Annotated in this window: 42 protein-coding genes, 2 tRNA genes and 20 pseudogenes (1 of these 64 cut by a window edge); 28 read left to right on the forward strand and 36 right to left on the reverse strand. The window is 67.0% G+C overall.

What is annotated here, in order from left to right; all coding sequences use genetic code 11:
- The 4 genes and pseudogenes from AB0M18_RS32280 to AB0M18_RS32295 form a co-directional block, all read left to right on the forward strand.
- Window positions 1-148 (forward strand): annotated as a pseudogene (locus AB0M18_RS32280) (IS5/IS1182 family transposase); the annotation flags it as partial.
- Window positions 149-270: 122 nt separating this feature from the next.
- A pseudogene (locus AB0M18_RS32285) lies at window positions 271-543 on the forward strand (WhiB family transcriptional regulator); the annotation flags it as partial.
- 75 nt (window positions 544-618) lie between these two features.
- Window positions 619-939, forward strand: coding sequence for a transposase (locus tag AB0M18_RS32290; RefSeq protein WP_365764425.1), 321 nt, complete (start codon window positions 619-621; stop codon window positions 937-939).
- 833 nt (window positions 940-1,772) lie between these two features.
- Complete coding sequence (locus AB0M18_RS32295) at window positions 1,773-2,258, forward strand: DDE-type integrase/transposase/recombinase (protein ID WP_365764427.1); 486 nt, start codon at window positions 1,773-1,775, stop codon at window positions 2,256-2,258.
- A 33-nt stretch (window positions 2,259-2,291) separates the two neighbouring features.
- Here the strand turns inward: AB0M18_RS32295 and AB0M18_RS32300 are convergent, their stop codons facing one another.
- The 4 genes from AB0M18_RS32300 to AB0M18_RS32315 form a co-directional block, all read right to left on the reverse strand.
- Window positions 2,292-3,503 (reverse strand): MFS transporter, encoded by a 1,212-nt coding sequence (locus tag AB0M18_RS32300; RefSeq protein ID WP_365764355.1) that lies wholly within the window; start codon window positions 3,501-3,503, stop codon window positions 2,292-2,294.
- On the reverse strand, window positions 3,500-4,519 hold the full coding sequence (locus AB0M18_RS32305; RefSeq protein WP_365764429.1) for a tetratricopeptide repeat protein: 1,020 nt from the start codon (window positions 4,517-4,519) through the stop codon (window positions 3,500-3,502). Before AB0M18_RS32305 ends, AB0M18_RS32300 begins: the two co-directional genes overlap by 4 nt.
- Window positions 4,520-4,712: 193 nt before the next feature.
- Window positions 4,713-4,853 carry a hypothetical protein gene (locus AB0M18_RS32310; RefSeq protein ID WP_365764357.1) on the reverse strand — a complete coding sequence of 47 codons (141 nt, stop codon included), beginning with the start codon at window positions 4,851-4,853 and terminating at the stop codon, window positions 4,713-4,715.
- A 1,061-nt stretch (window positions 4,854-5,914) separates the two neighbouring features.
- Window positions 5,915-6,106, reverse strand: coding sequence for a transposase (locus tag AB0M18_RS32315; protein ID WP_365764431.1), 192 nt, complete (start codon window positions 6,104-6,106; stop codon window positions 5,915-5,917).
- Window positions 6,107-6,903: 797 nt separating this feature from the next.
- On the opposite strand from AB0M18_RS32315, the pseudogene AB0M18_RS32320 reads away from it, so the two are divergent.
- Window positions 6,904-7,118: pseudogene (locus tag AB0M18_RS32320) on the forward strand (IS21 family transposase); the annotation flags it as partial.
- A gap of 418 nt (window positions 7,119-7,536) precedes the next feature.
- On the opposite strand, the gene AB0M18_RS32325 reads toward AB0M18_RS32320, so the two are convergent.
- Together AB0M18_RS32325 and AB0M18_RS32330 are read right to left on the reverse strand one after the other, a co-directional pair.
- Window positions 7,537-8,742 carry a hypothetical protein gene (locus AB0M18_RS32325; RefSeq protein ID WP_365764359.1) on the reverse strand — a complete coding sequence of 402 codons (1,206 nt, stop codon included), beginning with the start codon at window positions 8,740-8,742 and terminating at the stop codon, window positions 7,537-7,539.
- 110 nt (window positions 8,743-8,852) lie between these two features.
- The gene (locus AB0M18_RS32330) at window positions 8,853-9,803 is read right to left on the reverse strand and encodes a beta-ketoacyl-ACP synthase III (protein WP_365764361.1); all 951 of its coding nucleotides are present in this window, start codon (window positions 9,801-9,803) and stop codon (window positions 8,853-8,855) included.
- A 1,811-nt stretch (window positions 9,804-11,614) separates the two neighbouring features.
- Here AB0M18_RS32330 and AB0M18_RS32335 point away from each other — a divergent pair.
- Window positions 11,615-11,695, forward strand: a pseudogene (locus AB0M18_RS32335) (hypothetical protein); the annotation flags it as partial.
- 221 nt (window positions 11,696-11,916) lie between these two features.
- Here the strand turns inward: AB0M18_RS32335 and AB0M18_RS32340 are convergent.
- Together AB0M18_RS32340 and AB0M18_RS32345 are read right to left on the reverse strand one after the other, a co-directional pair.
- Window positions 11,917-12,126: pseudogene (locus AB0M18_RS32340) on the reverse strand (transposase); the annotation flags it as partial.
- A 220-nt stretch (window positions 12,127-12,346) separates the two neighbouring features.
- Window positions 12,347-12,625, reverse strand: a pseudogene (locus tag AB0M18_RS32345) (transposase family protein); the annotation flags it as partial.
- Window positions 12,626-12,965: 340 nt separating this feature from the next.
- Here AB0M18_RS32345 and AB0M18_RS32350 point away from each other — a divergent pair.
- The gene (locus tag AB0M18_RS32350; RefSeq protein WP_365764363.1) at window positions 12,966-13,730 is read left to right on the forward strand and encodes a class I SAM-dependent methyltransferase; all 765 of its coding nucleotides are present in this window, start codon (window positions 12,966-12,968) and stop codon (window positions 13,728-13,730) included.
- A 28-nt stretch (window positions 13,731-13,758) separates the two neighbouring features.
- Here the strand turns inward: AB0M18_RS32350 and AB0M18_RS32355 are convergent, their stop codons facing one another.
- Window positions 13,759-13,941, reverse strand: a complete 183-nt coding sequence (locus AB0M18_RS32355) for a hypothetical protein (RefSeq protein WP_365764365.1) — start codon at window positions 13,939-13,941, stop codon at window positions 13,759-13,761.
- A gap of 1,048 nt (window positions 13,942-14,989) precedes the next feature.
- Between AB0M18_RS32355 and AB0M18_RS32360 the strand changes: the two genes are divergently transcribed.
- Together AB0M18_RS32360 and AB0M18_RS32365 are read left to right on the forward strand one after the other, a co-directional pair.
- The gene (locus tag AB0M18_RS32360; RefSeq protein WP_365764367.1) at window positions 14,990-15,427 is read left to right on the forward strand and encodes a hypothetical protein; all 438 of its coding nucleotides are present in this window, start codon (window positions 14,990-14,992) and stop codon (window positions 15,425-15,427) included.
- A 114-nt stretch (window positions 15,428-15,541) separates the two neighbouring features.
- Window positions 15,542-15,757 carry a hypothetical protein gene (locus tag AB0M18_RS32365; RefSeq protein WP_365764369.1) on the forward strand — a complete coding sequence of 72 codons (216 nt, stop codon included), beginning with the start codon at window positions 15,542-15,544 and terminating at the stop codon, window positions 15,755-15,757.
- Window positions 15,758-15,974: 217 nt separating this feature from the next.
- Here the strand turns inward: AB0M18_RS32365 and AB0M18_RS32370 are convergent, their stop codons facing one another.
- Window positions 15,975-16,508 carry an ATP-binding protein gene (locus AB0M18_RS32370; protein ID WP_365764433.1) on the reverse strand — a complete coding sequence of 178 codons (534 nt, stop codon included), beginning with the start codon at window positions 16,506-16,508 and terminating at the stop codon, window positions 15,975-15,977.
- A 612-nt stretch (window positions 16,509-17,120) separates the two neighbouring features.
- Window positions 17,121-17,243 (reverse strand): annotated as a pseudogene (locus AB0M18_RS32375) (ISAzo13 family transposase); the annotation flags it as partial.
- Here AB0M18_RS32375 and AB0M18_RS32380 point away from each other — a divergent pair.
- Window positions 17,236-17,804, forward strand: a pseudogene (locus tag AB0M18_RS32380) (IS701 family transposase); the annotation flags it as partial. The pseudogenes AB0M18_RS32375 and AB0M18_RS32380 overlap by 8 nt on opposite strands.
- Before the next feature lie 189 nt (window positions 17,805-17,993).
- Here AB0M18_RS32380 and AB0M18_RS32385 read toward each other — a convergent pair.
- Window positions 17,994-18,380: a helix-turn-helix domain-containing protein gene (locus tag AB0M18_RS32385; RefSeq protein WP_365764371.1), complete on the reverse strand. Its 387-nt coding sequence runs from the start codon at window positions 18,378-18,380 to the stop codon at window positions 17,994-17,996.
- A 719-nt stretch (window positions 18,381-19,099) separates the two neighbouring features.
- Here AB0M18_RS32385 and AB0M18_RS32390 point away from each other — a divergent pair.
- Both AB0M18_RS32390 and AB0M18_RS32395 read left to right on the forward strand, forming a co-directional pair.
- Window positions 19,100-19,489, forward strand: coding sequence for a DUF4277 domain-containing protein (locus AB0M18_RS32390; protein WP_365764373.1), 390 nt, complete (start codon window positions 19,100-19,102; stop codon window positions 19,487-19,489).
- Window positions 19,490-19,891: 402 nt separating this feature from the next.
- Window positions 19,892-20,743 carry a hypothetical protein gene (locus AB0M18_RS32395; protein ID WP_365764375.1) on the forward strand — a complete coding sequence of 284 codons (852 nt, stop codon included), beginning with the start codon at window positions 19,892-19,894 and terminating at the stop codon, window positions 20,741-20,743.
- A 357-nt stretch (window positions 20,744-21,100) separates the two neighbouring features.
- Here AB0M18_RS32395 and AB0M18_RS32400 read toward each other — a convergent pair.
- Window positions 21,101-21,441: pseudogene (locus tag AB0M18_RS32400) on the reverse strand (transposase); the annotation flags it as partial.
- A gap of 288 nt (window positions 21,442-21,729) precedes the next feature.
- Between AB0M18_RS32400 and AB0M18_RS32405 the strand changes: the two are divergent.
- Window positions 21,730-22,200 (forward strand): ATP-binding protein, encoded by a 471-nt coding sequence (locus AB0M18_RS32405; RefSeq protein WP_365764377.1) that lies wholly within the window; start codon window positions 21,730-21,732, stop codon window positions 22,198-22,200.
- Window positions 22,201-22,600: 400 nt separating this feature from the next.
- Here the strand turns inward: AB0M18_RS32405 and AB0M18_RS32410 are convergent, their stop codons facing one another.
- Window positions 22,601-23,266, reverse strand: a complete 666-nt coding sequence (locus AB0M18_RS32410) for a hypothetical protein (protein ID WP_365764439.1) — start codon at window positions 23,264-23,266, stop codon at window positions 22,601-22,603.
- A 568-nt stretch (window positions 23,267-23,834) separates the two neighbouring features.
- On the opposite strand from AB0M18_RS32410, the gene AB0M18_RS32415 reads away from it, so the two are divergent.
- A tRNA-Leu gene (locus AB0M18_RS32415) sits at window positions 23,835-23,918 on the forward strand.
- Between the two features lie 156 nt (window positions 23,919-24,074).
- On the opposite strand, the gene AB0M18_RS32420 is transcribed toward AB0M18_RS32415, so the two are convergent.
- Window positions 24,075-24,148: transfer RNA gene (locus AB0M18_RS32420), tRNA-Ile, on the reverse strand.
- A 169-nt stretch (window positions 24,149-24,317) separates the two neighbouring features.
- On the opposite strand from AB0M18_RS32420, the gene AB0M18_RS32425 reads away from it, so the two are divergent.
- The gene (locus AB0M18_RS32425) at window positions 24,318-24,905 is read left to right on the forward strand and encodes a hypothetical protein (protein ID WP_365764379.1); all 588 of its coding nucleotides are present in this window, start codon (window positions 24,318-24,320) and stop codon (window positions 24,903-24,905) included.
- 193 nt (window positions 24,906-25,098) lie between these two features.
- On the opposite strand, the pseudogene AB0M18_RS32430 reads toward AB0M18_RS32425, so the two are convergent.
- Window positions 25,099-25,956 (reverse strand): annotated as a pseudogene (locus tag AB0M18_RS32430) (transposase); the annotation flags it as partial.
- Window positions 25,957-26,235: 279 nt separating this feature from the next.
- Here AB0M18_RS32430 and AB0M18_RS32435 point away from each other — a divergent pair.
- The 3 genes and pseudogenes from AB0M18_RS32435 to AB0M18_RS32445 form a co-directional block, all read left to right on the forward strand.
- Window positions 26,236-27,626: pseudogene (locus AB0M18_RS32435) on the forward strand (ISL3 family transposase); the annotation flags it as partial.
- A gap of 144 nt (window positions 27,627-27,770) precedes the next feature.
- Window positions 27,771-27,941, forward strand: a pseudogene (locus AB0M18_RS32440) (transposase); the annotation flags it as partial.
- 22 nt (window positions 27,942-27,963) lie between these two features.
- On the forward strand, window positions 27,964-28,338 hold the full coding sequence (locus AB0M18_RS32445; protein WP_365764381.1) for a hypothetical protein: 375 nt from the start codon (window positions 27,964-27,966) through the stop codon (window positions 28,336-28,338).
- An 842-nt stretch (window positions 28,339-29,180) separates the two neighbouring features.
- Here AB0M18_RS32445 and AB0M18_RS32450 read toward each other — a convergent pair.
- Window positions 29,181-29,876, reverse strand: coding sequence for a transposase (locus tag AB0M18_RS32450; RefSeq protein WP_365764383.1), 696 nt, complete (start codon window positions 29,874-29,876; stop codon window positions 29,181-29,183).
- Between the two features lie 246 nt (window positions 29,877-30,122).
- Between AB0M18_RS32450 and AB0M18_RS32455 the strand changes: the two are divergent.
- Window positions 30,123-30,380 (forward strand): annotated as a pseudogene (locus tag AB0M18_RS32455) (IS5/IS1182 family transposase); the annotation flags it as partial.
- A gap of 191 nt (window positions 30,381-30,571) precedes the next feature.
- On the opposite strand, the gene AB0M18_RS32460 reads toward AB0M18_RS32455, so the two are convergent.
- The 4 genes from AB0M18_RS32460 to AB0M18_RS32475 all read right to left on the reverse strand — a co-directional run bounded on the left by AB0M18_RS32460 (window position 30,572) and on the right by AB0M18_RS32475 (window position 33,341).
- A complete protein-coding gene (locus AB0M18_RS32460; RefSeq protein WP_365764385.1) occupies window positions 30,572-31,210 on the reverse strand; it encodes a GNAT family N-acetyltransferase in 639 nt (212 codons plus the stop codon).
- 274 nt (window positions 31,211-31,484) lie between these two features.
- A complete protein-coding gene (locus tag AB0M18_RS32465; RefSeq protein WP_365764387.1) occupies window positions 31,485-32,351 on the reverse strand; it encodes a GNAT family N-acetyltransferase in 867 nt (288 codons plus the stop codon).
- 392 nt (window positions 32,352-32,743) lie between these two features.
- On the reverse strand, window positions 32,744-33,001 hold the full coding sequence (locus AB0M18_RS32470) for a hypothetical protein (protein WP_365764389.1): 258 nt from the start codon (window positions 32,999-33,001) through the stop codon (window positions 32,744-32,746).
- 169 nt (window positions 33,002-33,170) lie between these two features.
- Window positions 33,171-33,341, reverse strand: a complete 171-nt coding sequence (locus AB0M18_RS32475; protein WP_365764391.1) for a hypothetical protein — start codon at window positions 33,339-33,341, stop codon at window positions 33,171-33,173.
- Between the two features lie 328 nt (window positions 33,342-33,669).
- On the opposite strand from AB0M18_RS32475, the pseudogene AB0M18_RS32480 reads away from it, so the two are divergent.
- Window positions 33,670-34,404: pseudogene (locus tag AB0M18_RS32480) on the forward strand (site-specific integrase); the annotation flags it as partial.
- Between the two features lie 93 nt (window positions 34,405-34,497).
- On the opposite strand, the gene AB0M18_RS32485 reads toward AB0M18_RS32480, so the two are convergent.
- Together AB0M18_RS32485 and AB0M18_RS32490 are read right to left on the reverse strand one after the other, a co-directional pair.
- Window positions 34,498-35,781, reverse strand: coding sequence for an MFS transporter (locus tag AB0M18_RS32485; RefSeq protein WP_365764393.1), 1,284 nt, complete (start codon window positions 35,779-35,781; stop codon window positions 34,498-34,500).
- Window positions 35,778-37,169: an MBL fold metallo-hydrolase gene (locus AB0M18_RS32490; RefSeq protein ID WP_365764395.1), complete on the reverse strand. Its 1,392-nt coding sequence runs from the start codon at window positions 37,167-37,169 to the stop codon at window positions 35,778-35,780. The genes AB0M18_RS32485 and AB0M18_RS32490 overlap by 4 nt, the downstream gene beginning before the upstream one ends.
- 69 nt (window positions 37,170-37,238) lie before the next feature.
- Here AB0M18_RS32490 and AB0M18_RS32495 point away from each other — a divergent pair, with 69 nt between their 5' ends.
- Both AB0M18_RS32495 and AB0M18_RS32500 read left to right on the forward strand, forming a co-directional pair.
- Complete coding sequence (locus tag AB0M18_RS32495; protein WP_365764397.1) at window positions 37,239-37,904, forward strand: metalloregulator ArsR/SmtB family transcription factor; 666 nt, start codon at window positions 37,239-37,241, stop codon at window positions 37,902-37,904.
- Window positions 37,901-38,218 carry a sulfurtransferase TusA family protein gene (locus tag AB0M18_RS32500; protein WP_365764399.1) on the forward strand — a complete coding sequence of 106 codons (318 nt, stop codon included), beginning with the start codon at window positions 37,901-37,903 and terminating at the stop codon, window positions 38,216-38,218. The genes AB0M18_RS32495 and AB0M18_RS32500 overlap by 4 nt, the downstream gene beginning before the upstream one ends.
- Window positions 38,219-38,229: 11 nt before the next feature.
- Here AB0M18_RS32500 and AB0M18_RS32505 read toward each other — a convergent pair.
- From AB0M18_RS32505 to AB0M18_RS32560, 12 genes and pseudogenes are all read right to left on the reverse strand, one after another.
- Window positions 38,230-39,523 (reverse strand): annotated as a pseudogene (locus tag AB0M18_RS32505) (transposase).
- Between the two features lie 381 nt (window positions 39,524-39,904).
- Entirely contained in the window at window positions 39,905-40,801 is an 897-nt protein-coding gene (locus AB0M18_RS32510) for a hypothetical protein (RefSeq protein ID WP_365764401.1), read from the reverse strand.
- Window positions 40,762-41,292, reverse strand: coding sequence for a DUF4158 domain-containing protein (locus AB0M18_RS32515; RefSeq protein WP_365764435.1), 531 nt, complete (start codon window positions 41,290-41,292; stop codon window positions 40,762-40,764). The genes AB0M18_RS32510 and AB0M18_RS32515 overlap by 40 nt, the downstream gene beginning before the upstream one ends.
- Before the next feature lie 363 nt (window positions 41,293-41,655).
- Entirely contained in the window at window positions 41,656-42,372 is a 717-nt protein-coding gene (locus tag AB0M18_RS32520) for a DUF6882 domain-containing protein (protein WP_365764403.1), read from the reverse strand.
- A 95-nt stretch (window positions 42,373-42,467) separates the two neighbouring features.
- Window positions 42,468-44,981 carry a DUF4132 domain-containing protein gene (locus AB0M18_RS32525; protein ID WP_365764405.1) on the reverse strand — a complete coding sequence of 838 codons (2,514 nt, stop codon included), beginning with the start codon at window positions 44,979-44,981 and terminating at the stop codon, window positions 42,468-42,470.
- Window positions 44,981-45,268: a hypothetical protein gene (locus AB0M18_RS32530; protein WP_365764407.1), complete on the reverse strand. Its 288-nt coding sequence runs from the start codon at window positions 45,266-45,268 to the stop codon at window positions 44,981-44,983. The genes AB0M18_RS32525 and AB0M18_RS32530 overlap by 1 nt, the downstream gene beginning before the upstream one ends.
- 807 nt (window positions 45,269-46,075) lie before the next feature.
- On the reverse strand, window positions 46,076-46,672 hold the full coding sequence (locus tag AB0M18_RS32535; protein WP_365764409.1) for a Tn3 family transposase: 597 nt from the start codon (window positions 46,670-46,672) through the stop codon (window positions 46,076-46,078).
- Window positions 46,673-46,682: 10 nt separating this feature from the next.
- Window positions 46,683-47,729: pseudogene (locus AB0M18_RS32540) on the reverse strand (Tn3 family transposase); the annotation flags it as partial.
- A 94-nt stretch (window positions 47,730-47,823) separates the two neighbouring features.
- Window positions 47,824-48,059: pseudogene (locus AB0M18_RS32545) on the reverse strand (IS110 family transposase); the annotation flags it as partial.
- 35 nt (window positions 48,060-48,094) lie between these two features.
- Entirely contained in the window at window positions 48,095-48,547 is a 453-nt protein-coding gene (locus tag AB0M18_RS32550) for a transglycosylase SLT domain-containing protein (protein ID WP_365764411.1), read from the reverse strand.
- A gap of 54 nt (window positions 48,548-48,601) precedes the next feature.
- Window positions 48,602-49,141, reverse strand: a complete 540-nt coding sequence (locus tag AB0M18_RS32555; RefSeq protein WP_365764413.1) for a M23 family metallopeptidase — start codon at window positions 49,139-49,141, stop codon at window positions 48,602-48,604.
- 583 nt (window positions 49,142-49,724) lie between these two features.
- Window positions 49,725-50,749, reverse strand: a pseudogene (locus AB0M18_RS32560) (IS30 family transposase); the annotation flags it as partial.
- Window positions 50,750-51,197: 448 nt separating this feature from the next.
- Between AB0M18_RS32560 and AB0M18_RS32565 the strand changes: the two are divergent.
- Window positions 51,198-52,496, forward strand: a complete 1,299-nt coding sequence (locus tag AB0M18_RS32565; RefSeq protein WP_365764415.1) for an amidase — start codon at window positions 51,198-51,200, stop codon at window positions 52,494-52,496.
- Window positions 52,497-52,545: 49 nt separating this feature from the next.
- Here the strand turns inward: AB0M18_RS32565 and AB0M18_RS32570 are convergent.
- Window positions 52,546-53,213: pseudogene (locus tag AB0M18_RS32570) on the reverse strand (IS5/IS1182 family transposase); the annotation flags it as partial.
- A gap of 461 nt (window positions 53,214-53,674) precedes the next feature.
- On the opposite strand from AB0M18_RS32570, the gene AB0M18_RS32575 reads away from it, so the two are divergent.
- From AB0M18_RS32575 to AB0M18_RS32595, 5 genes and pseudogenes are all read left to right on the forward strand, one after another.
- Window positions 53,675-53,887 (forward strand): hypothetical protein, encoded by a 213-nt coding sequence (locus AB0M18_RS32575; RefSeq protein WP_365764417.1) that lies wholly within the window; start codon window positions 53,675-53,677, stop codon window positions 53,885-53,887.
- 78 nt (window positions 53,888-53,965) lie between these two features.
- Window positions 53,966-54,433 (forward strand): transposase, encoded by a 468-nt coding sequence (locus tag AB0M18_RS32580; protein ID WP_365764419.1) that lies wholly within the window; start codon window positions 53,966-53,968, stop codon window positions 54,431-54,433.
- A 449-nt stretch (window positions 54,434-54,882) separates the two neighbouring features.
- Complete coding sequence (locus AB0M18_RS32585; protein WP_365764421.1) at window positions 54,883-55,296, forward strand: MarR family transcriptional regulator; 414 nt, start codon at window positions 54,883-54,885, stop codon at window positions 55,294-55,296.
- Window positions 55,297-56,374: 1,078 nt separating this feature from the next.
- Window positions 56,375-56,833 carry a DinB family protein gene (locus AB0M18_RS32590; RefSeq protein WP_365764437.1) on the forward strand — a complete coding sequence of 153 codons (459 nt, stop codon included), beginning with the start codon at window positions 56,375-56,377 and terminating at the stop codon, window positions 56,831-56,833.
- Window positions 56,834-57,039: 206 nt separating this feature from the next.
- Window positions 57,040-57,049 (forward strand): annotated as a pseudogene (locus AB0M18_RS32595) (transposase family protein) (it continues 741 nt past the right edge of the window).

A 57,049-nucleotide genomic window follows, 5' to 3' on the forward strand; every position in this document is an offset into this window, starting at 1 on the left:
CGCCCGCGACTACGAAACCCGGCCCACCCGCTCCGAAGCCATGATCCACATCGCCATGACCGACCTCGCGGCCCGCCGCCTCACCAGCGAGAACACCATCTCCTGGCGAGACCCGAAGAAGGCCGCCAAACAACCCATCTCGGGATGAAATATCGAACGAAAACGACCTCTAAGTAGGGATTACTCAAAGCCGCGGTGCAGGGCTGTGTTCCCCTCAGAGGAAGGCCAAAGAAACTGACCAGGCGTTAAGCGAGTAAGTGGATCATGGTAATGCGAGATCAGAGGACACAGCTGAAGGCGTCGGCAGGTGGGCGGTATGCCGCGCCTGGCGGCGGCGTGAGTGACTGGAGGCGCCGGGCGGCCTGCGCCGACCCGGCTGTCGACCCGAACCTTTTCTTCCGTCACGGCGCGGGGAAGCCGGGCCTTAACTGGGTTCAGTCTGCCAAGCAGGTATGCGCCCGCTGCCCCGTGGACAAGTTCTGTCTGCAAGTCGCATTGCAGGGTCGCGAGCGTGTGGGAGTGTGGGGAGGCAAGACTCCATATGAGCGCCGCAGGGTTGCAGCAGATGGCCACAGCGTTGCCAATGACACCGGCTGTAATCAGGCGGCCCTCGCAGAGGTGAAATTGCTCATCAGCGACGCGCAGTGGGCCCGGATCGAGCCGCTGCTTCCCGCCCCGAAACCATCTCGGGGCGGTCGGTGGCGTCCTCACCGCCAGGTGATCGAAGCGATCGCCTGGAAATACCACACCGGCACTAGCTGGCGCGCTCTGCCCGCGTCCTACGGCTCGTGGAGTGGCGTCATCAAACGGCACCACCGATGGTTGGCCGACGGAACCTGGGACCGTATTCAGCAGGCGCTGCTCACGCAGGCCGATCCCACCGATGAACTGAGCTGGCTGCAGCTCGCCGTGGGCTGCGGCGAGCCCGTTCCGCTGTGACGGACACCATCGGTGTGCTGGTCATGCTGCTCTACGGAACCTGGGTCTCCCCCTGAGTGGTGGACACGCTGATACTGGATCTGCTTGATCCGGAGGAAGCGAGAAGACCGCCGATGGTGATGAAGGACTACTCGGACGACTTCAAGGCCGATGCCGTGGCCCTGCACGGGTCCACGCCCGGGGCTACATAGAAGAGCATCGCCGCTGACCTGGGCATCATCAACCGGGCGACCCGCGCTGGGCGCTGCGGGACCGTGAACGCCCCTGCGCCGGCCCGGAGCGGGCAGACGCCACCGTCGGCAGATCCGGACGAACGGATCCTGCAGCTCAAGGACCAGGGTGGCCGAGCTGAAGGCGAATGAGCGGAAGCTGGCGACCGAGCGAGACATACTCCGCAAGGTGGCCAAGTATTTCGCCGGAGAGACGAACTGGTGAGGAGCCGCTTCCAGTTCGTCGACGGCCACCGGGACGCTTACGAGGTCAAGCGGCTCTGCCAGGTCCTGGAGGTAAACCGCTTTCGAGCTACCACAAGTGGCTCGCCGGTGTTGAGAACCGGGCCGCCCGGCGGCACGAGCACCGGCTCACGGCCGAGAAGATCCGCGAGGTCCACGGCGAATCGGCGGCGCCTACGGCTCTCCGCGGGTGACGGCCGAACTCCGCGAAACGGGTCTGCGGGTCAACGAAAACGCGTCGCCCGGGTGATGCGGGCCTTCCCGATCACCGGCACCCGCCTGCGCAGACGAATCCGCACCACCGTCCCGAACCCGGCAGCCTCACAGGTGCCGGACCTGTTCCAGCGGGATTTCACCACCGCTGAACGCGGCCTGAAACACATGGGAGACATCACCTATCTCCCCCTCGCGGGCGGGGAGTTCCTCTGCCTCGCGACCGTCCTGGCCTGCTTCAGCCGCAAGGTCGTCTGCTGGTCCATCGCCGACCACACGCGCACCGACCTGGTCACCGACGCACTGAAGCTGGCGGCCGCGACCCGCGGCGTTCTCGACGGGCGGTGTTCCACTCCGTTCACGGAGCCCCGCCCGCGCCGGACCGCTACGGGCAGGCGGCGAGACCCCGGGCCCGGATCACGTCGTCTAGTCGGGCACGGTCAGCGTGACGGGGCACAGCAGGGCGTATACCTGGCCCCGGTCCTTGGCGGGCCGGGATGTCGGCCGGATGCGCGATGTCCCCAGCGAGGGCGTGAACCTCGACATGGCCGCCTCAACCTGGCCGCGGTAGAGGTACCGGTCGAGCGGGAGTCCCCCGGGCGCCGGCGTATGCCGACGACCAGCAACCAGCCGAGCGCGCGTGAGCCTGCGTAGGGGCCCGGGGGACGCGGCCGGTCTCTCGGCTGGTCAGCGGGCGGGTGCTGCTTCGGGCTTGCGGGTGGTGTCGGTTGCTGGCGTGTGGCGTGGCAGGCGCAGGCTGAGCGGAGTGATGGCGCAGGCGAGGGCTGCGAGGGTGAGGGCGAGATGGGCGCCCAGCCCGGTGGAGAGCATGGCGCTGGAGAGGGCGGGGACGGTGAGGTTGCCGAGGGTGCAGGACATGAGGAAGGCGGCGTTGTAGCGGCCGCGTTCGGCGTCGGGGGCGAGGTCGTTGATGAGGGGTGAGAGGCTGACGGCCATGAGGCATTCGCCGAGGGCGATGACGCCGGCGGCGATGACCAGGTAGCCGGTCCAGCGGTCCGCCGACCAGACCAGCAGCCATGCCGCGGCCCACAGGATGCCGATGGTGGCCAGGGTCCGGTGTTTGGGCCAGGTTCGGGTGAGGCGCATGACGGGTATCTGGACGGCGACGACAGTGAGGGTGTTGGCCAGGTAGGCCAAGGCAAGCAGCCGTGTCCCTGCGCCGGTGATGCCGTAGGTGGCGATCTTGAACTGGTTGAAGCCGACCAGCGTCAGCAGCGCGCCAAGGCCACAGACGGCCCATAGCGGCCGGCTGCGGGGCAGGGTTTCCCGCAGCGGGATGCGCCGGGCACGGGCGGGTGTGACTGCCCGCAGGGCGGGGGTGGTGAGGGCGAGCGCGGCGAGGAGGAATGTGGCGCCGTCGAGGCTGTAGGCGAGGGTGAAGGAGGCGGGGTGGCGGGTGTCGACGGCGAGTGCGGCGAGGAGGCCGCCGAGGCCGAGTCCGAGGTTGAGTGACAGGAAGCGCAGGGCGAAGGCGGTGGGTCGCTGTTCGGGCGGGATGAGGTGGCCGAGGAGACTGTCCTGGGAGGGCAGGGCGATGGACAGGCCGCCGCCCATCAGGGCGATCGCCGCCACAACAGCGGACAACGAGTGCACCACCCCGAACGCAGCGGTGCTCGCGGCGGCGAGAATCAGGCCCGTGATGGTGATGCGCCGGGCGCCGTAGCGGTCGGCGAGCACGCCGCCGAGGGGGTTGCCGAACACACTGACCAACGGGCCCACCGCAGCCGCCAGCGTCGCGAGCCCGAGCGGGATGCCGCGTACCGCGTGCAGATACACCACCAGGAGCGGTGCGGTCATACCCGACCCGAGCGCGGAAACCAGTTCCGAGCCCAGCACCCACCAGGCCCCGTGAGCCAGGCGGGGCAGCTTCGTCGTCATGCCGAATCCTTTGGCCCGAGCGTTTCCAGGCCGCGGCGGACCGTGCCCAGGAGTGGGTGGCCGGATTCGACCGAGGCCACCAGGATGGTCACGGCCCGCTGCCACAGAGCCCTCGCACGATCCGGATCGCCGTGGCGGCCGGCGAGAGCCGCCAGGTTGTTCAAGGTCACCGCCAGTTCCGGGTGCCCGGTTCCGAGGGCCTGCTCCTTGAGCCGTAGGCAGCGGTCGAAGAGCTCCTCCGCCCGCGTGTAGTCCTCGCGCCTGTAAGCCAGGGCGGCCAGGTTCCCCAGCGCGACACCGGTCTCGTAGTGCTCCGGACCGTATGTCTCCTCGATGGTCGCCAGCGCCTCGGTCAGAAGCGTCTCCGCCTCGTCGAGCTCGCCGAGCTCGATCAGCACCGGGGCCAGGGCCGCCTTGTCCAGCGCCACCTCCACATGGTCCGGCCCCAACGCCCGCTCACGGATGGCGATCGCACGCCGGCCCGGCTCCACCGCGGCGGCGAAGTCACCGCGTGAATGCGCCAGACCACTCAGGTTGTGGTGCAGTGATGCCGCCGCTCGCTGATCGCTGACGCTGTTCCCCTCCAACAGCGTCAGGGCCCGCTCGTAGAACGACTTCGCCTCATCGAACTTCCCCGTGTACTTGAACAAGATCCCCAGCTCGTTGCACACATCGATCCGCATGCTCCCGGGCACGGCAGCTGCTTCCTCAGCCGCTGCCAACGCCTCACGCAATACCTCCTCCGCCTCTCTATAACTGCCCTGGGCCCGGTACAGGCCGCCCAGCAGAGCGCGAGCCCGCACCCACAGCGGCACATCGCCCATGCCGACAGTTGCCTCGGAGGCCAGCTCGAACAGCCGCCCGGCCCGTAGATGGTCACGCTCGTCCCGCGCCCGTATCCCCAGCGTCAGCAACGCCAGCGCAACAGCCTCCGCTCCCTCGCCAGCCTCCTCCCCAACCGCCGAGGCTGCCGCTAGCAGTCCCGTCCCATCGCGCGCTCCATGCTCGTCCACCATCTCGGCCACCGCCCGCAGCAGCCCCTCTGACACCGACACCACAAGCAAACCCTTCCATCGAGAAGCAGAGCGGGGCCCGCGCCTAAGCACAGACCCCGCCCCTCGGAACCGCCGACCAGGACCGAACCTCACCGGGCACGGCCGCACGCCCCCGTTATCTGCTCATCCCGAGCAACAACACCAACCGCAACGGTCAGTACCGAAGCGCAACCTCAGCGTGGTTCAGCTGGCTGCCGGGCTCGAGGGCGACCTCGGCGTGGTTCAGCTGGCTGCCGGGCTCGAGGGCGACCTCGGCGTGGTTGACGGTAATGCCGTCTGCGGGGACGTGGCTCATCTGTATCTCCTGAACTCGAGTCGGTGTAAATACGCTGCGTAATGGCAGAGCAGAGCTCAAAGCCAGGAAACAGCCTGATCAACAGGCGGGAGCCAGTCCTGAGTGTTCGATACTCAGATCATGCATGCAGATCAGAATGAAGTGTCAGTGTTCGATGGCGGAGCTTCGATCTGACTGGACGCCCTCACCTGTTTACAAAGGGTTACAGAGTCTGGTTCGGTAGAGAGCGCGTCCAGGGGCCATGTTCACTTGGAAGCGTTCATCTAACGACGGCCTCGCCTCCCCTCGGGCCGCGACCGGGTCGGCCGGCCCCGGCCCCAGGCGTCCGTGGAGGCGCAAGTCGGCTTTCCGGGCGGTCTCTCGATGCGCAATTTCGATTCTGGTCTTCGATCCACTCCCACACCGCCACAGGATTCACCGGGGTGGCCAGCTCCACACTTCATTCGTCGCCCCTGCCGACGGCGGTCATGACAAGCGGTTCTGATTCACTTCTGTGGGTTCCGGAGGGTGACGGCCTTCAGTCGGCGAGGAGTATCTGCCTCGGCGCTCGGTCATCATCGCAGTGAAAGGAGCGGACGCACGCGGCGACGGCGTCCAGTTCGGGACGACGCGACAGGAGCTCCTTGAGCTGAGCACGCTGCTCTCGTCCACGTGGTCCGGGTGCGGCGTGATCAGCCAGGTGGCCGTGCGGACCGTCAGCGTCCTGGGCTTGTCGGGCGCGGGTTTGCCGCTCGCCCGGATCTCCTGGAGCTGCCGGCGCACGGTCCTCTTGCTGCCGGTGAAGCCGAGCTCGGCGATCTCATCGTGGAGCCGTGCAGCGCTCGTTCCAGCGCTGGTGGAGGTAGGGCGAGTAGGCGCGATCCGGTGCCCAGCGGTGCCTCCTCGGGCGTGGCCGCGTGCGCATACCGACGCACCGTCTTGCGGTCCAGCCCGAGAGCCTCGGAGATCACCTGGATCGGGACGCCCTTGCGATTGAGGGCGTGCACGGCAGCGTGACGCTCGCGGCGCCGGATGACGCGCATCCCCTCCGGTCGCCCGACACCTCCTGCTCGGCAGCGACATCAGCAGGCGCGTCCTCGGTAGCCTCGACGAGGCAACTGCGGTGCGCAGCAATGCACTTCTCGACGGGCCTCACACAGGTTCTTCCAGAAATGGAAGCGGTCTGCGACCTGGATCGCGTCAGGGCAGGCGGTGCGTACTGCCTCGGCATAGGCACTGGCCCTATCCCGGCAGACGATCTCCGCTTCCGGGATGTGCGCGCAGCCACACGGTGAGGGGTCTCGGCGGTGTGGTCTGGCAAGACGTCGACGCGTTCGCCGGTCTCCATGTCCAAGATGATCGTGCCGTAGACGTGCCCCTTCTTCAGAGCGAAATCATCGACGCCCAGCACACGCGGTGCGGCGTCGACCTGCTTGTCCGGAAGCCTGCGTACGATTCTGAGCAGGGAGTTCGCGTTCGTCGGGATGGACGGGTGCGCGGCCAGCCGGGCGCCGGGACGTCCGGCGAGTGCCAGTGCGATCTTCTCCAGCGAGTAACGCAGGAGCGGCGTGCGCCGCGCGAATCGCTCGGTGAGCCCGTCCGCCTGCTCGACGAACGTGCGGCGACCGCACCCTGCTGCCAGGCAGAGGAAGCGTCGTACCAGCAGGTCGATCACGGCCTGCCCGGCCGCCGCGAGGTCGGCCAGGCGCCGCCGTTAAGCACCATTGACGCGGCCGGACACGGTACCGCAGTCGGGGCAAGCCACCTCGCGGGTCACCGTCCGTGCCGTGAGGGCTATCCCGCCGCCCTCTGCTCTGACCTCGTCCACCACCACGGCGGACAGACGGGAGAACGCCGTGGAGAACGTCGAGAACACACTGCAATCACACGAACGGCCATCCCTCCACCCGGTTGTAACGCCATGTCACCGACCCACAAGAAGTGGATCAGAGCCTAACAAGCTCCCCATAGGCAGCCGTTTACCGCCCCACTGATGGCCACGGGATTCCCTGGGTACGGCCAGTTTTCTCCCCGCTCGCCCGACGAGTCCTGCTCGGCGAGGCTCGAGCGGGTGAGGAACAGCAGGGAGATCGTGGAGATCCCCGAGGCTTACGACTTCACGGGGAGTTACCGCGCGGCGGCCGAGCTGGCCGGGTGCGACCACCACACGGTGGCCCTCTATGTGACGATGCGGGCCGCTGGCCAGAACCCTGGCCAGCACCGTAACCGGGCCCGGAAGACCGACTGCTATCCCCGAAGACCGGGGAACTGGTGGTCCGCCCGCAGAGTAGAGGTCCGCGCCGGCGTGGTGCGCGAGCGGAGGGCCACCACGCCGACGGCTACCGGCCGGCCGCCGCCGGAGGACACCTCTCCGGCAAGGTCCGCCACGAGGGTGTGAACCCGCCGGAGGGCGGGCTCCCGTGGCTCTCCCCGCCCCCGCCCGGCGGCGGCACCACGACGTGAGGTCCGCTCGCGAGCACCGCGGCGTCGAGGTCCGGGCGCAACCGGACCTTGAGGTCCTGGCGGACAAGGGGATACCAGGGCGCCGGGGTCCACGCGGCTCTGCGCGCCCCTGTCGAACAGACGATCTCCCGGATCAAACAGTGGAGGCTCTTCCGCCACGCCCGCGCCAGCCCCAACCCGCGCACGTCAGCCGCGGCAGCCATCCTCACCCACGGTCCACACGTGAAAAAGGCTCCGAGAATCAGCGGGTATGCAGTGACAGGTGATCGATAAAGTCGGTGAAGGCGTCATGGAAGGCACTCATGGAGAGCCTCATCACGACGAGGAACTTCTGAAGTTCAGCGTCGTCGGTGAGGCATTGTTCCAGCATGTTGCAAGTGCGCGCCCAGTGGCCGTCGTCTCCGCCGTCAAACCCGATGTGGGAGGAGAGGAATCGGGTTACCGACGGGGGGTGGTCTATGCCCCACGCCGCGGCCTGGACGTGCAGCTGGGCGATGAGATCCTCGTCCATGTTGGCGGAAAGCCCCTCTGCGACCAGGGGGGACGCCATGAGCAGGACAGGATCTTGTTCGAAGCCTGATGAACTTTGCTGTCCCGCCATGAACTGGAAGACACTGGGGCAGGGCACCATGTCCGACGTTACGAACTGGACATCGGCGCCCAGTGCGGCGAGGTCACTCTCGATGATCCGTTCGTGGTTGATTTCGCCCTTGAGGTGATTCAGCCAGTGATCTCGAAGGTTTCGGCCGTGCGAGTGTGAAACGGCTCGTGCGATCAGACGGGTTGTCCACCGGACGAACTGGTGGATGTTTGACATCGCGTAGATGTACTGCTCCTTCGCCAGAGTGCCGGACCGGATCGACTCGAAGAAGGGTGTTGCGTAGTAGCTGGGGAGCCAGCGGTGCAGTACCTCCACCAGTTCCGGTACGAAGCCGGACTTCAGACACTGGCGAAGCTCCTGGTCTGCCGCTGCCTCGAACGCTGTATGAGCCGCCTGGTCGACGCGGTGCCAGACCGCGGTGTATCCGGGGGGCGAGGTAGCCCTGCTCAGAGGGGTGAAGCCCAGTACCGCGCCCAGGCCGGCTGCGGTCCGCGGGGCTACCTGGGCCACGGCGGTGTGGCGCCCCCATATCCGGCCACGGCGCAGTGCCAGGTAGAGAATGGCGGGGAACGCCGCCTGTGGCGCATCCTCGGCAACCCGCACCCGGCGGATGGCGATCGACTGCCGCAACTGCTCAGGGCGTACTCCGCTGTTCTGGCCGAACGTACAGTGCTCGGCCCGCTCAACCACGGCGGAGGCCATCACCTTGTCGGCCCGGAGGATCTCGACGCAGGTTGAGTCAGCGCCCGCGGCGCTCACGTCCTCGTACCACTCGGATCCGGAGTTGCTGCGGATAGTGGATACAGCCCTCTCCCGGAAGCTCAGGGTGGGGATGTCGCCATTCATAGCATGGCCTTTCTGTACGGGCACGGCGGGCTGGCAGGTGCCTGTTGGGCTGGGAAGGCGGTAGTGAGTCGAATCGGGCGGCCTGAGGAGGCCTGGATCGGCACTGCCAGTCAGGGGCATGCGACGACTTGCGCCGCGTAGGACAGACCGCCTCCGAAGCCCAGCAGGAGTACGAGGTCTCCGCCGCGGATCTGGCCCGAGTGCTTCAGTTTGGACAGAGCTATGGGGATGGAGGCCGCGGACGTGTTGCCGGATTCGGCAACATCTCGCGCGATCACAGCGCGAGTCGCGCCGATCTTTCGTGCGATCGCGTCGATGATGCGGACATTGGCCTGGTGTGGGACGAATGCCGTGAGAGCGGTGGGATCTACCCCTGCCCGCGTGCACGCTTCCAGAGCCACAGGTGCCAGCGCGCTGGTGGCCCACCTGAATACGCTCTGGCCGTCTTGAGTGAACTTGTCTGTGGTCAGGTCGATCCTGATCGCAGACCCCTTTTCAGCGTCGCCGCCCCAGACCACGGGCCCCATCTCGGGACGGTCACAGGCGGTGACGATCGCTGCGCCGGCGCCATCACCGAAGATGACGCATGTCGTGCGGTCGTTCCAGTCCATGAAGTCCGACGCCTTCTCGGCTCCGATAACGAGTGCGCGGCGGGAAGCACCCGCGAGCACGGAGTGCTGAGCCAGGGCGAGCGCGTGTACATAGCCAGAACAGGCCGTGTTGACATCTATAGCGGCTGGGTGGCGCAGGTCCAGACGGGCGGAGACCTGGGAGGCCACGTTGGGGAGTCGGTGGACCGAGAAGCAGGTGGCTACCACAACGAGATCGATCTCGTCAGCCTCAAGTCCACTCTCCGCGAGACAGGAAGCTCCGGCCTTGACGGCCATGTCGACCACCGACTCGTCCGGCCCGGCCAAGCGTCGGGTAACCACTCCGATTCGCTGACGAATCCAGTCGTCACTTGCGTCGACAGTTTTCTCGAAATGAGAATTTGGAACCACGCGATCGGGCTGGAAGTGGCCGACCGACAGCAGGCGGGTTCCTTTTGCGCGGAGGGTCATATTCATTCTCTGGAACGCCAATCAGTCGCTAGCTCGAGTTCGCTCGAGGTGTCTCCTGGTTTACATCGAGTGATGCGTCCAATGACCGAGCCAGGAGGATCTCGAGATGAGTGACCGCCCACTCCAGTGAGGCGGATACCGCATACGGGTGGAACGTGTAGAGAACCAGGGTGTCGTCGTATTCGGGCTCTGGTGCGCTGACGTCCTCGTGGATAGTGCAGCCAAGCCGCTGGAGCATCAGATGCTGATTAGCAGCTGTGCCGACCAGCCCCCAGGCCAGTGACCGCTTCAGTACTCTCGCCATCACCAGGCACGCCAGCCCCAGCAGCGGGCCTACGGTGAAGTGCTGAAAGTCCTGGCTGACCGCGAGGCGTCCACCTTCGACTACCTGATCCCGAGGAATTCCGAGTCGCGAGAGAACAGAAGAGGCAGCTGGACCGAACATCCTCTCCACAGCACCAGTACCAGGTGGAATCCAAGAGTACGGGACGGTTCGGACGGCACCGAGAAGTTGATCTGACTGCCCTTCTCGCAGCTGAACATGAAATGCGTTCCAATCGAGATCCTGCTCGTCTGAAAAACTGTCACCGCAACGAAAGAACGGACGCCTCCCTCCCTCATAATAGGTTCTTCCCCGGAATGTTGACACTTCCGAGACGAGCCTCTGACTCTCCGGACTTGACGGGCCTCGGACTGCGGACACGTCCAGGACGTCTCCCTTTTCAAGGGCCGAAAATAGCCGTCTGTAAGTGGAATCGCGTACAGAATACGACCCCATTCATCTCACCTCTTTTATCCCGTCTCGCACCACTGGTTTCCGGGGTTCAGGCTGGCGGATTCGGCGGACGAACTCCGTCACGCGATGCCCTGGGGATTGAAAGCGGCTATTCCACAACCTCGGGCGTCAGGAGTCGATGCCGATGATCCGCGATCCACCTGTTAACTGTGGGGAATCGAGGTTGGCTGTCATCCGTGTCTCCGCTGTGCGCCGCATGGCAGGCTCGGCGGCTTCGCACTTACGTCGGCAAGCGCGGCGCCGCACCTTGCCGCTTGAAGTTTTTGGGAAGTGCACCGTGCCTGACGATCTGAATATCGTCCCCCTGCAGGCGTTGCTTCTCCCATATCGCGTCCTGTACGAGTCGCCGCAAGTAGTCGAGCCCCACTGTTTTGAGCACTCGTCCGTCGGCCTCGGTTGCGACGACGATTCGTTCAACGGGTCCCCGGTTGAGAAGGCGACCGCACAGTTCGGGTGGAGGCCGGAGGAGGTCCTGTAAGGGATGAAAGTCATTTTGTCGCCAAGAGGTCTGGATTGGTCGGCTGCACCTCCAAGGAGACGCTGAAAAGTCACCATGCGGCTGAGTAATCATTACCTAGCCCTCCGAACTTTCGTGACGGTCCGCCGACGGAGTCGGTGGACGCTTTCGCGTGGTGGGGTGAGGCAGGTTCCGGGCCTGAGCATCGCCTCGGGGTGGCGCCGGGTTCCACTGCTCCGGGTACGGAGCAGTGGCGAAGGGGGAATCCGTCGGTCAGCCGGGGCCTGCCAGCTGGGGTAAGCCGGTCGATGGCGGCGGTGATGTCTGGTCCAGGGCTAGTGCCGGGCCAAACAGAGGAGCCGTCGGCGGCCGGTGGCACCGTCATGCGGATCCGCACCGCCCGCTTCCCCCAGGTCAAAACCCTTGAGTGGTGGAGAGATCGCTGCAAACGGGTTGATCGGCGGGGTGCCGAGCGGCACCGTGAACGGGCCTTGCCCCCCGATGCTGAACACACGGGACACTGGATCCTGAGGATCTGAGAACGGACATCTCGCGGTCATGAAGAACTATCCGCCGGAGTTCAAGGCGGACGCGGTCGTGCTGTACGAGTCGCGGCGCGCGGCGATCAGGTCGGTCGCCGCCGATCTGGGGATCAATCCGGAGAGGCTGCGGAACTGGGTGAGGGCTGCCGGTGCGAGCCGCCCGGATCCAGTTGCGCAGGTCTCGGGATTGCCCCCGAGATCGGCGGCGATCTGCTTAATCGTCGCTCCGGCCGCGATTGGTACAGCGCGACCGCGTCCCGCCTTTGCCGGTGGCCGTGGTGGTCGCCGGTCCGGGCCGGGTCTCAGGGCTTGCGGGGCGCCGGTGCGGGCACCTTCGGCGAAGAACGCCTCGCGGTCGCGGCAGACGATCTCGACGCCAGGGTGCTCGCGGAGCCAGGCGGCCAGGGTCCCCGCCTCGCGGTCGGGCAGCAGGTCCAGGGGCTGGCGTGTCTCGCAGTCGATCAGGATCGTGCCGTGCCGGCGGCCCTTTCTGGTCGCGAATTCGTCCACTTCCAGCACCCGCGGCACCTCCCAGACCGGCTCCGGCAGCGATCACCACGCGCAGCACGGTCTTCCGGCTGACCGCGAAGCCCAGCACCAGCCCCAGTCGGACCACGGCGCGAGCGGCCAGGACGGCACCAAGAGCACCGATGATCCCCTGCAGGACGGGCGTTCGCCGACCGTAGCGGCTGGTCAGCCCTTCGACCTGCTCGGCGAAGGTCACCCTCGCACAGCCGTGGTTGTCACAGAACAGCCGGCGCACAGATAACTCGATGAGTGCCGGCCGGGTGCTGATCGGTGCATTGGCAATCCTGCGTCCGTAACGGCTGTGCACCCGCATCGACGGCGCTCCGCACCCCGGACAGACGGCAGCCGTCCCGTCCTTCGTGCTCGCCGCGACTCGCAGCACGCCGCTCTCCACCACCACGCGTTCCGCCAGCACCGTCACCAGGTGCGGGAACCCCAACGCCAGCAAGGTTTCACACGACCGAAGGATGGTGCACGGATAACGGAGCGTTACCGGCACGACGAGGCAGGTTCATGATCGGCGGTGAGATTGGGAGCCACCCTGATCGGGTGGCTTCTGCTTGATCCTGGGGTGTGTGTCTGGAACGGCGGCGGGTCGTGGAACGTCTAGCGTGGTGCTCCCCGGCCCTTCCGCTCCATGCCCCTGACAGGCGCGGCGTGGAAGGCCCAGTCTCGTTTCGAAGCTGTTCCGATCTGCCTGCCTGCTCGGTGCAGGTGGATACGCGTATCGGCCGCAGCGTGGCCTGCCCAGCCGCCTAGGTATCAAATACTCATGATTTTTTGACGATTCTGCGTTCGACTGAATTTCGCAATATGGTCAACTTGTGGGGTATTGGAAAATGAGTGATCAAAACGCGGTCGAGAGCTTCCAGGATGCTTGGGAGGCTTATTGGGGTGAGACCTCTGGTCGAGCTGCCTCCGGATATGAATCCGGATCGATGTGGGACGTTGATGTCGAGCGCGCAGTAGCAAAGGATTACAATTCGTTCCAGCGCTTCATGGACACGGATCTACCACTTATCGACCTGGGTTGTGGCAGAGGGCTCCAGACGCAGTACTTGGCACGCCACTACGGAACGGTGCTGGGTGCCGATGTGTCGACCTCCGCGATAGAAATGGCCAGCCGTGAATACGGTGCTCCAGGTCTTGAGTACCGCGTGCTGGATGCGCTCGACTCTGAAGCTATCCGAGATTTGCATGGAGAATTCGGCGACGTCAACCTCTATATACGAACGCTGTTGCATTTCATTCAGCCGGATAGTCGTAGGCGCTTTGCTGAGTCCGTTGAAACACTACTTGGGGAGAGGGGGACTCTCTATCTCTGCGAGCTTGGGCCCACTGCACCTGAATACTTTCAGTCTTGGATTCAGAGAAATGGGATGCCGGCTCAACTGGAGCGAGTGATGAGAGCTGGCGTGCAGCCCGGCTCTGTGACTCCAGAACAGGTCCGTGAGCTGTTTCCCGATGACCGTTTCGAGACTGTCCTGGAGGGTCACTTCACGAGCGAGCCCGTCAGCAAGACGTTGGCTGGTGAGAACAGCACCGCAGCGGCAGAGCTGTGGTCGCCTCCTGGCTATTTCGTCATCCTTCGGCCTCGAAAGTGAGCGACTGCTTCTGATCTGGCTCGCCTGCTCAGGGGTGGCGGGTGTAGGTGTGGAGCTGGTCGATCTCGGTGAAGCCGGCGGCGGTGTGGAGTGCGAGGGCGGCGTCCAGGTCGGGCCGGTCGTGCGCGGGGACCGGCAGGACTGTGGTGACTTCGCGGACGCCGCAGTCGGCGAGATGAGCCAGACACTGTTCCAGAAGGATGTTGCCCACGCTGCGGCGCTGTGGTGTCAGGCGCGCCCATTCCAGGGTTGTGGCGCCGTCGAGGGGGTGCGGACGACGGCCTCGCCGATGGGTGTGCCGTCCCGCTCCCGCAGATACAGACAGGCGACCGCCGCGGTCGTCCAGGCGTGGTGAAGGTAGCGCCACCGGTCCGTACTGGAGAACCCCCCAGTGCCCGGCGAGTTCCGGGACGGTTGGACGCCGCGAGCCCTGCGGGCGCCAGGGCGGTGGGCTGGGTGAACGCGTGCACCGTCCGCCGGCCCAGACGTGCCACCACACTCGATCAGCGTCTAGGCCAGGATCTGCTCGTCCTCCAGGCAGCAGCCACAACAACATCCCGGCCCCGTCTGCGGACCGCACCGCCCGGGGCACCGCGCCCACCACCCGATCGTCCGCGCAGGCGAGCACCTCGGTGCACACGTCATCCAGCCCGGCCCGCGTCACGGGGCCGCCGGGGCAGGGTACCGTGCACCGCCTGGTCGAGTTCGGCGAATGTCGGGCCGGGCAAGCCGGGCAGCAGATCCGCCACGAGCTCCGGCACCACCGCCCGGTCTGCCGGCTCCAGTGGCCGCACCACCGCCTCCACGCCCGCCCCTGCCATCGCCGTGGCCACCCGTCTTCGCCTTTCTTTGTCGTGTCGGTGGCCAAGCTTCGCTGCGGCCCCTCACGAAGCCGCCGAGTGACACGCCACGAACAGGCCGCGACCGTCAGGAACCGGGCCAGACGGGGCGGCCGGTCAGCCGGTTCCATTCCTCGTCGTCACGCCCGGGGACTGAACGTCCGGCGCTCTCCCACTCCTGGACGAGCCTGATGAAGATCGGCTCCAGCCCAGAGGGGAGAACCGATTCCCCGCCTCGCTGTGCAGCGATCTCGGGGCGCGGCTTCATCGTCGTGGTGGACACGCCGGGTTCAACGCCGCCCAGAGGCACCGGGTCACGGCGTCGAACCGGCGGGCGAAACGCAGGACGGCCCGGTCATATCTCGCCCGGCAGGACACGCTGCGCGGCAGCATCACCCTCACGGGGCACGGCCTGGCACGATGCAGCCGTTGCCTCTACCCTGCCCCGCTGACCTGATCCCCGACGCCACCACCGGTGACGCCTTCACCACCGCCTACCAGCAGGCCCAGCGGCAGCACGCCGTCTTCATCGCCGTCGAACGCCAGGGCCCGCGGTGGACGGTGAAAGCCGACCTGCTCACCGCCGGGGCGCACCACACCCTCGACGAGCAGGTCTACGACACCGTCCGCGAGGCGGTCCTCCGCCTGATCCGCACGCGCCAGATCCGCATGGACTCCGTGGCCGGCCCGGTCTACTTCGTCCTTTACGACGTGGAAACCGAGGAACGGGCCCGCGAGCTCGCCGCGGCACTGCACACCGCCCTCTACAGGGACCCCCGGACCGCTCACACACGCCGCCCAGGGATCTTGACCGGGGATGCCGGAGGTGGTGTGGCGCGGTTCGGGGTCGGCGGTTAGGTTGGCCACCACTGTCACCAGCGTCTCGCCTGCCCTACCGCCCCGTTCCTTGCCAGTCACCGGAGTGTGATCACCGTACCGGTCTGTGCGGCCCTGGGCGGCACGATGGCCGGTATGGCAGATGGGGAGAAGACGCTGGAGGCGGCGGCTGCGGCGCTGCATGCGGCGCAGGGGGCGGTCCGCGCGGCCTGCCGGCGGTTGTCGGCGGGGATCGTCGAGGCGTACCGGGGTGGAGAGCCGGTGGCCCGGATCGCCAAACGCACCGGTCGGGACGTGCTCGGGATCCGCAATCTGCTGGCCGCGGCCCAGACGACACGCAGCAGCCGATAGCGGCTTCCAGGTGCACCGCGTGGCTGGGGGTGCGAGACCGGTTCAAGGGGCAGGGGCCGGTATCCGGGACGGTGCGAGCTGGCGCACGAAGAAGGGCGGGATCCCGCAGGGACGACTGGGGATCCCGCCCTTGGGCCCGGCCTGCCGCGTGGCGTCCCCTGGTGCGGTCGGGCCGGCCGGCCCCCCTGTCAGGTAGGGGCCGGGGTCTGGAGGAGGGTCAGGCTGTGGTGAGGCGTGCCCAGTGGGTGGCGCCGCGGGTGTGGTTGTGGGTGCCGTGGGCGTCGGCCAGCATGTCGACGACGGCGAGCCCGCGGCCGTGTTCGTCTTCGGTGCAGGAGGAAGTCCACGCACCGTCGCGGGCGGCGGGTCCGCCGTCGGTGACACCGACCCAGACCCGGTTGCCGGAGTGTTCGCGGTGCAGGTGAAGGAAGAGCGGAGCCTGCGCGTGCTCGACCGCGTTGGTGACCAGTTCCGAGACCACCAGTACCACCGCCCCGGCCGTCTCCTCATCCACCCTCCACGCCTCCAGGACCGCCTGGGCGGTGTGCCGGGCGTCGCCCGCCGCTTCCGGCCGGTGCTCCAGCGCCTGCGTGAGATCGTCGTCGGCGGGCTTGCGCGGGGCGGGGATGCGCGCCGTGCGGGTGTCACCGGTACCGTCCCCGGCAGCCGTCCGCCGCACGCCCGCACCGCCGGTCAGGCCGGTCAGGCCGGTCAGGCTGCCTGGAACAGTGGTGGCGTAGGTGGCGTACATGGCGATCACTTCCGGGAGGAACTGCTCTTGGTCTTCGGGTGCGGATCCTGAGGTGTGTCCGGGATCTGCATCCCTCTGCTGACCACACTCCTCCCGCCGCTCCCGCCGTCCCTGAGCAACCGATACCCAAAACGGACAAATAGTCTGCTGGGGTTGCCGGGGCGGAGGCCCCCGGCAGCTCGTGGCAAGCCTTCCGGGGGCGCCCGGGTGCAGCGGGGTACGCGGAAGGGAGGGGGAGCGCCGCGCACCCCGCCGGTCTCTCTGCCGGTCTCCATCTACCGGCCGGGCCAGGGGCTGTCTGCCAGCATGACCCACTCCCGGTCCTCGGCGCCGGGTACGACACGCCCCGTCACGGACCGGCCGACGGGCCGGCCCGGTTACGACACTTCCGGCCCACGGGCAGTTTGACGTCGTCATCGGCCCCTGGGGCATGGTCTTGGACGGAGCCTGCGGGCGCGCCGCCTCGGTGCTCCGGGCGGATCCTGCCCTCCCCTGCCCGCCGTCCTTGGCGGCGGCGGTGGTACCCCTCCCAGCGGTATGTCCCGGAATATGTTCTTGGCTGGTTGGTGGTTTGCTGCGGGGTACGGCCGGGCCGTGGAAGGCGCTGGCCGTGGCGTTGAGGTGGGCGAACTGGGCGTCGCGGTCCGGATGGCCGGCACCTTCGGTGGTCTTGACGGTGCCCTGCAGGCTGTAGCCCAGGCCGTGCAGCAGGCGCCCAACGGTTGCGGCACTGACCCGCTGGCCAATGGTCCGCCGGGCGATCACGGAGAAGATCCCGTTCGGATGGGTCACCACGGACGCCGGCTACAGCTACTCCAAGAGCTGGCGGACCGAGCTGGAGCGAGCCGATGTCTTCCATTGTCATGGCCACCACCCGTCACGACACAGTCGTGACCCGCTGGGCCATGGACCACCCGGTTCACGACTTGTTCAACGGGCTGCCGAGGCAGAAGTGGAAGCGCCGGTCCTGCGGCAACGGCTCCCACGGGCCACGGGCCTTCGACTGGGCGAGAGTCGAGGTCAGGCCCCGGCACCGGGAAGACCGCCGGCACTGGGTCATCGCCCGCCACAGCGTGAGCCGGCCCCAGGAGATCTCCTACTACATCGCCTACTGCCCCCGCGGTCGAGGAGTGCTTCCAGACCGCCAAGCAAGAATGCGGCCTGGACGACTACCAGGTCCGCCGCTATCCCGGCGGGCACCGCCACATGACTCTCGCCATGGCCGCCCACGCCTGCCTCACCGTCCTGCGGGCCCGCGAACTCGACACCGGGAAAGCAGAAACGGATCCTCCGGCGCCTCGTCCCCCTCAGCCTTCCCGAACTCAGACGCCTGATCCACCGCCCCCCGGCACCCGTCGCCCACGTCCTGCACTGGTCCAACTGGTGACGCCGACGACAACACCAAGCCCGCGCCAGCCACTACAAACAACGCGGCCACACACCACCCGAGCCTGCCCAACCGGCACCACAAAGACCGTTCCAGTACTAAGTCGCGTCCGGTGCGGCGCGCTCCGCGTCATAACTCTCACGCGCCGCCTCGACCTGGGGCATCCGATCCTCCACCAGACTAATCAGACCGATCAGCCACTCCGCGATCTCGCGGCCGAGCTGGGTGAGTCGGTAGTCGACCCGCGGCGGATTCATGGGCTGGGCCTCGCGGTAGACGAGGCCGTCGCGCTCCAGGACGTGCAGGGTTTGCGACAGCATCTTCTCGCTCACACCGTCGACCCGTCGCCGCAACTCGTTGAAGCGGAACGTCCCTTCGCGCAGAGCGCCCAGGGTCAGGCAGCCCCAGCGGCCCGTCACGTGCTCCAGCGTGCCGCGCGAGGGGCAGGTGCGCGTGAACACGTCGTAGGCGAGGTCGTCAGTCATGTCTTTCACCGTACTGCTGCGCAGCGCTTACCCTGATGAGTACTCCACGCTTACGCAAGGCAAGCCCCTGCCTGCCGAGATGTCCAGTCCGAGGACCCCTCTCGATGGCTGCCGCCGTCCTTCTCCATCGCCTACCGCACCGCAGTTCTGGTCGAGCCAGCCGGTCCGCGACGACACGGCCCCACCGTCCACTCGGTCAACGTCGACGAGAGGCCACCGGTTGCAGCGGTTGAGACATCAGATTCGAATCCGCAACCCGAAGGCCTCGCCTGATATCCGCCCGCCGACCTTCACCCGATCGATGGCCACTCTCAACATGCACCGCAATCCAGTCACACCCATCGGATACTGCGCACTCACCAGATGAAATTATCTGTCAACACTCACCGCCCTTCGTGCGCGCACTCACATCTCTTTTGATTCCCTCAATCCACCTCTGCCGACAGAGTCGAGAGCAAAGCGACTGGCCGAAAGCAATTCTTCCCGCCGGCTTGAAGTTACTTCCACATTGCCTACACCTGAACACAGACTCCCCCTTCTGTGGATCATTTCTACTTGATCTTGCGACAGCGTGGGTGAGTAGAATTTACCTACTTTCCACGGCGTCGCACGATCTAGACCCGTGCACCGCACGTGCGGTGCACGGTTGTCGGTCTGGTCGTTGATGTGATGTGTCGATGATTTCGCGTGCCGAGCGGCCGCGGGTGCGTCGTCCACGGATGAACGCGGAGATCGCGCCGGTGGCGGAGAGGCGTCTGGGCGCTCTGCCTGCCTATGCCGAATTTCTGCGCCGGCTGGATGTGGCCCGGATCATCGGCGAGCTGTGCCCGGTGCGCGACGTCGCGCATCTGCCCCACAGGCAGGTCATCGAGGTCCTGATCGCCAACCAGCTGTCCGCGCCCGCTCCGCTGGTGCGGGTCGGCGACTGGGCCCGCGAGTGGGCGGTCGAGGAGGTCTTCGGGATCGAGGCGGACCTGCTCAACGACGACCGTATCGGCCGCGCCCTGGATGCCATCGCGCCCGGGCTGGAGGCCGTCGTCGGCAGCGTGGGAGCGCAAACGATCGCCGAGTTCGGGATCGATGTCTCGCGCCTCTGCACAGGGACATGACCAGCATGTCCCTGCACGGCGCCTACGAGCGCCAGGAGGAGGGATTCCCTCAGGTCACGTACGGTCACCCCGAGGACCGACAGGCGGATCTGAAAGCAGGTCCAGACCGGTATCGCGATCTCGGCGGACGGCGGGATCCCTGTCCTCCACCGCGCCTACGACGGCGGGGCCGGCGAGGTCTCCCAGGTCGTGGGGCAATGACGGCCCTGCGCGAGACGGCCGCGCCCCGCGACTTTTTGATGATCGGCGATTCGAAGTTGATCTCCTACGGCAACCTGCTGGCCCTGCGAGGAGCAGGGTGAGGTTCATCGCTCCAGCTTCCTCGGCGAGGATCCCCGACGGGCTGTACGCAACGCTCGATCTTGAGCAGCCCGCCCCGTCGACTACGCCGCCGGACGGGACGTGAACAAACCTCTCGATCGGCGCGGGCGATACCGGGTCCTGGAGGGCACCCAGACCCTGGCCGGTCCGCGCAAGCGCGATCCGCAGATCACCGTGCGCCGGATCCTGGTCCATTCCAGTGCCAACGCGGCGGCCCAGCAGGCCGCCCGCACCCGGCGTCTGGAGAGCGCGTGTGAGGAACTGGACAAGCTCGAGCGTGCCTGCGGTGGCCGGCGCTACGCCACCGCTCAAAGGGTCACCGCCCGGATCGGTGTGATCACCAGCAAACGCCGTATCGGCTCCTGTCTGGTCACCTCCATCACCGTCGATGAGGCCGGACGGCCCACCCTGACCTGGCACTATGACCAGGAGGCCCTGGCCGCCGAGGCCGCCACGGACGGCTGGTACGCGTTGCTGACCACCCTCGATCCCGCTGAGGCCGACGTCGCCGAGGTCCTCGTCTGCTACAAGGGCCAGCCAGCGATCGAGCGCCGCTACAGCGACTTCAAGGGCCCGCTCGCCGTGGCTCCGGTGTTCTTGCACCACAACCGGCGCATCGCCGCTCTGATCACCGTGATCTGCCTGGCCCTGCTGTGTTCTGCCACTCATCGAACGCCAAGTCCGCCAGGCCCTGGGCGGGAATCAGACCATGCGCGGGCTCTACCCCGGCATCCGGACCCTCCGCCCGACCGGACGCATGATCCTCTACCGGCTCGCCGACCTCAGGATCCGGGCCGGAACAACCACCGACCCACCAACCATCCTGATCACACGCGCAGTTCAAGCCCACCTCTCCTCGAACTCCTCGGCATCTACGAAGCCCACCCACGCTGGCTGGACACCTCAAACCCCACGTGCGAAATCCGGGTCTAGACGGCTTCGGGCCCGTGGACGGAACTCTCGCCGAGTGCGCCGCGTCGGCGACGGCCGGGCGTCACGGATCCCGCGCCGGCAAGGTGCTACGGATCTGGCCCGAGTTGCCCGGCCGCACACATAGCGTGACTGCCGCGCAGACGCACAAGATCAGCCAGATCTGGGAGCCAGCGTCCCGCCCCCTCGCAGACCGCGTCTACCGGGGCGTCGCCCACCGGGCCACCACCGGCCCCAAACAGCCACCCAGCGCACCGTCAACCGCGCTCTCGCTCAGGCCTGGGCGCCCACTGCCGCATCCAGACCGGTCTTGCGACCCGTCTTGACCAGCAGCACCTCACACCCTGCGGTCCTCAGCCCGGGACCTGTAGGTTCACCCCTGTTTTCGCCCTGACGTGGGCAAAGCCGAACACAACACAGAAGGGGTAGAGCCGGCCGACATCGCCGAGGCGATGCGGGATCCCCCGTGCAGCTGGACCCAGACGCCCGCCCGCGACCAGATCAGGAACCGGCGGTGAGCCGTCGCCTTCGATATCCCGAAGCAGGCTGGCAGGACCCACCAGGCGCAGCCGACACCAGCACGTCGATGACCACGGCGAACAACGTCTCACCGGGCGTGTCCCGGGACCCGCCACATAGCAACTGCCCTTGGAAGGCGGGATCAGCGGCTCTGCGGTCTCCCACAGCCCCTCCGGAGACAATCAATCCGGACCCTACGTACCCCGCCCCGAAACCGGCCCAACGGCCGCCTCACCGCATAGGACACCGCCAAGAGCACCTCGCCACCCGACGCGTCCGGGACACCGCTCCATTAGCTCGCCCCGCCAGACCTCCCGGCCAATGAAGATCGCGACCTCGACCAGCACCACCCGATGCCCGATTCGCTCCGATCTAGGTATTGACTGCTCAGGGTTTCCATGCTCCACGAGAGTGTGCTGGAAGTACCAGAAAAAGCGTTCCGGCCCCCTTCCGGACAGGCAGTGATCCCGATGACGACCACCACGATCTCCCCCGCTCGGCGGCCGCGCCCCGCACCGCGGGCCATCCCGGCCGGTGAGCACGTGTTCGGCCTGCCTCTGGACCACGGCCCACACGCACCGGCCACCGCCCGCCACGCCGCCCGCCCTGTCCTGGCCTCCTGGGGACTGGATGAGGACCAGATCTACGACACCCTGCTGGTCATCTCCGAACTCGTCACCAACGCCGTCACCCACGCCCTGCCGCCCGTCACCCTCCACCTGCACGCGACGGCAGACGGATCCGGCCACGCCCGCGTCCACGTCAGCGACGGCGGCCCCCAACCTGCGTCCACCCCCACCAGCTGGGCCGCCACCCGCCCCGACGACGAACACGGCCGCGGCGACACCATCATCACCGCCCTCGCCCACCACACCGGAACCAGCCCCGGCCCCAGTCCCGACGGACTCATCGACCACTGGGCCGACCTCACAGCGGCCTGACCCACTCCCCGCCCCGGCACCGGAAACCACCCGCCAGCCGGCCTCGCCCACCCGAAACCGGAAGCAGCCATCCGAGCGGACGAACCACTCCACACCCACACCCCGCGACACGACGACACCACCGCGCTCCGCCCGACCGCGGAGCCCAACCTCACCCCCACCCCACTCGTCCACCAGGCGCTCACCCAGCGCTGACCGGACACCCCCAAGCCCCCCGGATCCACCGGCCCCACCTTCCACGACGGAACCGGCCGCGCGCGCTGAACCCGCTCCCCCCATTGCCTTCTTGGTGGCCCCGCAACGGGTGCCCGGCCTCCGGAGCTGGCATGACTTTCTCCCCCTGTCGAACGCATGGCCTGGGGTGGTGTCACCGGCTCCGGAGGCATCGACAGACCGCCGATTAGGGGCATGGCCACCGGCTTCTTCGCAGGTCGGGAGGCTCTTCGTAATGTGGATGTGGCGATCGGTGCCGTGGGACGGCCGGGCCGAAGTACGACCGGAGGACGCGCGTGATCAACGTCAGCGAGATCGGTGCTTTCCTCGGCCTGGACGTCGGCAAGGGCGAACACCACGCCAACGCCGTCACCCCAGCCGGGAAGAAGGCCTTCGACAAGCGGCCGGCCTGCAGAGCAGCGTCGGCGGCTATCTGCCGCGCGGCCTGATAGACAATGAGCAGACCGAACAGCTCCTGCCGGGCGTCGTCGGTGTGGCGCGAGCACAACACGCGGTCCGGCCCGCGCAGCGTGACCTTGAACCCGAAGTACGCGGTCTCTGCCTGCCACCTGCGGTGATAGAGCTCGGCGAGTTCAGCCGCCGGGTAGCGCTGGTGGTCCAGCAGTGTGGTGAACAGCCGCAGGCTCGTGGCCGTCGTCGTGCCGTCAGCGGCACGGACGGTCACCGTGGCCTCGATCACGCGTATGACCATGCCGGAGATCTGCGGCGCGATCGTGCGCCGGTGAGGAGTCCACCGGCGCAGACGGTCGCGTTCGTTGATCCCTGTGGACATCGACAGGTAGGTGCCGTCGGGAAGAGCGTGCAGTACCGGTGGCTGCAGGTCGGCGCTCATCCGCCACAGCGGTTGCGCTCCCAGTGGCCACGGCCGACCGGGCCAGCGCGAAACCCTTGCTGCCGCTGTCGGCCAGCAGCAGCAAGCCTGGTTTCAGCGCCCGGCACAGGTCCGTGCACTGGGACTCCTCTGACTGGGTCCACGGCCCCAGCACCGCGTCGATCAGCGCCCGGGTCCCGCACTCGACCAGTACGGACAGCCTGATCATGGGGAATCCGCAGACCCCGTTGCGGCCGGCGGCCCGGCCGCAATACGACCGGTTTGCCTCGCTGTCCGCGACCAGGATGCCGGTGCTGTCCCAGGCCACCGTCCGCAGACCCTTCCACCATGATCCGGCTGCGTCCTCGGCCGCTACCGCCCCTTCACCAAACTGAGCAGGCTCCAAGCCGACGAGCAGTTTGCGTACGTCCTCGCCGTGGGCGAGGACTGGAACAGGACTCGATTCGCTGCAGGCACTCGTCAACAGGACGGTCCGTTCAAGTTGATCAACGAGACATCCGCTCCCCTACCGAGCAAGGCCGTCAAATGCGCTGCGGCAGTGAGGTACCGTACCCTCAGCTACAGATACGGGAGTGTGGCGGAACTGGCAGACGCCCCGGATTCAAGTCCCGGTGCCCTTCGCGGCGTGAGGGTTCGACTCCCTCCACTCCCACCGACACCCCTCAGCCAACCCACAGCACGGGGCCCCGTCCACATCACTGAACATATTCGGGCGAAGCGGCGAGCAGGCCCCACTACCGGCCCCGTAGTGAAAGTCTGGCAGCAGCCCAGGAGAGCGTCCGGCGGCAGCGGGCAGAGGCCTGGAACATGGGGTGGGTGGGACTTGAACCCACGACCGACGGATTATGAGTCCGCTGCTCTGACCAGCTGAGCTACCACCCCTCCAGTCCGATTAGAACACGCGCCCGGTTCCGATACCCTGCCAGGCCGCGCGCCGAAATCGGCCCGCTTACGGGGATATGGCTGCGCAAACCGCTGGCTGAGAAGCCCCCGGGACGCGTTTGCCCGTTCTGCGTATGCGCGCAGTCGCGTGGGGGGCCAGGATGGGGGCATGTCCGCTCCTGCAGGCGGTGATGAGGGCGCGGTGCGCCGGGTTCGGGTGCTGCGTCTGGAGACCCTGCGTGACATCGAGGCACTGCTGCGTGAGCTGCGGGAGCTGCATGGTGAGCTATTGGTGTGCGAGGACAGTGACGGGGAGCGGGTGCGGGACTTGCTGCACGCGGCGGGGGTGATGACCGGGGTATGGCTGGACGATATCGCCTGCCGCTTCGCGCAGACCGACCACGACGCCGACGAACTGTTCGCCAGAGCTTGGCAGTTCGTCGACGAGCTGGGCTTGGCTCCGGGGGGCTTTCTGACCAGAGACGACCCGGCCCTGTTCACAACGCTGCGCGGCTCGGCCGCCAGCATGCTGGCCCGGCTGTGGGTTACCGGCTACCTCCTGGGGCCGGTCCCCGAGGACGTATGGCCCGACAAAGAATTGGCCGTTCTACTCCTCAGAACGCTCGAACACCACGCCGACGCCCTCGCACTGACCGAAACCCTCGACCAGCACAACCCAAGTCATGACGGACCGCCCCCGACGGAGACACCCGGTTCCGACGAGAGCCCGGACGGGCCACAGCCGGAACCACCCTGACCTCGCCGGCCTACAGCGGACGATTCTCAGCTGATCAGTCACAGCCGTATCAGCCGAGAAGAGGCCGTTCACGGGTGACGTCGTTGAAGGCCCGGCCTCCGCGAGGGGGCTCTGGGCAACACCCCGGCCAGAGTCCCCGCCCCGCTCTCAGCTTGTTCTTTATATACCAGGATCTGCCAGGTCTTCCGATGGCTTTGAGGGTCTCGGGGCGTTTGACGGTCTTGCCGACGTCGTAGCGGGGTGCCCGGTGTCTGTTCTTGGCGCCGGGTGGTCGTCCTGGGCCGGCGTTTGGGAACACGGCCGGGCAGACGAGATCCGCGCGGATGTTCCGAAACCCCCGGCGGACCCGGGCCGGGGTCAGCCGGTCGGAAGTGGTGGGCTTCTCCCAGGGCCGGCTGCGGTCGGAGCGGACCCGGCCGACCAGCTCGACGGGCAGGTCGCGCAGGACCCAGGCCAGGCGGGTGACGTCATAACCGGCGTCGCTGACGATCACGATGGCCGGCTCCCCGACCTGACACTGGCCTGCGGTGATGAGCCGCTCGACGACGCCCCGCAGCTGGGCGGCGGTGACCGCGGTCGCGTCGTCCACCGGTCCCAGCCGGACCGCGTCCAGGATTGCGGTCCAGGAGGTGGCGCCCGGCTCCAGCACGGCCACGAAGGAGTAGGGCCAGCCCGGGATGAACTGCGAGGCCGTCTTCGCACGGCCGTAGACGTGACAGAACAGCCGCTCGGCCGAGCAGGGCGCGTCCCAGCGAAGCCACGGCGACACGTCGACCGCCAGGACCAGGCGCCCGCCGTCGAAACGCGGCAGCGGCAGCCCGGCCAGCACCGTCCGCAGCCGATCGGTGTCGATCCGGCCGTGGTTCAGGCCGCCTTATGTTGCTCCGTGCCCACGACGATGCTCGGGCAGCAGCGTCAAATCCACCGGGGACTTCACCACACCGTCCGCGCACAACAGCGCGTCGGACAGCTCGAACAGTTCATCCCTCCGGGCGGTCAGACACGCGTAGAACCCGCCCCGGAAGGCATCAGGCAGCAAACTCACCCTCATTCCCTGCACGGTCTTCGTCGTGGTCACGTGCACCTTGGTCGGATCACAGGGTCAGATGAAGGCCGCCCCCATGTCCGGTGAATCCCCAGGTGAGCGACCCAGTTCGAGACGTCGCGCGAAGTGGGCAACGTAGTCTCTCACGGTGCCCCTCTCCTGGACCTTCTACAGTCCCTCGACGAACAGCCTGCCGACGCGGTGATCTACGAGTCTGTCAATCGAACGGCTGCCCTGTCTCACATTCGGTGGTGACGGGGAGTTGTGAGGGTCGTTGACCATCGCATGAAGAACGTCAACGAGCTTGCGCAGATGGTGTTTTCGGGTTTTCCCGCCGGTCGTCGAGGATGCGGCCGACGAGGGTGAGCGGATCGTGGTGCGGGCGCGGACTCCGCAGGAGGCCGCGATCTTTCCGGTGTGCGGGGCGTCGGCGGGGCGGGTGCACGGCTACCACTGGCTGACAGCCGCCGACGTACCGGTCGACGTCCGCCGGGTGGTGGTCCGTGTGCGGGTGCGGCGTCTGGTGTGTCCCACACGCGGCTGCCGGCAGACCTTCCGCGAGCAGATGCCCAGAGTGCTGGAGCGATACCAGCGCCGTACGGCCGTCTGACCAGGCAGGTCAAGGCCGTGGCCAAAGAGTTAGCGGGCCGGGCTGGATCACGTCTGCTGGCGATACTCGCGGTGGGCCTGTCGCGTCACACGGCCCTGCGGACCCTGCTGCGCATCCCGTTGCCCACCGGGCGGGTGCCCCGGGTGATCGGCGTCGACGACTTCGCCCTGCCCGGCGGCACCGCTACGCCACCGTGATCATCGACGCAGAGACCCATGAACGGATCGACGTACTGCCCGACCGCACCGCCGATACGCTGGACGCGTGGCTGGCGAGCATCCGGGCGTCGAGGTCGTGTGCCGAGACGGCTCCGCCACCTACGCCGAGGCCATCAGCCGCGCCCTGCCCGACGCAGTCCAGGTCGCCGACCGGTGGCACCTGTGGCACAACCTGTGCGAAGCCGCCCTGAGCGAGGTGAAGGCACACAGCACCTGCTGGGCCGCAGTGCTGGACGCGCCCATCTACGACGGGCCCCGCGCGCAGACGACTCTGGAACGCTGGCACCAGGTCCACAACCTGCTCGAGAAGGACGCGGGCCTGCTCGAATGCGCCCGCCGCCTAAAACTGGCCCTGAACACCGTCAAACGCTAAGCGCGAGCCGACCGGCCCGAGCGGATGCTCCGCGTCCCCAAGTACCGCGCCAGCCTCGTCAACCCCTACCGCGAGCACCTGCGCAAACGCCGTGCCGAGTACCCGGCCCGTCCCCGTCCAGCGCCTCTTCGAAGAGATCAACGCCCTCGGGTTCACCGGCTACCTGAACCTCCTGCACAAGCACATCAACCAGGGCGCGCTCGGACGCCGACCGCAGCCACATCTCCCCGCGCCGGCTCGCCCGGATGATCCTCACCAGGCCCGACAACCTCAAGGCCGACATCGCGATCTTCTGGCCCAGCTTACCGCCGCCTGCCCCCGAGATGACCCAACTGGCCTCCGTTATTGGGGGCTTCGCCAAACTCCTGACAGCAACGGACCCACCGAAGGCGTCAATACCAAGACCAAGCGGATCGCGCGCCAGATGCACGGACGAGCAGGCTTCACCCTTCTTCGCCACCGCATCCTCCTCGGATACTCTCCGTCACCACCGAATGTGAGACAAGGCCGTTCGATTGACAGACCCCTCTGGCGTCGCACCCACCAGACCCGCGCCCGCCGAAGCCACCACGCCACCCGCGACCGCAGGGACCGCAATCACGACTCACGGCTGTAGTACCGGGCCGAGCAGGCCCTCATCTCGGTAGTCGCCACCGCCTACCTACTCGGCGTCTCCACGCGTCGGGTCGAGAAGCTCGCCGAGTCCCTCGGCGCCACCCAGCTATCGAAGTCCCAGGTCAGCGCAATGGCCAAGCACCTAGACGAGCAGGTCGCAGCCTTCCGCAACCGGCACCCCTGGACGCAACACCTCAGTGCCTGTATCCGCACTACTCATTAAACAGATCAAAGATCATCAAATGACTTTTTGGGTAATTCTTGCTCATTCATCGAAATTACACTACGGCTACATTTACGGAACGACGAGGAGCCGTCAAGAACTATTAATGATAGATCTCAATCGGCATGGCGACCTCCAAGTCGTTTCCAGTCGATCCAGTGGAGCGATAGAGATGCTATACACAATTTTCTCCAAGCCGTTGGCTGCTGCACTAATGGCTGCGGCGGGACTATTCCCGATCGCAGGGATGGCTGCCACCGCAGAAGAACAAGCCTCGACGGTGATCGAAGCAGGACAACTGCCCGAGATGGAAGTTGTTCCAGAGAGTCCCACCGTGACTTACCCATGAGGTATTGAGCCGAGCGCGGCTGTTTGTCAGCTGGCCTCGATTCTTCAGTGGTGCCCGTCGACTGACGGGCACCACTGGCCGCCCGGTTGGTCCTCTGCCGTTCGAGGGCGGGCCGTCGCGTGACTGAGCTCTTTCCCACCCGGCGAGTATGGGGACGGGAGCGACCTACAGAGGGCCTTGACCCCGAATTTTGGACACGGGTTATGCGGCTTCGGCCGGCGTAGTTGATGTGGTTGTGGTGCTGTCTCGTAGGCGATGGGGCTGCGGTGTCCGAGGCGGGGTGACGTCGTCGGGTGTTGTAGCGGGGCAGCCATCGAAAGGTGTCGAGGCAGGCCTCGCGCTCGCTGGACCAGCTCTTTCGGCCCTGCCTTCGATCATTCACGTGCGCTGGCCGACGTGAGGTGATCGGCCGATATGTTGGGTTTCTGATGGTTCGTTCCGCGAGCTGGCTGCCGCGGTTCAGGCCGACGGGCCGCGCGTCGTCGCGGGTGTCGCCGGCGTCCACTCGCCGAGGATGCGGCGGCTCCTCCTTCCGGTCCGTCGGGATGAGGCGTGGTGGTCAGCCGGGGCCGGGGAGCGACTGGATGCGGTCCCACGCGGATACGACAGGCCGGGCGGCGGGCCAGGGCGGGGCGAGCTTGAGCTCTCGCGGCGGCGGGCGTGTTCGGTGAGCTTGGCGGGAACGTCGAGCAGACCGGCGCGGAGACGGCGGCGGGCTCGGCGCGGGCCAGTCGGCCGTCGAGGGCGAGCAGTTGCAGCCAGGACAGCAGGTCCATGGCCGGCGAACAGGGTGCACCAGGCCTGGTTGAGGGCGAACTTGAAGGACGGCAGCCGCAGCAGGGTCAGTGCCTTCGACCTACGGATCCCGGACTCGACGTGCGCGTGGGCCCGGTGCCGGGCGTCCACGCAGATGCCAGCCGGTGGTGTTCGTGGCGATCACGTAGCGGAAGCCGGTCGCGAGCTCGTAGGGCTTCAGGTCCTTCGTGTACTTGGGGTGGGCCGGTTCGCGGCGGACGATGATTCGCAGACCGGGCGGCCATTCGCCGGGGTCGAGCAGGCCGGGTGATCTCCACCAGGCCGGCGTCTTCTCGGGGCTGTCCCTTCGCATCGGGTGCGGGCATCCACGCTCTCCTGGGGACCTTCGCCGGGCCGGTCCAGAAGTCCTCGTCCCGGCTCCAGCCGACCGAGTACTCCCAGGTGTAGGCCTTGTTGCCGCCGCCCGTGGTGATCCAGACGAGCCACTCCTTCGTCGCGCCGGCCCCGTCGGCCCGGAAGAGGACTTTCCCGCGGCGGCGGGTGGGCAGCTGCCGCACGGCCTCCGTGGCGACGTCGATGCGGTCGGCGGCGGTGTTCGCTCCCGCGCTGCCCGGGCGGAGCCGGCACACCAGGTGCTCGTCGGTGTCGTCCAGGAACACCAGCAGCGGGTGCAGGCCGAAGCCCTTACGGTGCGGCTCGGCCCCCTCCTTCTCAGAAGGCGCTGGCACGAACGAGGCGTCCACTTCCAGCACCGACCAGCCGGTCAACGGGCGGTTGTCCATGCGTATCCAGGGGAAGCCGTCCGGTCACAGGTCCCAGGTCCAGCAGGTCATGGACGTGGTGGCGGACCTTCGCCCGCGCGGAGGTGATCTTCGAGAGCTGCACCGGGCCGATACCGTCCAGCGTCCGGTACAACGTCGAGGCCGAGGCCGGCTGCCCGAACACCAGTGCCGCCTACCGCGTCACCGCGATCCCTGCGATCGAGCTCGCCCCGAGCAACACCGCTAACGCCGCGCTCACCAGCACCCCTCGACATGGAGATCACCGCCCGCAAACCCGGGACCAGGGGATTCACCCCGATCCCCAAACGGTGGGCGGTCGAGCGGACCTACGGCTGGCTCATGCTCCACCGCCACCTCGCCCGCGACTACGAAACCCGGCCCACCCGCTCCAAAGCCGTGATCCACATCGCGATGACCGACCTCACGGCCCGCCGCCTCACCAGCGAGAACACCATCTCCTGGCGAGACCCGACACCACAGACCAAACAGCCGATCTCGGTATAAAACAGCGGGATAAAACGACCTCTCAGGCGAGAGTGAACCTGGCGACAGGGACACCAGCCACGGTGAACCACAGCTCCGGACTGTTCACCTGGTTGCCGGTCAAAGTCGGTGGAAGAGCGTTCCGCATGTGCCGAGGCCTGCCTCACAGCACTGAAAGAACTGGGCGTCACGGCAGTTGCTGCGCCGTCGGGTCAGGGGCGGCAGTGGTAGACGGTGAGGGTGTCGAGCAGGAGGAAGGCCGCGCCCGCCAGGAGGCGGGCGGCGGCTGTACCGTTCTCGGGGATGACAGCGGTGACATGGTCGGCACCGTGCACGTGGGCGTGGTTGAGGCACTGGGCCAGCAGGTGGCTGCCGATACCGCGTCGCCGCTGCCTGGACTGGACCGTCAGCTGCGCCAGCACGGCCATGCCCGCTGTAGCTGATGCGGGGGCGAGCATGGTCGCGCTGGCGAGGGGCTGGCCGTCGGTGTCGGTGAGTTCGAAGCGCCACCCGTTAGGTTCGGTCAGGACGGTGACGTCCGCGAGCGGGTACGCCGGCGGCGCAGGAGGGGCGCCGGGCAGGTCACGCAGGAAGTACCGCTGCGCGGAAGCCTGAGTGAAGCCGGCGGCTGTCAGGGCGCGTGCGGTGACAGGGCGGTGCCCGGTGGGCAGGCCAGGAATGCCGGTCGCGGTGGCCGGGCCGGTGCACGCGTACAGCACCCGGTCGCCCAGTCGGGCCCGGGCCAGCGCGATCAGCGCGGCGATCACCTCGAGGTCCTCACGGCCGTGCAGCCACACGATCAGACCCGCGCCGTCCGCGGCCCTCACCTGGCAGCGCACTACCCCCGCCACCTCACCATGCTCATCGCCCACCACGAGCGTCTCCGCCTTCTGCGGACTTTCCGCGGGAGGTGCGAGTAGTTCGTGTGCCGGCTGCTGGCCGGGCAGCCGATCCGCGTCGATCAGCCCCAGCACCGCAGGCTCGTCGTCTGGCGTCATAGGACGGCTCAACATTCCGGTCCCTGCTGACCGCCGGTCCGGTCGGGGCATTCGAACCTCGGGCACTTTTCTCTCCGGAGAGTACAAGCGAACATTCGCGCACTGCTGAGAGGCTGCGTACGGACACTCAAGGACGTCGGGTGTAAACGTAGAGTTGGTCCACCTCTGCAAACCCGGCCGCGGTGTGCAGGGCGAGGGCGGCATCCAGGTCTGGCTGACCGTCTGCGGGAGCGGGCAGGACGGCGGTCACCTCACGGACTCCGCGGTCGGCAAGATGAGCCAGACACTGTTCCAGCAGGATGTTCCCCACGCTGCGGCGCGCCGGGGTCAGACTGACCCACCGCAGAGTCGTGACCCCTTCGACAGGCAGGCCCACCAGAGCCTCACCAATACGGCTGCCGTCCCGCTCCCGCAACTGCAGCCGCCAGCCGGGAAGCCCCGGGCACTCCACGACATCCGCGACTGCATACAGCCGGCCGCCACGGTCATCCAGACGGCGGTACAGGTATCGCCAGCGGCCGAGACCGGTGAACCCGCACTCCTCCAGCGCCCGGCGTGTTCCGGGACGCATGCGCACCGGAAGCCCGGCGGGCGCCAGGGCAATGGGCTCCGCAAACGCGTGCACCGTACGCCGCCCCAGCCGGGCCACCACACGCGCGATCAGCGCCCTGGCCAGGTACTGCTCGTCCTCCAGACAGTGCAGCCACAACACAACCCCTGCCCCATCCGAGGACCGCACCGCCCAGGAAACCGCACCCACAACCTGCCCGTCCGCCAAAGTAAGTACCTCAGTGCACACGTCCTCCAGATCGGCACGCACTACAGAGCCGCCGGGGCAAGTGCCTTCCACCGCCATGTCGAGCTCGGCGAAAGTCAGGCCGGGCAAACCGGGCAGCAAATCCGCAACCACGAGTTCCAGCACCGCCGCCCGGTCCCCCGGCTCAAACGGCCGCACCATCGTTTCCGCACCCGCCCCTGCCACTGCCGTGACCACCCGAATCCACCTTTCCTCGTGATACCGATAGGCCAGCTTCCCTCCACCTCTTGGCAAAATCGCCACATGACACGCAAGAAACAGCAGCCCCGCCAGGAGCCCGCCAGACGCAGTCGGTGAACCTGCCCCAGCCCGCGTCATCACACGGGGGCCAAGGGCCCGTTGCCCCTCAGGAAGCACACGGAAAACCGGAGAACGGGCTCGTGAGCGTGGCAGCACTGCACGCGCCGCCTTGCGCGAAGAGCCCGGATCGCTCACGCACGCCGCCGAGGCCCGTTTGCCACGGATGAGAGCTCAGACCGGTGTGACGTTCTCAGCCTGGGCCCCTGGCTGGATGCCGAAGTGGACCTTCTGTCCCTCACGCAACTCGCGTAACCAGAACCGGCACTGAGTCAGGGCAGCCCGCACGAGCTGCCGCGCGTCGCGAGGATCATGCGGACGTTCGGAATCGAAGGGTTCCGTCTGCGCCGCTGGCACCGCACCACCGTCGCCGACCCGGCCGTCCCCCAGCGCCGCACGGACTCACGGGAGACGCCGAGGGGCTCGGCGACCTGGATATGCAGTGCACGCTCGGAGGAGTACTCCGCACGATGCTCTGTCACCAGCCGGGCTGTCTGGCTGCGAAGGGCTGCGTCAATCTTCTTGGGCACGTGTCCCATCCTCTCTGACAGCTCACACCGAGCGGCAGAGAAGCCAGAACGGTTCACCCCAGTTGTAACCGTGAGCGGGCGCCGCTCGGGACGACTGCCGGTGGCCAGGCTGATCGCTATGCAGCCGGGACCCCGGACCTGCCTGTGTCACCACCAGGGCGGTGTGCCATTACTCGGAGCCTGCTTCCTCCGCCTTGAGGTAGGCGATGGCCTGCCCGACGGTGGTGATCCGCTCCTGCTCAGCGTCGGGAATGTCAACGCCAAACTCCTTCTCCAGCGCCGTGAAGAGCCCAGCGACCTCGTTGGGTTTCCTCGTCCTCGACCGCTCCCAGGTCTTCAATGAACCTCGCGCTGTCTGTACACACGTCCGTGGTGCAGGCAAGCTCTTCGGCGACGACTTCCCTCACACGCTCACCAAAGGTGGAGACAAAGTACGCACTCCTCATGTCGGCTGACGGCCAAGGGGTCTGAGGAACATCAATGTCAGATCGTGCGCTAAGCCTCCGTCGGTCCTGGTGGGCGTCCGGCGGGTCGTTGGCGGCAGGACCGGTCTGAAGTCTTCCCCCATATAACACCCCAATATCTGCGCTATCTTGATCTGTCACCTGCGGTGGCGTTCTCCGGCCGCTGCGCGAAGCGGCCCTGTTTTCTGCGGCAAGGGGAAGACGGTGCCCACGCTCGTCCGCCTGCCGACCGGGAAGGCGGTGACCGTCCGGACGGCGGCTGACCTGTTCCTCTACTCGCTCGGTAATCCGAACACCGTCCGGCACTACGGCATCGCCGTCGGGAAGACCGCTGAGCGCCTCGGCGAGGGCAGGCCGCTCGCCTCTGTGGAGGACGCGGAGATCGGCGAGGCGCTGGAGCTGCTGTGGGGCCGCTCGGCGGTGAACACCTGGAACGCCCGCCGCGGCGCGGTGCTGTCCTGGATGGGCTGGTGTTCCGAGCGCGGGTACGAGGGTCCGACGGTCCCGGCCTGGGCGAAGCGGCTGGCGGTGCCGGACTCCGAGACTCCGGCCCGCTCGAAGATGGCCGTCGACCGGCTGATCACCCGGCGCGAGGTCCACCTGCGGGAGAAGACCCTGTGGCGGATGCTCTACGAGCCCTCGGGCCGGGCGGAGGAGATCCTCGGCGTGAACATCGAGGAGCTGGACTTCGCCGGCAGACGTTGCCCAGTGAAGGCGAAGGGTGCCCGGACCAAGGCCCGCCTTCGCGGCCAGGTCCGCGATGACTACGTGCTGGAGACCGTGTACTGGGACGCAGGCACCGCCCGGCTCCCGCCCCGCCTGCTGAAGGGCCGCACCCGCGGGCCTGTGTTCGTCACCCACCGCCGCCCGGGGCCCGGCAAGATCGTCAGCCCGCGCGACGTCTGCCCGGACACCGGGTTCGCCCGACTCTCGTACGGGCTCTGAGAACGAATCCGGGGATCGGCGAGGGTCCGGCGACCCGTGATTGATCTTGCTCGCGCAAAGGATGGTTTGTTGAAGAGCGCCGGACTACTACGGTGTGCCCGGCCGCGGGTGGGTCTCGTACATCCGCACTGCGACCATGACGCCTGCGGCGGCGGTGAGGGCGGCGACGGCCCAGACGGCGGTGGTGAGGCCGTAGGCGTCGGCGAGGGCTCCGGCGAGGAGGGCGCCGACGGCGAAGCCGCCGTCGCGCCACAGCCGGTACACGCCGACCGCGCGGGCGCGCCAGGCGGGGTGGGCGACGTCCCCGATGACGGCGAGCAGGGTCGGGTAGACCAGCGCGGTGCCGGCGCCGAGCAGGACCTGGGCAAGCGCCCAGACGGGGAAGGTCGTCCCGGCGGCAACCAGGCCGATCGCGGCGGCCTGCAGCAGCATGCCGGCGGTAATGAGGTGCTTGCGGCCGATCCGGTCGGACCACCAGCCGGTCGCGATCTGCCCGAGGCCCCACACCGCGGGGTAGAGGGCGGCGAGCAGGCCGATCTGCCCAATCGACAGGCCGTGGGCGGCGAACAGCAGGGGGAAGATGCCCCAGGCGAGGGCGTCGTTGAGGTTGTTGACCATGCCGGCCCAGCTCGCGGAGGACAGGGCCTTGTCGTTGAGGCTGGTGGTGCGGGCGATCTGCCGAGTGGTCAGCTCACCGTGATGGTCGAGGTTGGTCGGAGCGGGGTGCAGGGCGGCTTCGGCGCGGGCGTGCTCGCGTGTCTCCCGGACGGCGAGGGCCGAGAGACCGAGGCCGAGGGCGGCGTACGCGATGCCGAGGAAGAACGGCTCGGGCCGCAGTCCCCAGTGGGCGGCGATCGCGCCGGTGGCCATCGCGGTCCCGGCGACGGCGAGGTAGCCGGCGGCCTCGTTGAAGCCCATGGCGAGGCCGCGGCGGGCGGGGCCGACGAGGTCGATCTTCATGATGACGGTGGTCGACCAGGTCAGGCCCTGGTTGACGCCGAGCAGCACGTTCGCGAACACCACCCAGCCCCAGGAGGGGGCCCAGATCAGCAGCAATGGCACCGGCAGCGCGATGATCCAGCCCGCGACGAGGACGGGCTTGCGGCCGTAGCGGTCGGAGAGGGTGCCGGCGAAGAAGTTGGTGACCGCCTTCGTGGCGCCGAACGCCACGATGTAGGTCAGGGCTGCGGTGTAGGCGGAGAGGTGGAAGGTCCGGTCGGCAAGCAGCGGCAGGACGGTGCGTTCCTGGCCGAGCATGCCGCCGACCAGGGCGTTGACCGCGACGAGCAGGGAGAACTGGGCGAGGTTGGCGCGCAGGCCGAGCCGGATCCCGCCGGGGGCGGGGCTGGTGGCGTGGTCGGTGGTGGTCACGAGCCGTCCTCCAGCGCCCGGCCGGTGGCCTTCGCCCAGTCGCCCGCGCCGCTGGTCAGCACCGCGAGATCGCGGACGCCGCGGGCGGCCAGCAGGCTGGCGGCGGTCATGGCGCGTTCACCGTGCCCGCACATCACCACCGCCCCGTCCGCGGCTACCTGGCCGTTGGCGGCGAGGTAGCCGAGCTCGGTGTGGGTGGCGCCGGGGATGTGCCCGGCGGTGAACTCGGCGTCCTGGCGGACGTCCAGCACCGGCCGAGTGTCGACCTTCTCAGCCGTCACCAGCTCGATCGTTTCGATCGGGCCGCCGTCGGCGCGCCAGGCGTCCATGCCGCCGGCGAGCTGTCCGGCGAGCTGTCCGGCGAGCCGGTCGTAACCGATCTTGGCGGCCTGCCAGGCGAGTTCGGCCGCATCCTGGTCGGGACCGAGGACGACGACGAGTGGCAGGTCTGGCGGCAGCAGCCAGCCGATCCAGGTCGCGAACGCGGGCCGCAGCGGGTTGGAGAGGGCGCCGGGGATGTGCCCGGCAGCGAACTCGGCGACCGGCCGGGCATCCACCAGGCAGGCACCCTCGGTGAGCAGGGAGTGCACCTGAGCCGGGGTCAGCGCATCGAGGCCCGGTGCGGCGGTCAGCAGGGCGGGGCCGCGGCGGTTGAGCTCGCCAAGCCGGTCGAAGTAGGCGGGGTAGGAACCGAGCGAGCCGAGCAGGGCGCGGACAAAGGTGTCCTCGTCGGGGGCGGCGAGCAGGTCGTTCGCGGCCTTCTGGGCGCCGATAGTGGTGGTGCGCTCGGCGCCGGGCGGGGCAGAGCAGAACGAGCCTGCACCGTGGGTGGGCCACACCGCGGTCGCGTCCGGCAGGGTCGTCAGGCGCTGCAGCGAGCGGTACTGGGCACGGGCAAGCTCCTCGGCCCGGTCGGCGCCCAGCAGGTCGGTGCGGGCGGCGGAGCCGACGATCAGCGAGCCGCCGGTGAACACCCCGAGCTCCCGTCCGCCGTCGAGCAGCAGGAAGGACAGGTGCTCGTCGGTGTGGCCGGGGGTGGCGAGCGCCCGCAGGGTCAGGCCGCCTAGGTCGACCTCGTCGCCGTCGCCGAGTGCGGTGTGGGGGAAGGCGCGATGGCCGGCGGCGGAGGCGAGCACGGTCGCGCCGTCGTCGTGCGCGAGCTGTAGGGCGCCAGTGAGGAAGTCGGCGTGCAGGTGGGTGTCGGCGGCGAACGTCACCGTGAGGCCGCGCTTCGCGGCGGCGGTCCGCAGGGCCCGCAGGTCGCGGGCGGCGTCGACGGCCAGGGCCCGGCCGTCGCCGAGGTCGACCAGGTAGGCACTGTTGCCCAGCCCCTCGTCGACCAGGGGTATCAGGTGTTCGTCGGTGAAGCCCATGGCGTTCTCCAGCATCGCGGCGAGGCGGGTGGCACCCCACCCGGATTTACTAATACAATATTCCATGGATTGATGGAGGATGCCATGGGAGACCCCACCCGCAAGGCCGCCCTGTTCGACGCGCTCGCCACCACTGGCAAGGCACTGTCCAACGGCAAGCGCCTGGAACTACTCGACCTGCTTGCCCAGGGTGAGCGCAGCGTCGACGCCCTCGCCAAGGCCGCCGGCCTCGGTCTGACCACCGCGTCCGCGCACCTGCAGACCCTCAAGCAGGCCAGCCTGGTCACCACCCGCCGCGACGGAGTGCGCATCCACTACCGGCTGGCCGGCGACGACGTCGCCGCCTTGTACGGCCTGCTGCAGCAGGTCGCCCGCGCCCACCGCGCCGCCACCGAGCAGGCCCGCGCCGCCTACCTCGGCCCAGAGGACACTGACCACCTCACCCGCGAACAGCTGCTGGAGCGGGTCAAGGCCGGCACCGCCACCATCATCGACGTACGGCCCGCCGAGGAGTACGCCGCAGGACACATCCCCGGCGCCCTCTCCATCCCCCTCGACGAGCTGGCGGCGCGCCTGGCCGAACTCCCGGCCGACGCCGAGGTCGTCGCCTACTGCCGGGGCACCAACTGCGTCCTGTCCCACGATGCCGTCCGTCTCCTTACCTCCAAAGGCCGCGGGGCCAAGCGGCTCGCCGACGGCATGCTCGAATGGCGTCTCGCCGCCCTGCCCGTCGAGGCGGGCGCCGCATGACTGCTGTCCCCACCGCCGAGGACGGACCGGTCGTCGGCGAGCCGGTCGTCGTGGATGGCACCGGCATGCTCTGCGTCACCCTGCTGCTGCGCCTGCGACGGCGCATCGCCCACGCCCCAGCTGGCACCGTCGTCCACGTCATCGCCACCGACCCGGCCGCCCCGCTCGATCTGCCCGCCTGGTGCCACCTCACCGGCCACACCTACCTCGGCCCCATCCCTGATGCCGAGGGGCGCGATGTGTACGCACTGCGGCTGGCCGGGGACCCGAGGCCTACCAGACCCGATGCCCCCTGGCACCCAGCAGCTGGCTGACATCGCGTCGTCTACCGATCGGCGTCGTCCTTGTCCGCCGACGGTTCACGTAGCGGTCGGCGGCCGGCTTCGGCCGGGCGGAAGAACGCGTAGCGTCCGAGGAAGTTGATGTGGTCGAACTGGAGCGGGGAGAGACGGGCGAGCAGGTCGTCGGTGACGGGGAAACCGTCGGCGGCGAGCTGCTCTGTCGAGGTAGAGGCTGTTCCACAGCACGACGGCGTTGAGCGCGAGGCCCAGAGCGCCGAGCTGGTCCTCCATGCCCTCGCGGTAGTGCTGGCGTAGTTCGCCGCGCTGGCCGAGGAAGACGCGCCGGGCGAGGCGGTGGCGGGCCTCGGTGATGTTGAGCTGCTTGCCGATCATGCGGCGGTAGCCGTCGTCGGAGATGAACTGCAGCAGGTGCAGGGTCTTGAAGATCCGGCCGTAGTGGGCGAAGGCGTCGCCCAGGCCTGTGGGGCGCCCGTCGCGGGAGAGCATGCGGATCATGTCGTGGCCGCGGACCTCACCGAGGGTCAGGGAGCCAGCCACCCGCAGCATGTCGCCCCAGTGCGCGCGGATGCGGTCCATGCGCACGGTGTGCCGTGAGGCGTCCTGCAGCGGCCCGTAGTCGGCGCTGGCATGGGTGCGCCACTGGCGGGCGTCGGAGATGTCGGCGATCCGCGGGGAGAACTGGTAGCCGCAGATGGCGAAGAGGCCGAAGACGATGTCGCTGTAGGAGGCGGTGTCGGTGACGACGGTCTCCGGCTTGGGCCCGCCGTCGCGGCCCAGCAGCGCGTCGAGGATGAACAGCGAGTCGCGCAAGGTGTCGGGCACTACGACACCGCCAAGGCCCTTCACCTGGTCGTTGACCACGTTCAACCAGGTCGCGCCCTTCTTCCGCAGGCCGAAGTACAGGGGGCTGTAGCCGGCGTGCAGGGTCTGTACAGGCACCGTGAACACGCCGTCGGCAGAGGCGACCAGCCCGCCGCCCCAGGCCCGCACGATGTCGACCTTGGCCTGCGCGCCGATCAGCAGCCCGTTGGCGACGCCGATGGTCTCGGCCCGCACGTACCCCTGGCCGATCCGGACCAGGCGGGCGCGGGTGAGCGCGGGCACGTTCGGCTTGGCGACCGGGGTCAGGCCGACGTTGCAGGCCTCCGCGAGCAGCAGCGCGCACACGCTGACCTCGAAGTCGTCCATGTGCGGATCGGCGCCGGAGATGTGGGTGAACGCGCTGGTCATGCCGGTCAGCTCGGCGACCTCCAGCAACAGCTCGGGGAAGTCGACCTTTGGCAGCATGCTGTTGCCCAGCTGCCGGAAGGCCGGCATCAGGTTCGGCTCGGGGGCGGGGCCGATCCGGTCCAGGTACAGCTTGCCGTCCTTTTACCGTCACCGCGCTGTTGGTCGGCAGCCCGGCGGCGACCCGGTGGTAGGCGCCGTGCAGGGCAGAGGCGAGTTCGGCCAGGTGCGTGGCGGGCTCCGCCTCCAGTCCCAGCGCCGTCAGCACCGTCGTCTCGGCGCTCTCCCATCGGTCTCCGGCCAGCAGCTTCGCCCGCGGGTCACCCCACCGGTCCCCGTCCCTGGCGAACACGTCCCGGCGCCGAAGCGCCCGGTGCAGGTGCTCCAGCACGCAGAACGAGTACGCCGCCTTCTCCACACAGCCCGGCTCGGTGTCGGGGTTGGCGAACACCAGGCGCCGCCACGAGCCGGTCACCAGCTGCTGGTCGACCTCGGAGGGGCGACCTTGCGCCGGCCGACCAGGTGCGGCAGCTGCTTGAGCGCCTTCACCACCGGGGTCCCGGTCGACACCGCGCCGAAGTCCACGGTGTCGACCAGCAGCCGGATGAAGCCGCGCACCGTCCCGTACCGGGAGGCCAGCGCGGCCCGCCACTCCGCATCCTCATCACCGTCGCCGTCCGGCACACACTCGGCGATCACGGCCAGCGCCTCCGCGAGCTTTCCGCGCGGCACCACCTTCTCGATCGCCTCCCAGGCATCCAGCACCGAGGTCGCCTCACCGTCCGCGGTGGCCGGGGCGATGCCCAGCAGCACCTCCACCGCCTTGGCCACCCGTCCAGCGGCCTTCCTCAGCTTCGGCAGGTTCTTGAGCTTCTCCTCCCGACCGAGCCGCTCGGCCCGAGCCAGCAGCCGACTGCCCATCAGGACGTCGAGCAGGTCCAGGGCATCGTCCACCGCCGCGGTCTCGCCGCACCGTGGCCAGTATCGTCGCGGTCTTCCGGGTCTCCTCCAGGTCACGAAGTGTCGGGCCTTCGAGCCCATCCCGTACCGGGCCAGCGCCGCCATCCGTGCGGGCGGCACCGCGCCGACCTCCACCAGGCCCGCACCGAGCGAGCGCACCTCCCGAGCCCGATCCAGGGCCTCGCGCATCGCGGTGCCCGACACCCGCACCGGCCCGGTCCGCAGCCGTTCCAGCTCCGAGACCCGCTTGCCGGTCGGCACCCTCAGCAGTTCGCGCAGCGCCTGCCGCAGCTCCTGCGGCACCGCGACATCCAGCGTCCGGTGCAGCTCGGCCATCTCCTGCGCCCTCGTCTCGGCCACCAGCCGCGTCAGCGTCGTGATCCCGGGCAGCAGCACGCGGTTCTCCACCAGCCACACCACCGCCCGATCGAACAGTGTGCCCGCGGCCCCTCCACCAACGCCCACACCCGCGCCGCCAGTAACGCGCGGACCTCCTGCTCGGCGGCGGAGAACTCGCGGTAGCCGTACTCCTCGCGGATCTCCCAGCTGTGCTCGTACGCCGTCTTCGGCCGACTGCCGTACTCGGCCAGCACCTGCGGCTCCAGCCCAAGCTGCTCGGCGACGAACGCCACGGTCGACACGGGCACGCCGGCCGGGTCATCCAGCAGGAACGTGCCCAGCATCCGCACGGTCCCCCACTGCACCGCCCAGCCCAACCGGGTCGCGTCACGCCGCTTGGCGGCCGCGAGCTCCCGGGCCCGGGCGTCGAGGCGAAAGAACTGCTCCAACTCGCCCGGGGTGGGCACGGCGTCGAACCGACCGTAGCGGGAGACCTGGTCATCAGAAAGGAAATCAACTGGTATGAGCCGGAACGTAGGCTCGCTGACCAGGCCAAACAGGCCGAGTCACCGAACCGGTACAGAGATCACCGGCCTACCGCCAAAACTCGGACCGATCCTCCCCGAGGGCCAGCTTGGGCCATCTGCCCGAGGTTGCCCCGAAGAGTGCAGCGCGCGGCGCACGGCCCTCAGGACGCCGATCGGCAGTCCTTCTGACTATTTTTGGGTTCTCGCCATGGAGGTGCTGCCTGGCTGCCCCCCCCCGATACGGCATTGGTTCCTCAGGGGAGGCGCCCCGGCAGGCCTCCGGCCTGACCGCCGGAGGCTGCCTCGCCCGGCGTTGCCTGGTTCAGGATCTACGGACGCGCATCCGGTACCTCGCCGACCACAACCGCTGGCCTCCGGCTGGTCTTGTGATGGACGTCAGAGAGTTGTGGCCGGCGCACCGCTGTTGATGTCTATTGAGGCGATGCGGTCCAGGTCGTCGAAGGTGACCTCCACTGTGCCGCCGTCGGGCAGTCCGGCGGTCCACTTGCCGTCGGTGCGGCGCTGAGGCAGGTCGTGGTGCGTGAAATAGCCGTCCACTACCGTGCGGGCGGAGCGGCCGAACAACCCGGCTCCGGTGAGCAGTATCCGGGGGACCGTGATGATGTTGGGCTCGGCACGAGGAACCTGCGAGTCGTTGGGGAGCATGTATGCACGGGCCACAGGGCTTGCCTGGACCCCCACATAGCCGTGTGCGCCGAGGACACCCATCGCGGAGAGCGCGAGCATCTCGGCGGCACGGCGCGGGTCCTCGAAACCAGCGAGGTGTATGCCCTCCTCGGTGAACTCGGCGATGCCCTGCTCCTGCCCGTGGGCGCGTACCGCCTCCGCTGCGGCGATCACCGGTGTGCCACGGAACCCGGGGTTGGCCCAGGCCCACAACCAAGACCGCTCGTTCGTGTCGAAAGTGCCGAGGAGGGAGATCCTCAGTTCCCGGCCCGACTGCCGGAACAGGCACTGGTCCAGATCCACGCTCCACTCGCCCATGGGAAGGAACTCGTTGAAGGTTTCGAGTTGCTCCGTCCCCCATGCAGCATGCTGCTCGGCGAGTCGGAGAAAATTATCACTGAAGGTGCTTCTCGGGTCATCGTGCATCGTAATGATTCTTTTCCTTGCAGGTTTGTTATCTTGCGCGGTCATAAATGCTGAGGATGCAGGAGTTCCAAGTTTCCCCGCATATGAGCCGTGTCTTACTTAAGCTGGCTGAGAATTGCGGGATCGGTGATGACATGATCATGGGCCAGCATGATGGCTTTGCTGAGGATGATGGCCAGCATGCGGTCGCCCTCGAACGGGATGTGGGCGCCATACGTGGGAGGGGCGTTGCCGGGCAGGGGGATGATGCACAGGTAGGTGTCATTGGGACTCATGAGGATGTTTCCCGAGCCGAGGTGGATCCGGTAGGTGTGCAGGGTGCCTCGGACCTTGAGGAATCGTCCGTCGATGCTGCACTGGCCGGCGATGCTCAGTCGTGGCAGCAGGATGTCGAGAAGCTCTTTTCTGGTCTGTGCCGTGTGGGAGAGGTCTCCGAAGGCGTAGGCGTTCCAGTAGTGCTGGAAGCGTCCTTCGGGTCCGCCGTCCTGCCAGGTGGGGTCGTTTCCGATGCTCGCCACGCCGACGAAGAGGTCAACGTCACGCAGGACCTCGCTGAGGACCAGGTCCGGGATCTGTTCGAGGGGCAGCGGCTCAACACGCTCGGACATCTCGTAGGCGCCGCCACTGGCGTGGGCGTAGTTCTGTGGCGCACCGAGCGGGTAGAAGCGGACTTGGTCCGTGCGGATGATTAGGAAGCTTCCCGATTCTGCGATGTCATCGTCGATGCCTTCGACCCAGTATTCGCCGCGCAGTCCCCATGCAGCCAGATCGATGGTGGCGGGAGGGTATACGTCGTCGACGGCCATGCGCAGTTTGTTGCGCCACCCTCGTGTGGCGGCGAGGGTGTTGAACTGGTGCTGGCGCAGGATGTGGGCGGCGAACCGGTTGGAGTAGTTGTGTGTCTGACGCTCTGCGTTGGTGAGCCGGTATACCTCGCGGTGTGCCTGTTTGAACGGCTGAGTGATGCCGTGCCGCTGCAGCCAGTTCCGCCAGGCCAGGACATCACCGGCGCCCTGGGTGATGGGATGCCACAGTTCGACGTGTGCGTCCGGTGTGACCTGGGGCGGGCTGTTGTCGAGGGTGCACCACTGGCCGTCGGCGTATCCGAAGGCACGGCCGTCGATGCTCCACAGCAGCCGCCGGGCGAGAGTGCCCAGCAGTGGATGGTCCGCGTAGCGCTCGCGCCACACGGACAGAGGCCACGTGCGGCGCGAAAGGAAGAGGCGTTCCAGTCGGGCGCTCTGGGCAGAGAGCATCTTGTCGATGTCTTTGACTGATGCCCTGAGCGCTTTCACCTCGACGGCGTGGTTGCGCCGTACCGCAGCCGGCACGGTGTTGGTGATCCTGCCTGTCTTGTTGCGCCATGTCAGGGACGCTTTTCCCTCCTGCACCGAGATGAGGGCGGTGGTGTCTCCCAAAGTGTGTTCGCCGTGGCCAACGCTGGTGAGCCCATAGCTGGGGAGGGCGAGTTCTTCCATCTCCTCCCGAGATACGCCCATAGTCGTGGCACGGGATTCCAGGGCTGCGTTGACGAGCTTCAGCGTGGCCTTGGAGGTCAGGCGAGCGGACAATCGTGCCAGTTCACCCAGCGATGCTTCGCCTTCAAATTTGGAGAGCGTGTAGACGGCAGCGTTCGCGACTCTGGTGTGTCGCGGCCCATGCCCCGGAACCTTACGCAGGCAGAATTCCACCAGCTGGCCCAGGACACGCGCTGAGTCGGCGCTCTCCGGGGTGAGCGCGAGGAGCCAGACCAGCCCCCGGACGGCCACCGCGTTGTACGGATCAAGCATGCCGGGGAAGACATCGGTCATGTTGTAGACAAGCGGAACCGAGCGTGGCTGGTCAACCATGCTGAGCCAGGAAACAACCGTGGCGTGAACCGTCTCCGGGCCGATTTCGTCGATGCGCGCCTGAGCCTTTTTGATCCAATCAGCGGTCGGCCGCACAGCGGTCGCCGTCAGCGCATGCTCCAGCAGCGGCCACCAACTGGCGTGCAGACCGGGAAGCTCGGCGAGCACTTGGTCGGCCCATGCCTCCCCCGGATTCAGCACAAGATGATTCACCTGATCCTGGCTCAGGCGCCTGATTCCCCGCGGCTTCCAGCCATCGCGCCGTACCGTACGGCGAAGCGTTGCAACAAACGAAACAGACGGCATCACACCTGCCGCCAGCTCGGAGTCCTTCTCGACAATCCTCCACAGCTCATAGGTATGGGGAGTGCCCAGCGTGAAGCTCCGCCCCAAATCATCCACTTCCTGCAGCCTTCCCGCCAAAGAACGGCAGCTTGGAAGACCACTGGCCAGCAGCTCCTTCAGGAGCAGCATGCGACCCCACAGCGAACGTTCATTACCTCGGCAGTCCTCCTCGGACCAGCCGTAACGTATCCACTGCTGCATCACCGTCGCCCGATACAGGTGGACTATGTCATTGCCCAGCTTCGCGGCGTTAAAATCTGACAAGGAAAGCAGTACATCAACAAGCTCGCGACCATCGTCCAGCTCGTCGAGAACTACGGCATCCAAAAGTTCCGGCGCCAGGCGGTATGTGTCACCCTCCGCAGCATACCGCGAAACCATTTCCAACCTGTCCGAAATCTGTAGGGAAGTCATCAGCCACCTGCCAGAGGCACAAGCTTCAGGAAAGTGATCTCCTCATCTGGCGACAGGACCACCTCATCGTCCAGATCGTCAATTTGACGATCGCCTACGAGGACAACGAAACCCTGATGCTTGAATGCCTCCAGCGCCAATTCGAAGGCATGCTGCGGATCCCCTGGCCGAGCGGCACCCAGCTGCCGCGTACTTACCTCCTTGCCGGTAAGCACACTCCCCCCACGCTGACTGACTTCGTCGAACACACGACGCCGGAGAACCTCTCTGAGGGTCACCTGTTCCACGGCCGGTATCGGCACACGCTCGCATGGCTCCTCGACACGAGTGGACTCCGTCTTAGGATTCATCATGGCGAAGAACATAAACCCTGCCACCGACAACGGCCGACAGAGCCCCCGACCCACAGCACCCTCCGCGCTGAGTAATTTTTGCTCAATAAACGGGTGGACCGTCGCGACTAAAGTCAAGGACCGCTGCCGTCAGCGCCCTGGCGATCTGTGTGGTACTGGCGCCCATAAAGGTGCTTAGCCGTCCACCACCGCCATTCATTAGTCGGCAGCGCGGGCACGTTCGCAGGCAGCACGAGGGCGTCCAGCAGCCGCCCGCCCGGTAGGCTGCTGCTTCCCGGTAGCCGACAGCTCCGCCTTCAGATGCGGCCGTTCTTCCGCCACCAGCGGTTCTGGCAGTCCCAGAACCATCCCCGCTTCTTGGGCGCCGCCTCCGGGTGACCTTCGCGGCGTGGCCGCAGTCGGGGGAGGTGTAGGAGCCCCGGTAGCCGACGTCTTCCCGGCCGACGGTATCGCCATTCTTCCACTTGGGCAGGGAGATGCGATTCGCAATCCGTTCTTCCCACTTCGTACCCGGCCGGGCACCGTCACCAACCTGAGTCTTCGGCGTCACCTTGTCCGGTGTTAGCCCGCTGTTGCGCTCCTGCAACCACGCCGCCGCGACCTTCAGTTACTCCTCGGCCAGCAACAGACCTATCGAGCGCGGCCATGCCGTTCCCTCTCAACACTGGGCCAGGCCGCGGTCCGGCGCCCCACCCTGGTCAAAGATCCAGCCGCCCGGAAGCGACGCCGGGGGTGGGGTTTTCAGGGTGCCGCACCGGCCGCCGACTCTGGGGTTTCCGCCTCGGCCCCGGTGCGGGGGCCGGGCAGCGTCGCCGTAGCGGAGGCGAGGTCGAGGTGGGAGTTCATGTCGAGCTCGAACCGGCCGTAGGGGTTGACGTGGGTCCAGAAGAGCCGGGACAGGGCCCGCCGGTCGGCGTCGGTGAGCCTGTTCTGCCATTTCTCCTCGCTCAGGATGTCCTGGAGGAGCAGGGTGTTGACGTGCACCAGCGCCGACTGGAGCAGGTGCAGGGCGAGCATCGAGACCTCCTGGGACTCCTTGTCGGAGCCGGTCAGGTCGCCGTCCTTGCCGTAGAACAGGTCGTGGTTGGCGCTGTTCCAGTTCTCCACGACCTGGAGCCCGTCGTTGATTTCGCGCCGCAGGTCCGCGTCGGCGAGGTAGTCGCAGATGGAGGCCGTACGGACCGCCCGCCCCAGTTCCTCGATCGCCCGGTAGGTGGGGTGCTTGGGCCCGCCGCGCGTGAAGCGCCGCAGGACCTGCTCGGCCTCGGCGGTGCCCAGGCGCAGGGCGGTGGTGCCGGTCGATCTCCACGTCCGTGCAGTGCCGCAGCACGCCTTCAATCATCGCGGCGACCTCGGAGGCCGAGCAGGACTTGAGCTGTCTATAGACGCACAACGACTTCTTCTCGACGTGCCAGTAGATCATCACCCCGGGCCCGCGGTAGCGCTGGTGCCACTCGGTCATGAAGTTCGAGGACCAGGAGCCGAACTTCTTGGAGTCGCTCGCGCAGGCGGTGCCCTCGCCCCACCACGCCTGATCGCAGGCGGCGAAGGTGGCGTTGACCAGCCGCACCAGCGCCGCGCGCAGGTTGGTCCGGTTGACGAACAGGTGCCGCACCCGCCGCAGGACGGCCTCGCTCTGGCCGTGCTTGCCGGTGACCGCGACCCGCTTGATGCCCATGTTCGTGCCCAGCGCGAACAGCACCAGCAGCAGCCGGCGCCGCAGCACCGCCTTCGGTACCGCCTCGCGTGTAGCGACCGAGGCGAACTCGCCGGTGAAGCCGGTGGCGAACTCCGCCTCCTTGAGGATGTCGATCAGGTCGATGGTCCCCCAGCGGCGTTCGATCACCAGGTTCTCCGGCTCCTCCTGCTTGCCCAGAGGAGAGACCTTGATCCACGGCTCGCCGTGCCGGCGGACGATGTCCACCCCGCCCGTGGTGCCCAGCTCCAGCGCCGTGTTGAAGCGGCTCAGCGCCTCGCGCAGCCGCTTCTCAAGGGCCCCGATGAACTTCTCCGGGTCTTGCGGCTGACGGATCGCGTCGTAGTGGACATCGCGGTTATCCTCGAAGTCCGGCGGCAGATCGTCCTCCGGGTTCTGCCACCGGTTCGGGCCCGGCACCCAGATCTCCCGCCGCCGCAGCACGTCCCGCAGCGCCACGAGCACACACAGCTCGTACGGGATGCGCTCGACCCGGCCGTGCTCGTCCACGACCGCCTTGCGCCACTCATCGCGCACCACCCCCGCCAGCGGGATCTTCTCCGCCTCGTCGAAGAACGCGCCCTCCCTGGCGACGGGCTGATCCCGATACCGCTTGAGCAGGTCGATGGCGTCCATCACCGGCCGGTAGGCGGTGTTGTTGCACTTCAGCTCCAGCGCGTTCAGCAGTGGCGAGAGCATCCGCCGCCAGTGGTTGGAGTACGACGACCGCAGCACCGTGCGCACCCGGGCCCGGTAGCGTGAGCAGACTGGGGGCGCGGGGGCCCTCGGCGGCGAGATCCAGGAAGCGCAGGGTACGGGGCATGGCGCCGGCTGCGTCCGCGATCACGGCCACGTCCATCGCTTCGCCGGGAAGGAGATCCGACGCATCGCGAGTCCGGGAAGGCAGGCGGCCCGGCAGCCCGCGTCGCGGACCACGGCCGGCGGCAGAACAGCGATGGAGGCGGACTGGTCCACGACCAGCAGAACCCTGCCGAATCTGTCGCGAGGCATGCCGAAAACCGCCCGCAGCCAAACCCATCCAAAAATCGCCTGTCGGACAAGACCTAGTAAGCCGAGAATACATTGTCGATCGTTCCATAGCGGTGAGCCGCATAATTGCACGCGGCAGTGATGTTCGCGACTGGGTCGTAGACATCCCATGAGGTGCCATTGACATGGTAGGCATCAAAGGTCGGTGCGATGACTTGCATCAATCCCTTGGAGGGGATACCCGCCTGGGCATTAGAGTCCCAGAGATTGATAGCGTGCGGATCTCCGCTCGACTCACGCATTATGTTTCGATAGATACCTTCGTAGCTTCCGGGGATGCCATTCCCCTTCATGACGTCGAGTGCCTGCCTGATCCATAGGTCCAACTGGGCTCGGTCGGCGGGCTCGGCAGAGGCGGGCACCGGGACGGCCAGCACTGCGGACAGAAGCATCAGGAAGCCGATCAGACGGGCGCTCCACCGTCGGGTTCGACCCCATCGAAAATTGATTTTTCCGAATGGTGGCATATTTGTACTCCTCACCTTGGGCTTGATGGATGGACGACAGCCAGCACGGATCTGCTAAATCACGACGCCAATGCTGAGCAGGTACCGTAGGGGGTCAATGTGGCCGTAGTAATCGTTCGTGGCACGCGCCTCGAAGTGCAGGTGGGGGCCGGTGGAGTTGCCGGTGCTCCCCGAATACCCCAGGACCTGGCCGCCGTCGACCGCCTGTCCTTGGCTCACGGATACGGAACTGAGATGAGCGTAAAGGGTGTAGATGCCGTCGGTGTTTTGGACGATTACGGCATTCCCGTAGGCGCCTTGCCAACCGGCCGACACGACTGATCCGTCGGCGACCGCGGAAACCGGCGTACCGACCGGCACGGCGAAATCAATCCCCGTATGGAAGCCGGCGGCCCAGGCTCCCGGCTGTCGGTAGGGAGTGGTGATCAGTCCACCTGCGACAGGAACGGCGACGCTTCCTGGCTGCCGCGAGGCAGCCGCGCTCGGCGTTCCGCCTGACAGGGCGAGCACGAAGAGAACAGCAGACATCAGCGCACTGATGAGCAGGGCATGTCCGGGCAGAAGCTGAGTGAGCCTCATCATCGGGTGACGCATAGGGGCCTGTACCTCGTTTCAACGGCATCGCAAGTTCGTCGGCGGACCGGCATGTCCGGTGTTACCGCCGCCCTGTCAAGGCGTCACGGTCGGGCGCGCGGATGGCGGGCCCGACAGGGGGAGACGCCCCGCCTTGTGAACAGGGGTGGCCTGTCCTTGGGACCCCAGACGCAAATACGTGTCGGTCACACAGCTCTGCTGACGTGCTGGGACACACCATGAGAGTCCCGGCACCTTCCTTGATTCATGAGCAATTGGTACTTGGAGGGATGGATCACTCATTTCTGACAAGTACCGACTACCATGCTCAGGTGCTGTGGGAGCGCTTGCATGGGTGGCCGATGTCGTCACAACACCCGGAACGGGGCTGACGCGCTCTCGCAGTTGACCGTGCCGTTTCGCTCAGCGCTCTCGGGCCTTGACCCGGAATCTTGGACACGGGCTATACGGCTTGGGCCAGGGTAGTTGATGTTGTGTCGGGTGCTGTCTCGTAGGCGATGGGACTGCGTTATCCGAGGTGGAAGTGGCGGCATCGAATGTTGTGGCGGTTGAGCTAGCCGAACGCGTCCAGGCGGGCCTCGCTCGCGTGTGCCGGCATCTCCTTTCCGCGATCCCAGGTCAGGGACCGTGCCAGCCGCTCGGGCAGCGTCGACACCGTATGGGCGAGCGCGTTCTTCATCGTGATCGCTCCGTAACCGGCCAGCTCGGGAACACCCTTGACTGTGTGTTCGTGCCGGTATCCTTCCTCGCGCGGCAGGTGAATCAGCATCGTGAATCGAGTGGACCGCTCGACGACCGTGCCGATCGCGTACCGCTCAAGCCCGATGACCAGGTCCCCTTCCCAGTGACCTGGAACAGCACGGTCCTCGGCCTCGGCAGACCGTTCGTTGATCAACGCTGCGGGCGTCACGTGCGCCCGGGTCTTGCGGCGCGAACGAGCACGCGGGGCGCGCGGCGCGCGGCCCGTGCGAAGCACAGGATCAGTTCCCGCATTGAGCGCCCCGCGGCCCCGGATGTAGAGCGCCTGGTAGATCGCCTCGTGGCTGATGCGCATGGACTCATCATCCGGGAATCAAGCTTGGTCCGGTTCGCTATCCGCTCCGGACTCCATGCCCGCACGCACCCACGCGCGGTGCTGCTTGTTCCGCTCCGTCCACCCACCGGTCGCCGTCCCTGCGATCGCCTTGCCGCCGGGCGGGCTGATCTGTCTGGGCAGTCACTCCTGAACGTATACGTGCAACCGCGGATTGGCGACCAGCTTCGCCGTTTTCGGACGGCGTGCGGCCATGTCCGATTTCCACTGCGCGGCCGACGCCCAGTAGTCGAGCTTCCCGCCACTGGTGGCCGCGTCGCGCCGCAGCTCACGGGAAATCGCCCCCGGATCACGGCCGACTCGCCGAGCGATCTCGCGTACGCCCTTGCCCTGGGCTTTCAGGAGCGCGATCTCCTCCCGCTCGCGAAGCGACAAGTACCTGCCCGAATGCGCCTCGGATCGAACGGTCGCATGCCGTCACACCGCCGGTACCAGCGTGTGGCCACCGCCGGCGCCACGCCGACAACCCCGGCTGCTACCTCGGCGAGAAGGCCCTGGGCGATCTCGCCCCAGAACGCCGCTTCCACATGACGCTGCTCCTTCGGATGCCCCTGGGGACCTCAACTTCGGGCGCACCGCCATCCAGTGTCCTGTGTGTCCAGAGTCAAGGGCCAAGTGCCCACATCGCCGCCGGAAAACTTGCTTACCAGCTCGTTGCTGGAGTGTGGCACACGCCATCGCATGGCGTTGTCGTAGGCGAAACGTGCGAGTGAGGTCCGCGGCACTGAGACGTTCAGGCCGGCGTGGGGCGCCATCGCGGCAGGGGCACTCAGGGAGGTCGTTGAGTGTTGATTACTCAGCCTAACTGGATGCCGACGTCACTAGCCTTACGCAGTGCCATCCTGATCGGCGATCAGCGCTGCTGCATAGGAAGCTTGGGGGGACATGGTCAGGTGGGTCGGCCGCAGCGCCGTTGACATCGCCGATGCGGTGCGACGTGGAGAGGTATCGCCTCGCCAGGTCGTGGCCGAGCATCTGGATCACATCCGTGTGAAAGATCCTGAGGTCGGCGCGTTTCGGCGCGTTCTCGAGGCCGAGGCGCTGCGCGATGCCCAGGCGCTGGAGTGCCGAACTCATCTGCGCGCACTCCCCCTGGCTGGCGTCCCCGTGGCGGTGAAGGACAACCTGGCTGTCAAGGGTGTGCCCATCCGTCATGGCTCGGCCGCGACGCGTGAGGTACAAGCCAAGGACGATCACGTGGTGGTACGGCGACTGCGGGCAGCGGGAGCAATCGTCATTGGCGTGACGGCAGTACCGGAACTGTGTGTCTTCAAAACAACAGATGGTATGTTCGGCATCCCCCGCAACCCGTGGCTGCCCGCGCGCAGTGCTGGTGGGTCGTCTGGCGGGAGCGCGGCAGCGGTGGCCGCAGGGATGGTCCCGATCGCTTTGGGAAGTGATGGCATGGGGTCCATCCGCATCCCTGCTGCCAGTTGCGGTGTCGTCGGGCTTAAGCCGGGGCGAGGAGTCGTCCCTTCAGGGCTGGGCGTGAACGACTGGTTCGGAATGGCCGAGAACGGGCCGATCGCCTCGTGTGTTGATGATATCCGGCTACTTCTGGCCGTCATTGCTAACGAGGGTACGCGTCCTGATCATGCGGAGCCTGTGGGCAGACTACGGATCGCGTTGTCCGTCCGCACGCCGCTCCCCCGCCTCCCGGTCGCCGACCAACTCGCCGCTACGGTGTGGCAGTCCGGCCGCCTTCTCACCGCAGGTGGCCATCACGTGGTGCATGACGAACTTCCCTACCCACCTTGGCTCGGGAGCGCTGCCCTGAGCCGATGGACCGCCGGTGCCGCCGCCGATGCGAGGGGGCTGAATTTCCGTCTGCTCACACGACGCACACGCACACACGTCATGCTGGGACGGGCCGTCACCTCCGCCAGGTTCGTCCGACGAAACCAACAACTTCTCTGGCAGCAGCGGCTGGAGAAGTTCTTCACCCGTTGCGACGTCCTCGTCACACCCGCTCTCGCCCAGCCAGTACCGGTTGCCAAGGCCTGGCACACGGCGGGCTGGCCAGCCAATGTCCTGGCCAACATGCGCTTCGCACCGTTCAGCTATCCATGGAACTTGGCCGGCTGGCCAGCCATGGCCGTCCCCCTGGGCAGCTTTCCCAGCACGGGCATCAGCCTGCCGCGGTCCGTCCAGGTCATCGCGCCCCCTGGCGGAGAGGAACGGCTTCTTCAGCTCGCTTCCCAACTCGAGCGGGACTGCCCCTGGCCCCGGATGCCCATGGAGCCTTTTCCATCTTCGCTGTGAGCTGGGCGGATGCTGGGGTGGGGACGGCCTGGGCGAGGCTGATGGTGTGGGTGGTTGAGCGGCGGGGCTTGTGGAGGAGCCGCCAGGGCGTGAGGGTGGTTGGCCTGTCAGCCTGGGCCCGGTCTTCGGGTGGGACTGGTTGACGGCCTGCTGGCCTGGGGATACAGCGTCTCCCGCCTGCCGCGGTGGGGAATCCGAACCGTGCCGCCGACTCCTTGGTATTCCTTGCCGGCCCAGCGGACGATGGCTGGCCCCCGGCGGGAGCGTCGGTGACACGGTGCTGTCGGGCCGCGCGGACGTGATGGACGGTCCCGGGCGGAGCGGGGGACGCCCGCGGCAGTCGGCCGAGCGGATCGGCGACGGCCCGCGCGTTCATCCCGTGTTCTTTCTGTTTGGCCGGGCATAGCGGTCGGCTGGCGGCGCTGCGGCCGGGCGGCGGCTGTGTCCGGACCCCCACGGCGGGGGCGTGGGCGGCCGGGACGTCGGCGGCCCCGGTGACGCGGCGGGCGGTGGTGGTGATGATCCCGATCCCGGCCCGCGGGCCAGGCATGCGGATGACCGTCGCGGGGGTGGGTGAGGGGGAGCGGGGCCCGCCCGCCCCGTGTTCGGGCGCCGCCGCCCGGGTGCCGGGACGGCGGCGGTGTTCCCGCGGACGGGCGGTGAGGAAGCGCGGGGGGCGGAGCTGGACATGTCCAGCCCGGACGGGTGGACGGGCATGCGAAGTCTCTGGCGGGCACGGGTCCTTCTTGGCCGAGAACCCATCTGCCAGGTGCGCTCCCCATCCGTCAGCCGAACTGACCAGCCCAGCCCACAGGATGGAAAAGACTCAGTAGATTGAGTAGTTATCGCTCATTCAGCGATCCTCCGCCCCTGCTCGAATTGGCCTCGGCGAGCGTGAATCCCCCCGTCGCTCGCCACTGCGGGCTGTCCCTCCATCGGCGAGGTTCAGCCCGCTCTCTACAGGACAATCCATGAGTTTCCTGAGTCAACCTCAATGCCGCCAGGGGCTCGTCCACGGGCAGATTGGTCTTCCTGTTGGCTTGGTGCGTGGCGGGTCGCAGCAGACACGCGTCTCACAGCTACCGGGGCGATCGCAAGACGGAGGACACCTACGTCATCGCCGATCAGGCACCGATACGCCGGGATCTCCAGCCGCCGCGGGAGCGGACGAGATCGCCGTGGCCTCGAGGATCCTCACCGCCCGCCGTTACGACCTCGCCGCCGACCGCACCCGCGCCATCAACCGGACGCGAGCCCAGCTCCTGGAGTACTTCCCCGCCCTCGAGCGGGCTTTCGACCATGCCGCGTCCAAGGCCGCCCTCATCCTTCTCACCGGTCACCAGACACCCACCGGCCCGCGGCGGACCGGAGCGAGCCGGCTGGCGGCCTGACTGAGAAACCGCGAAGTCCGTGGCGCCCAGGCCATCGCTGACACCGCCGTCGCCGCCGCTCAGGCCCAGCACACAGCCGTGGCGGGCGAGAGCACCGCCGCGACCATGGTGCACACCCTCGCCAAGGCAGTGCTGACGCCGGACGAGGAGATCGCCGACATCGACGGGCAGATCGCGGCCCGGCTCGGCGAGCACCGCGACGCGGAGGTGATCCTCACCATGCACGGCATGGGCCCCTCGCCCGGGGCCGAACTCATCGCCCGCGCCGGCGGGGACATGGACGCCCTCGGCAGCTCGGACCGTCTCGCCGGGGTCGCCGGCCTCGCACCAGTCCCACGGGACTCCGGACGCGTCAGCGGCAATACGCGCCGACCACACCGCTACCACCGCCAGCTCTTACGCCTCTTCCGCCTCTCCGCCCAGATCGCCGCCCGTTTCCGCCCCACCTCGAAGACCTTTCACGACCACAAGCGAAACGAAGGAAGAGTCACAAGCAGGCGATCCCCGCCCTCGCACGCCGCCACCTCGACGTCCTCTGGCCGCTGATACGCGACCGTCGCACCTCCACCACAGCACCTCCAGCACCCGCCCACACACCGGCTTGACTGTCTCACTCCACGTCACCAGACCGCTTGACAAGCAAGATTGGGAATCAGTGATCGACATGGCGCGCCAACTCTAAAGATCCGCCGTGAGGGGACGTGAGGGGAAAGGACCCCGTAGCTCTTTGTTGAGTATCAATTACTTAAGCCGCGGGGCAGATTCGGTCGGTAGTGTTTTTGAGGCTGTGCTATTCGCACGGGGCGAAACTGAAATCCATTCCCTTCGGAGCCAGAAGCAGAAGCAGCGTTTTTCACCAAAATTGAAGGGGTGCAGGAGTGGGAGTGCAAAATCCAGGGTCTCCTTCAGGAAAGCTCCACGATTCCCACAAAAGACCGCTATCATCCGCTTCCAAGGAGAGAGAAGCGTGGACTATTCACCTTCAGATCTGCCGCATGTTTGAACATCTACTGTCGAACAAAATCGGTCCCCATAAAATAACTGTGAGTGAATGCGAGATCCTTGTTAATCTCACGGAACAACCAAGAGGCCGCATGCGAATGAGAGACCTCGCCGTGGCCACCGGGCAGACGCCCAGCCGCCTCTCGCATCAAGTCTCCAGAATGGAGAAGGACGGGCTGGTCTGGCGTGACAACGCCAGGGGAATTCTAGACAGCGCAGGTCGCGACAAGCGTGCGATCTACCCCTCCATTACTGACTTCGGGCGCGAAGTTCTTGAGCGCACCATCCCATCATACGAGGAGGCTGTGCGTCAGATGTTCATTTCATTCGTATCCGCTGAAACCCTATCCAACTATGATGACTTGTTCGGGGCATTGAGCGAACACTTGAGGAGAAGCCTGTCCTAGCATTACGGTGACGATTTCTTGTGGCACTGTTTCTTGGAGCTGGATGACGAGGGATGCGAGGGTGACGGTGCCGAGGGTAGATACAGGCGAGTTCTCGTAGCGGGTGGCGACGGACGGAAACCCTTTAGGCGCTTGATAGCGCGTTCGAGGTGTTGCGCTTCTTGTAGCGCTCGCTGTCGAAGCCGGCGGGGCGGCTTCCTCGGGATCCTCGCTTCTTGCGATATCTTTGCTGGTCGAGGTGCTCAGAGATGGTGCGTGGGATGCCGCGTCAGCCACCGCCGAATCAAGAACAGCCACCCGGAGCCCGGGCCCACTAAACCGCCGACGCGAGACCTGAGACCGCAAGGCGATGCCACATGGAGACCGCCTCACACCGGCCAAACCCCTCCGGCTGATCCCGCCACTGGCCATCCGTTCGCACCGGCACCATCAAGACCTGCCCGCCGGCCCACCCGCCCCCGTGTTCCCCCTACTCTTCACACCCGCCTGGTCAGCCTGATCCAACCTCGTGAAGCGATCGTTCGCCGAGCCGGCAGACAAGCGGATCGTCCGGGTGCCTAAATAGCGTTTCCGTTCTCGCCGATAAGCAGATCCCATGGCGTCTTGGATGAGCTGCAGGCAGACAACTGCTCCCCGAAGACGTCGGGCGACCTTCTGGAGAAATGTGGCGATACAGCCGCCCCTTCGAAGGTCCACCTGAGCAATGCTGTCAGGAGAGGAACTCAAGTTATAAGTAACGATTGCTCACTCTTCCGGGAGTCCACACATCCACAATAGGCAGAGAATTGCCCGATAAATGAGCTCTCGTGGTGCAATCGGCGCTGTCCTACTACGTACCCCCGGACAGAGGCCTTCCTCTCGGCCTAGTACACCTTCTGCAGACCGAGACATGGCTCGGGACTCCGCGAGAGTGATTTGGTGGTTCGGACAGCTCGGAAAATTGTCTCTGAATGGATCGGCGATGACAGGTAGCGAGTATCTGACGGGTAGCGTCTACGAAAATGCAGGTGGCGCTTCGGCTGATTCCCTTCTTCACCACCAGGCTAGAGTCCGCCGAAGCCTGCAGGGGTTGCGAGCCATGAAGGCAACTGGTGCGACTCTAGTCGAAACTTCGTGCCATTCATTGGTTCAACGAGGCCACTTTCCAGCCAACTCGGGGGAGCTTGATTGGACGCCCCGGCAGATCATGGGTCACTTGACGGATTCGGCTCGAGTCTTCTCCATGCACCTTCAGCGGATTCTCGACGAGATGACGTTGGAGCCGCTTGACTTTCCCTCTTTCGAACCGCTGGATGAAAAGCGTGTCGCTTCCTATGCGAAACTTCCGTGGGATCAGATGCTCGGCGAACTCATCCACGCTCAGGCGGAGCTACACAGCATGGTGACCGCCGTATCGTCGGCAGCAATGAGGCGCGTGGGTTTCGGGACTGTCGGCGGCGCTATTGCTGCTGACGAAATCGTGAGGTTCCTGTCCGGCCACCAAGATGATCATGCGACCCAGCTTGAAATGATCCTCGCGAATCTCACTGCTGCTTGATCGCAAGGGAGCTTCTCCAGTAGCGAGAAACCGCGGCAACAAACCGGCTGGTGACGTGCGCGGCCAGTCATCCGCTGGGTCGGTCACCACCTGTACGTCCACTCCGTGGCGGTGGTGCTTATTGAGCCTCTTTCATCCTGTCTCTGGAAGGATGAAATGGCAGGTCAGAGGGCTTGTCGGGACATGGCGAAGCCTCCGTCGTTGGTGTGGTGATTC

Source organism: Streptomyces sp. NPDC051909, assembly GCF_040681095.1.
In the GTDB taxonomy this organism is placed as follows: Bacteria; Actinomycetota; Actinomycetes; order Streptomycetales; family Streptomycetaceae; genus Streptomyces.

Bases quoted from the DNA above. Each gene is read 5' to 3' on its own strand.
- AB0M18_RS32295 (WP_365764427.1), top strand. From the start codon at position 1,773: ATGGGAGACATCACCTATCTCCCCCTCGCGGGCGGGGAGTTCCTCTGC.
- AB0M18_RS32490 (WP_365764395.1), bottom strand. From the start codon at position 37,169: ATGCTGGAGAACGCCATGGGCTTCACCGACGAACACCTGATACCCCTG.
- AB0M18_RS32325 (WP_365764359.1), bottom strand. From the start codon at position 8,742: ATGAATGGCGACATCCCCACCCTGAGCTTCCGGGAGAGGGCTGTATCC.
- AB0M18_RS32525 (WP_365764405.1), bottom strand. From the start codon at position 44,981: ATGACTTCCCTACAGATTTCGGACAGGTTGGAAATGGTTTCGCGGTAT.
- AB0M18_RS32300 (WP_365764355.1), bottom strand. From the start codon at position 3,503: ATGACGACGAAGCTGCCCCGCCTGGCTCACGGGGCCTGGTGGGTGCTG.
- AB0M18_RS32585 (WP_365764421.1), top strand. From the start codon at position 54,883: ATGTTTGAACATCTACTGTCGAACAAAATCGGTCCCCATAAAATAACT.
- AB0M18_RS32410 (WP_365764439.1), bottom strand. From the start codon at position 23,266: ATGAGCGCCGACCTGCAGCCACCGGTACTGCACGCTCTTCCCGACGGC.
- AB0M18_RS32305 (WP_365764429.1), bottom strand. From the start codon at position 4,519: ATGGTGGACGAGCATGGAGCGCGCGATGGGACGGGACTGCTAGCGGCA.
- AB0M18_RS32385 (WP_365764371.1), bottom strand. From the start codon at position 18,380: ATGACTGACGACCTCGCCTACGACGTGTTCACGCGCACCTGCCCCTCG.
- AB0M18_RS32405 (WP_365764377.1), top strand. From the start codon at position 21,730: ATGACGACCACCACGATCTCCCCCGCTCGGCGGCCGCGCCCCGCACCG.
- AB0M18_RS32365 (WP_365764369.1), top strand. From the start codon at position 15,542: ATGGCAGATGGGGAGAAGACGCTGGAGGCGGCGGCTGCGGCGCTGCAT.
- AB0M18_RS32550 (WP_365764411.1), bottom strand. From the start codon at position 48,547: ATGCCACCATTCGGAAAAATCAATTTTCGATGGGGTCGAACCCGACGG.
- AB0M18_RS32450 (WP_365764383.1), bottom strand. From the start codon at position 29,876: ATGGACAACCGCCCGTTGACCGGCTGGTCGGTGCTGGAAGTGGACGCC.
- AB0M18_RS32330 (WP_365764361.1), bottom strand. From the start codon at position 9,803: ATGACCCTCCGCGCAAAAGGAACCCGCCTGCTGTCGGTCGGCCACTTC.
- AB0M18_RS32370 (WP_365764433.1), bottom strand. From the start codon at position 16,508: ATGTACGCCACCTACGCCACCACTGTTCCAGGCAGCCTGACCGGCCTG.
- AB0M18_RS32310 (WP_365764357.1), bottom strand. From the start codon at position 4,853: ATGAGCCACGTCCCCGCAGACGGCATTACCGTCAACCACGCCGAGGTC.
- AB0M18_RS32360 (WP_365764367.1), top strand. From the start codon at position 14,990: ATGCAGCCGTTGCCTCTACCCTGCCCCGCTGACCTGATCCCCGACGCC.
- AB0M18_RS32495 (WP_365764397.1), top strand. From the start codon at position 37,239: ATGGGAGACCCCACCCGCAAGGCCGCCCTGTTCGACGCGCTCGCCACC.
- AB0M18_RS32520 (WP_365764403.1), bottom strand. From the start codon at position 42,372: ATGCACGATGACCCGAGAAGCACCTTCAGTGATAATTTTCTCCGACTC.
- AB0M18_RS32350 (WP_365764363.1), top strand. From the start codon at position 12,966: ATGAGTGATCAAAACGCGGTCGAGAGCTTCCAGGATGCTTGGGAGGCT.
- AB0M18_RS32500 (WP_365764399.1), top strand. From the start codon at position 37,901: ATGACTGCTGTCCCCACCGCCGAGGACGGACCGGTCGTCGGCGAGCCG.
- AB0M18_RS32425 (WP_365764379.1), top strand. From the start codon at position 24,318: ATGTCCGCTCCTGCAGGCGGTGATGAGGGCGCGGTGCGCCGGGTTCGG.
- AB0M18_RS32590 (WP_365764437.1), top strand. From the start codon at position 56,375: ATGAAGGCAACTGGTGCGACTCTAGTCGAAACTTCGTGCCATTCATTG.
- AB0M18_RS32390 (WP_365764373.1), top strand. From the start codon at position 19,100: ATGAACGCGGAGATCGCGCCGGTGGCGGAGAGGCGTCTGGGCGCTCTG.
- AB0M18_RS32555 (WP_365764413.1), bottom strand. From the start codon at position 49,141: ATGCGTCACCCGATGATGAGGCTCACTCAGCTTCTGCCCGGACATGCC.